Source organism: Pseudomonas sp. MRSN 12121, from assembly GCF_000931465.1.
In the GTDB taxonomy this organism is placed as follows: domain Bacteria; phylum Pseudomonadota; class Gammaproteobacteria; order Pseudomonadales; family Pseudomonadaceae; genus Aquipseudomonas.
Genome location: NZ_CP010892.1, coordinates 6800217 through 6857652 on the forward strand (window position 1 = coordinate 6800217; position 57436 = coordinate 6857652).

At 64.1% G+C, this 57436-nt stretch carries 49 protein-coding genes and 2 pseudogenes (2 of these 51 only partly in view); 23 read left to right on the plus strand and 28 right to left on the minus strand.

Annotated elements, in window-relative coordinates:
• A protein-coding gene (locus TO66_RS31080) for a hypothetical protein (protein WP_044465808.1) crosses the window boundary here: on the minus strand, nt 1-302 show its 5' portion. 82 nt of this gene lie to the left of the window's left edge; 302 of the gene's 384 nt are visible here — the first part of the coding sequence; the start codon lies at nt 300-302; its stop codon lies beyond the left edge, outside the window.
• Between the two features lie 151 nt (nt 303-453).
• Between TO66_RS31080 and phoB the strand changes: the two genes are divergently transcribed.
• The 3 genes from phoB to TO66_RS31095 all read left to right on the plus strand — a co-directional run bounded on the left by phoB (nt 454) and on the right by TO66_RS31095 (nt 3971).
• Nucleotides 454-1143 (plus strand): phosphate regulon transcriptional regulator PhoB, encoded by a 690-nt coding sequence (gene phoB, locus TO66_RS31085; RefSeq protein WP_007896474.1) that lies wholly within the window; start codon nt 454-456, stop codon nt 1141-1143.
• Between the two features lie 42 nt (nt 1144-1185).
• Nucleotides 1186-2514, plus strand: coding sequence for a phosphate regulon sensor histidine kinase PhoR (gene phoR / locus TO66_RS31090; RefSeq protein ID WP_044465809.1), 1329 nt, complete (start codon nt 1186-1188; stop codon nt 2512-2514).
• 116 nt (nt 2515-2630) lie between these two features.
• A complete protein-coding gene (locus tag TO66_RS31095) occupies nt 2631-3971 on the plus strand; it encodes a hemolysin family protein (protein ID WP_044465810.1) in 1341 nt (446 codons plus the stop codon).
• 58 nt (nt 3972-4029) lie between these two features.
• Here TO66_RS31095 and TO66_RS31100 read toward each other — a convergent pair whose 3' ends face one another.
• The 10 genes and pseudogenes from TO66_RS31100 to TO66_RS31140 form a co-directional block, all read right to left on the minus strand.
• Nucleotides 4030-4926, minus strand: a complete 897-nt coding sequence (locus tag TO66_RS31100) for a M23 family metallopeptidase (RefSeq protein WP_044465811.1) — start codon at nt 4924-4926, stop codon at nt 4030-4032.
• A gap of 63 nt (nt 4927-4989) precedes the next feature.
• A complete protein-coding gene (locus tag TO66_RS31105; protein ID WP_044465812.1) occupies nt 4990-5304 on the minus strand; it encodes a helix-turn-helix domain-containing protein in 315 nt (104 codons plus the stop codon).
• Between the two features lie 7 nt (nt 5305-5311).
• A pseudogene (locus tag TO66_RS33095) lies at nt 5312-5632 on the minus strand (type II toxin-antitoxin system RelE/ParE family toxin); the annotation flags it as partial.
• 577 nt (nt 5633-6209) lie between these two features.
• Nucleotides 6210-7172, minus strand: a complete 963-nt coding sequence (locus TO66_RS31110; RefSeq protein WP_044465813.1) for a response regulator — start codon at nt 7170-7172, stop codon at nt 6210-6212.
• A gap of 167 nt (nt 7173-7339) precedes the next feature.
• Nucleotides 7340-8101, minus strand: coding sequence for a phosphate signaling complex protein PhoU (gene phoU / locus TO66_RS31115; protein WP_009041366.1), 762 nt, complete (start codon nt 8099-8101; stop codon nt 7340-7342).
• A gap of 111 nt (nt 8102-8212) precedes the next feature.
• Nucleotides 8213-9046 (minus strand): phosphate ABC transporter ATP-binding protein PstB, encoded by an 834-nt coding sequence (gene pstB / locus TO66_RS31120; RefSeq protein ID WP_009051604.1) that lies wholly within the window; start codon nt 9044-9046, stop codon nt 8213-8215.
• Nucleotides 9047-9221: 175 nt separating this feature from the next.
• Nucleotides 9222-10892 (minus strand): phosphate ABC transporter permease PstA, encoded by a 1671-nt coding sequence (gene pstA / locus TO66_RS31125; RefSeq protein WP_044465814.1) that lies wholly within the window; start codon nt 10890-10892, stop codon nt 9222-9224.
• A gap of 15 nt (nt 10893-10907) precedes the next feature.
• A complete protein-coding gene (locus tag TO66_RS31130) occupies nt 10908-12941 on the minus strand; it encodes an ABC transporter permease subunit (RefSeq protein WP_171820086.1) in 2034 nt (677 codons plus the stop codon).
• Nucleotides 12942-13351: 410 nt separating this feature from the next.
• On the minus strand, nt 13352-14350 hold the full coding sequence (locus TO66_RS31135) for a phosphate ABC transporter substrate-binding protein PstS family protein (RefSeq protein ID WP_044465816.1): 999 nt from the start codon (nt 14348-14350) through the stop codon (nt 13352-13354).
• A 162-nt stretch (nt 14351-14512) separates the two neighbouring features.
• The gene (locus tag TO66_RS31140) at nt 14513-15811 is read right to left on the minus strand and encodes an MFS transporter (protein WP_044465817.1); all 1299 of its coding nucleotides are present in this window, start codon (nt 15809-15811) and stop codon (nt 14513-14515) included.
• A gap of 391 nt (nt 15812-16202) precedes the next feature.
• Between TO66_RS31140 and TO66_RS31145 the strand changes: the two genes are divergently transcribed.
• Nucleotides 16203-16607: an acyl-CoA thioesterase gene (locus TO66_RS31145; protein ID WP_003229628.1), complete on the plus strand. Its 405-nt coding sequence runs from the start codon at nt 16203-16205 to the stop codon at nt 16605-16607.
• A gap of 73 nt (nt 16608-16680) precedes the next feature.
• Nucleotides 16681-17580 carry a D-hexose-6-phosphate mutarotase gene (locus TO66_RS31150; RefSeq protein ID WP_044465818.1) on the plus strand — a complete coding sequence of 300 codons (900 nt, stop codon included), beginning with the start codon at nt 16681-16683 and terminating at the stop codon, nt 17578-17580.
• A 128-nt stretch (nt 17581-17708) separates the two neighbouring features.
• Here the strand turns inward: TO66_RS31150 and TO66_RS31155 are convergent, their stop codons facing one another.
• The 5 genes from TO66_RS31155 to TO66_RS31175 all read right to left on the minus strand — a co-directional run bounded on the left by TO66_RS31155 (nt 17709) and on the right by TO66_RS31175 (nt 21486).
• On the minus strand, nt 17709-18245 hold the full coding sequence (locus TO66_RS31155; RefSeq protein ID WP_044465819.1) for a DUF3299 domain-containing protein: 537 nt from the start codon (nt 18243-18245) through the stop codon (nt 17709-17711).
• Between the two features lie 87 nt (nt 18246-18332).
• Nucleotides 18333-18578 (minus strand): GlsB/YeaQ/YmgE family stress response membrane protein, encoded by a 246-nt coding sequence (locus tag TO66_RS31160; protein ID WP_044465820.1) that lies wholly within the window; start codon nt 18576-18578, stop codon nt 18333-18335.
• Nucleotides 18579-18686: 108 nt separating this feature from the next.
• The gene (locus TO66_RS31165; protein WP_044465821.1) at nt 18687-19769 is read right to left on the minus strand and encodes a 5-(carboxyamino)imidazole ribonucleotide synthase; all 1083 of its coding nucleotides are present in this window, start codon (nt 19767-19769) and stop codon (nt 18687-18689) included.
• A gap of 11 nt (nt 19770-19780) precedes the next feature.
• The gene (gene purE / locus TO66_RS31170; protein WP_009051611.1) at nt 19781-20272 is read right to left on the minus strand and encodes a 5-(carboxyamino)imidazole ribonucleotide mutase; all 492 of its coding nucleotides are present in this window, start codon (nt 20270-20272) and stop codon (nt 19781-19783) included.
• Between the two features lie 296 nt (nt 20273-20568).
• Nucleotides 20569-21486 carry a LysR substrate-binding domain-containing protein gene (locus TO66_RS31175; protein ID WP_044465822.1) on the minus strand — a complete coding sequence of 306 codons (918 nt, stop codon included), beginning with the start codon at nt 21484-21486 and terminating at the stop codon, nt 20569-20571.
• A gap of 181 nt (nt 21487-21667) precedes the next feature.
• Here TO66_RS31175 and aspA point away from each other — a divergent pair, with 181 nt between their 5' ends.
• The 7 genes from aspA to TO66_RS31210 all read left to right on the plus strand — a co-directional run bounded on the left by aspA (nt 21668) and on the right by TO66_RS31210 (nt 31699).
• Nucleotides 21668-23092, plus strand: coding sequence for an aspartate ammonia-lyase (aspA, locus tag TO66_RS31180; RefSeq protein WP_044465823.1), 1425 nt, complete (start codon nt 21668-21670; stop codon nt 23090-23092).
• 465 nt (nt 23093-23557) lie between these two features.
• A complete protein-coding gene (locus TO66_RS31185) occupies nt 23558-25003 on the plus strand; it encodes a sodium:alanine symporter family protein (RefSeq protein ID WP_044465824.1) in 1446 nt (481 codons plus the stop codon).
• Nucleotides 25004-25102: 99 nt separating this feature from the next.
• Nucleotides 25103-26107: an asparaginase gene (locus TO66_RS31190; protein ID WP_044465825.1), complete on the plus strand. Its 1005-nt coding sequence runs from the start codon at nt 25103-25105 to the stop codon at nt 26105-26107.
• A gap of 297 nt (nt 26108-26404) precedes the next feature.
• Nucleotides 26405-27397, plus strand: a complete 993-nt coding sequence (locus TO66_RS31195) for an AraC family transcriptional regulator (protein ID WP_044465826.1) — start codon at nt 26405-26407, stop codon at nt 27395-27397.
• A 71-nt stretch (nt 27398-27468) separates the two neighbouring features.
• Nucleotides 27469-29388 (plus strand): ankyrin repeat domain-containing protein, encoded by a 1920-nt coding sequence (locus tag TO66_RS31200; RefSeq protein WP_044465827.1) that lies wholly within the window; start codon nt 27469-27471, stop codon nt 29386-29388.
• Nucleotides 29389-29552: 164 nt separating this feature from the next.
• Nucleotides 29553-30584, plus strand: coding sequence for a histone deacetylase family protein (locus TO66_RS31205; protein WP_044465828.1), 1032 nt, complete (start codon nt 29553-29555; stop codon nt 30582-30584).
• A 14-nt stretch (nt 30585-30598) separates the two neighbouring features.
• On the plus strand, nt 30599-31699 hold the full coding sequence (locus tag TO66_RS31210) for a polyamine ABC transporter substrate-binding protein (RefSeq protein ID WP_044465829.1): 1101 nt from the start codon (nt 30599-30601) through the stop codon (nt 31697-31699).
• Nucleotides 31700-31805: 106 nt separating this feature from the next.
• Here the strand turns inward: TO66_RS31210 and TO66_RS31215 are convergent, their stop codons facing one another.
• A complete protein-coding gene (locus tag TO66_RS31215) occupies nt 31806-33017 on the minus strand; it encodes a YeeE/YedE family protein (protein ID WP_044465830.1) in 1212 nt (403 codons plus the stop codon).
• 42 nt (nt 33018-33059) lie between these two features.
• On the minus strand, nt 33060-34622 hold the full coding sequence (locus TO66_RS31220; RefSeq protein WP_044465831.1) for a PLP-dependent aminotransferase family protein: 1563 nt from the start codon (nt 34620-34622) through the stop codon (nt 33060-33062).
• Between the two features lie 108 nt (nt 34623-34730).
• Between TO66_RS31220 and TO66_RS31225 the strand changes: the two genes are divergently transcribed.
• Genes TO66_RS31225 through TO66_RS31235 form a run of 3 tightly spaced genes read left to right on the plus strand, consistent with a single transcriptional unit; the run spans nt 34731 to nt 36499 of the window.
• The gene (locus tag TO66_RS31225; RefSeq protein WP_044465832.1) at nt 34731-35366 is read left to right on the plus strand and encodes an FMN-binding negative transcriptional regulator; all 636 of its coding nucleotides are present in this window, start codon (nt 34731-34733) and stop codon (nt 35364-35366) included.
• A complete protein-coding gene (locus TO66_RS31230; protein WP_044465833.1) occupies nt 35363-35809 on the plus strand; it encodes a GNAT family N-acetyltransferase in 447 nt (148 codons plus the stop codon). The genes TO66_RS31225 and TO66_RS31230 overlap by 4 nt, the downstream gene beginning before the upstream one ends.
• 18 nt (nt 35810-35827) lie before the next feature.
• On the plus strand, nt 35828-36499 hold the full coding sequence (locus TO66_RS31235; protein ID WP_044465834.1) for a GNAT family N-acetyltransferase: 672 nt from the start codon (nt 35828-35830) through the stop codon (nt 36497-36499).
• A 117-nt stretch (nt 36500-36616) separates the two neighbouring features.
• Here TO66_RS31235 and TO66_RS31240 read toward each other — a convergent pair whose 3' ends face one another.
• Complete coding sequence (locus TO66_RS31240) at nt 36617-37516, minus strand: homocysteine S-methyltransferase family protein (protein ID WP_044465835.1); 900 nt, start codon at nt 37514-37516, stop codon at nt 36617-36619.
• Between the two features lie 112 nt (nt 37517-37628).
• On the opposite strand from TO66_RS31240, the gene TO66_RS31245 reads away from it, so the two are divergent.
• Both TO66_RS31245 and TO66_RS31250 read left to right on the plus strand, forming a co-directional pair.
• A complete protein-coding gene (locus tag TO66_RS31245; protein ID WP_044465836.1) occupies nt 37629-38450 on the plus strand; it encodes an ABC transporter substrate-binding protein in 822 nt (273 codons plus the stop codon).
• On the plus strand, nt 38447-39283 hold the full coding sequence (locus TO66_RS31250) for an amino acid ABC transporter permease (RefSeq protein WP_044465837.1): 837 nt from the start codon (nt 38447-38449) through the stop codon (nt 39281-39283). Before TO66_RS31245 ends, TO66_RS31250 begins: the two co-directional genes overlap by 4 nt.
• Before the next feature lie 84 nt (nt 39284-39367).
• Here the strand turns inward: TO66_RS31250 and TO66_RS31255 are convergent.
• From TO66_RS31255 to TO66_RS31270, 4 genes and pseudogenes are all read right to left on the minus strand, one after another.
• Nucleotides 39368-39628: pseudogene (locus tag TO66_RS31255) on the minus strand (helix-turn-helix domain-containing protein); the annotation flags it as partial.
• Nucleotides 39625-40899, minus strand: a complete 1275-nt coding sequence (locus TO66_RS31260; protein WP_044466198.1) for a type II toxin-antitoxin system HipA family toxin — start codon at nt 40897-40899, stop codon at nt 39625-39627. The pseudogene TO66_RS31255 and the gene TO66_RS31260, both read right to left, overlap by 4 nt.
• A gap of 313 nt (nt 40900-41212) precedes the next feature.
• Nucleotides 41213-43021 (minus strand): sodium-extruding oxaloacetate decarboxylase subunit alpha, encoded by a 1809-nt coding sequence (gene oadA / locus TO66_RS31265; protein ID WP_044465839.1) that lies wholly within the window; start codon nt 43019-43021, stop codon nt 41213-41215.
• A gap of 11 nt (nt 43022-43032) precedes the next feature.
• Nucleotides 43033-44448 (minus strand): acetyl-CoA carboxylase biotin carboxylase subunit, encoded by a 1416-nt coding sequence (locus tag TO66_RS31270; protein ID WP_044465840.1) that lies wholly within the window; start codon nt 44446-44448, stop codon nt 43033-43035.
• A 353-nt stretch (nt 44449-44801) separates the two neighbouring features.
• Between TO66_RS31270 and TO66_RS31275 the strand changes: the two genes are divergently transcribed.
• Nucleotides 44802-45764 carry a LysR family transcriptional regulator gene (locus tag TO66_RS31275; protein ID WP_044465841.1) on the plus strand — a complete coding sequence of 321 codons (963 nt, stop codon included), beginning with the start codon at nt 44802-44804 and terminating at the stop codon, nt 45762-45764.
• Here TO66_RS31275 and TO66_RS33100 read toward each other — a convergent pair.
• The 3 genes from TO66_RS33100 to TO66_RS31285 form a co-directional block, all read right to left on the minus strand.
• On the minus strand, nt 45706-45918 hold the full coding sequence (locus tag TO66_RS33100) for a PA3496 family putative envelope integrity protein (RefSeq protein ID WP_082061156.1): 213 nt from the start codon (nt 45916-45918) through the stop codon (nt 45706-45708). The two genes, TO66_RS31275 and TO66_RS33100, sit on opposite strands and share 59 nt — an antisense overlap.
• Nucleotides 45919-46167: 249 nt before the next feature.
• Nucleotides 46168-47034: a transcriptional regulator HexR gene (hexR, locus tag TO66_RS31280; protein ID WP_025131545.1), complete on the minus strand. Its 867-nt coding sequence runs from the start codon at nt 47032-47034 to the stop codon at nt 46168-46170.
• A 245-nt stretch (nt 47035-47279) separates the two neighbouring features.
• Nucleotides 47280-50144: a bifunctional diguanylate cyclase/phosphodiesterase gene (locus TO66_RS31285; protein WP_044465842.1), complete on the minus strand. Its 2865-nt coding sequence runs from the start codon at nt 50142-50144 to the stop codon at nt 47280-47282.
• Between the two features lie 244 nt (nt 50145-50388).
• Between TO66_RS31285 and uvrD the strand changes: the two genes are divergently transcribed.
• From uvrD to TO66_RS31305, 4 genes are all read left to right on the plus strand, one after another.
• Nucleotides 50389-52572, plus strand: coding sequence for a DNA helicase II (gene uvrD / locus TO66_RS31290; RefSeq protein WP_044465843.1), 2184 nt, complete (start codon nt 50389-50391; stop codon nt 52570-52572).
• Nucleotides 52573-52645: 73 nt separating this feature from the next.
• The gene (locus TO66_RS31295) at nt 52646-53086 is read left to right on the plus strand and encodes an EamA family transporter (protein ID WP_044465844.1); all 441 of its coding nucleotides are present in this window, start codon (nt 52646-52648) and stop codon (nt 53084-53086) included.
• Between the two features lie 180 nt (nt 53087-53266).
• The gene (locus tag TO66_RS31300) at nt 53267-54142 is read left to right on the plus strand and encodes a Tim44 domain-containing protein (protein ID WP_044465845.1); all 876 of its coding nucleotides are present in this window, start codon (nt 53267-53269) and stop codon (nt 54140-54142) included.
• 139 nt (nt 54143-54281) lie between these two features.
• Nucleotides 54282-54689: an SMI1/KNR4 family protein gene (locus TO66_RS31305; RefSeq protein WP_007927598.1), complete on the plus strand. Its 408-nt coding sequence runs from the start codon at nt 54282-54284 to the stop codon at nt 54687-54689.
• Between the two features lie 72 nt (nt 54690-54761).
• Here the strand turns inward: TO66_RS31305 and TO66_RS31310 are convergent, their stop codons facing one another.
• Nucleotides 54762-56525, minus strand: coding sequence for a cation:proton antiporter (locus tag TO66_RS31310; protein ID WP_044465846.1), 1764 nt, complete (start codon nt 56523-56525; stop codon nt 54762-54764).
• 262 nt (nt 56526-56787) lie between these two features.
• Between TO66_RS31310 and TO66_RS31315 the strand changes: the two genes are divergently transcribed.
• Complete coding sequence (locus TO66_RS31315) at nt 56788-57270, plus strand: acyl-CoA thioesterase (protein WP_044465847.1); 483 nt, start codon at nt 56788-56790, stop codon at nt 57268-57270.
• A 93-nt stretch (nt 57271-57363) separates the two neighbouring features.
• Here TO66_RS31315 and pdxY read toward each other — a convergent pair whose 3' ends face one another.
• Nucleotides 57364-57436, minus strand: partial view of a pyridoxal kinase PdxY gene (gene pdxY / locus TO66_RS31320; protein ID WP_044465848.1) — the 3' portion only. It continues 800 nt past the right edge of the window; the window shows 73 of its 873 coding nt (coding positions 801-873); its start codon lies beyond the right edge, outside the window; its stop codon occupies nt 57364-57366.

Sequence of the window (57436 nt, forward strand, 5' to 3'; positions counted from 1 at the left end):
GTGTACAGCGGCTTGCCGTCGTAGGCCCACTGCATGGAACCATCGTCACGCTTGATGACGCTCCACTCGCCCATGGACTTGTCGCCGCTGGCGGCCATCAGCGGCGGCCAGTTGGCGGCGCACTTGTCGTTGCACATGGATTTGCCGCCGGCATCCTTGGCAAAGGTGTACAGGGTCATGCCCTTGTGGTCGACGAACATGCCGTCCTTGGTCATCGCCGGCTCCGCGGCCAACGCCAGGCCCGGCAGGAGCAGCGCGGCGCTTGCCAACAGGGCTTTGCAGGATTGCTTCAGATGAGTCATGGAAACCTTCTCTTGTGGTTGTCAGGATTCGGACCCAAAGCTTAGTCCACGAATGCAGCCCTCGCCGCGGCACCTAAAATACTGTCACACGACTGCAATAATTCCGTTATCTAATGCGGCGCAAGACAGTTAAATGACAAGAGGATTGAGCATGGTTGGCAGGAGCATTCTGATCGTTGACGACGAAGCGCCTATTCGCGAAATGATCGCCGTTGCGTTGGAAATGGCCGGCTACGACTGCCTGGAGGCCGAGAACTCCCAGCAGGCCCATGCCATCATCGTCGACCGCAAGCCCGACCTGATCCTGCTCGACTGGATGCTGCCCGGCACCTCCGGCATCGAACTGGCGCGCCGCCTGAAGCGCGATGAGCTGACCGGTGACATCCCGATCATCATGCTCACGGCCAAGGGCGAAGAGGACAACAAGATCCAGGGCCTGGAAGTCGGCGCCGACGACTACATCACCAAGCCGTTTTCCCCACGCGAGCTGGTCGCGCGCCTCAAGGCCGTGCTGCGTCGCGCCGGCCCGACCGACGGCGAAGCGCCGATCGAAGTCGGCGGCCTGCTGCTGGACCCGATCAGCCATCGCGTGACCATCGACGGCAAACCGGCCGAGATGGGCCCCACCGAATACCGCCTGTTGCAGTTCTTCATGACCCACCAGGAACGCGCCTATACCCGCGGCCAGTTGCTGGACCAGGTGTGGGGCGGCAACGTGTATGTCGAAGAACGCACCGTCGACGTGCATATCCGCCGCCTGCGCAAAGCCTTGGGCGATGCCTACGAGAATCTGGTACAAACCGTGCGCGGCACCGGCTACCGGTTTTCCACCAAGGCCTGACGTCCCCTCATTCGCCAGACGCTTTACAAGGACGCGTGTTAAGTGAACCAGAACTGGCATGGCACCCTGATTCGCCACATGCTGCTGTTGGTCACCGGCTGCCTGCTGGTCGGCCTGATCAGCGGCTACTACGGCTGGAGCCTGGCCATCGGCCTGGGGATCTACCTGGCCTGGACCCTCAAGCAACTGCTGCGCCTGCACGAATGGCTGCGCCTGCACCAGCCCGACGAAGCACCGCCCGACGGCTACGGCCTGTGGGGTGAAGTGTTCGACAGCATCTACCACCTGCAACGTCGCGACCAACGAGTCCGCGGCCGTCTGCAAGCGGTGATCGACCGCGTCCAGGAATCCACCGCGGCGCTGAAGGACGCGGTGATCATGCTCGACAGCGACGGCAACCTGGAATGGTGGAACCGCGCCGCTGAGACCCTGCTGGGCCTGAAGACCCCGCAGGACAGCGGCCAGCCCGTGACCAACCTGGTGCGCCATCCGCGCTTCAAGGAGTATTTCGAGCAGGACAATTACAACGAGCCGCTGGAAATTCCCTCGCCGACCAACGATCGTGTGCGCATCCAGCTGTACATCACCCGCTACGGCAACAACGAACACCTGATGCTGGTGCGCGACGTGACCCGCATCCATCAGCTGGAACAGATGCGCAAGGATTTCATTGCCAACGTTTCCCACGAACTGCGCACGCCGCTGACGGTGATCTGCGGCTACCTGGAAACCCTGCTCGACAACGTCGAAGAGGTGAACCCGCGCTGGAGCCGCGCCCTGCAGCAGATGCAGCAGCAAGGCGGGCGCATGCAGACCCTGCTCAACGACCTGTTGCTGCTGGCCAAGCTGGAAGCCACCGACTACCCGTCGGACAACCAGCCGGTGCCGATCGACGTGCTGCTGCAATCGATCAAGAGCGACGCCCAGGCGCTGTCCGGGGAGCGCAACCAGCGCATCACCCTGGAAGCCGATGCCCAGGTCCAGCTCAAGGGCAGCGAGGCGGAACTGCGCAGCGCCTTTTCCAACCTGGTGTTCAACGCCGTGAAATACACCCCGGCCGAGGGCAGCATCCGCATCCGCTGGTGGGGCGACGAACAAGGCGCGCACCTGAGCGTGCAGGATTCGGGCATCGGCATCGACAACAAGCACCTGCCACGCCTGACGGAGCGCTTCTACCGGGTCGACTCCAGCCGCAACTCCAACACCGGCGGCACCGGCCTGGGCCTGGCCATCGTCAAGCACGTGCTGCTGCGCCATCGGGCACGCCTGGAAATCAGTAGCGTGCCGGGGCACGGCAGCACCTTCACCTGCCATTTCGCTCCCGCCCAGGTGAAAAGATTCCGTGCCGGCAGCCTGACCGACCAGCGGTGACAGCCACGCGCCACTAGGCAATCGCCCTGCCAGCCGCTACATTGGCTGGCTCGCGCCTGCCGGCATGGCCGCGCGTTTCTCTCTTTTCGCTTACACGGAACCCGCAAAACTCCATCATGGACCCTTCCCCTGGTTTTACCCTCGCGTCTCTTTTCGCCGACTTCGGCATGATTCTTTTCGCACTGCTCCTGGTCCTGCTCAACGGCTTCTTCGTCGCCGCCGAGTTCGCCATGGTCAAGCTGCGCTCGACCCGGGTCGAGGCCATCGCCCACAAGAACGGCTGGCGCGGACAGATCCTGCGCACCGTGCACAGCCAGCTGGATGCCTACCTCTCCGCATGCCAGCTGGGTATCACCCTGGCCTCCCTGGGCCTGGGCTGGGTCGGTGAGCCGGCGTTCGCGCACCTGCTGGCGCCGCTGCTCAGCGCCGTGGGCGTGGACTCCCCGGAAGTGGTCAAGGCCGTATCGTTCTTCACCGCCTTCTTCATCATTTCCTACCTGCACATCGTGGTCGGCGAGCTGGCGCCCAAGTCCTGGGCCATCCGCAAGCCCGAGCTGCTGTCGCTGTGGACGGCGGTGCCGCTGTACCTGTTCTATTGGCTGATGTACCCGGCGATCTACCTGCTCAACGCCAGCGCCAACACCATCTTGCGCATCGCCGGCCAGGGCGAGCCCGGCCCGCATCACGAACACCACTACAGCCGCGAAGAACTGAAGCTGATCCTGCACTCCAGCCGCGGCCAGGACCCCAGCGACCAGGGCATGCGCGTGCTGGCCTCGGCTGTGGAAATGGGCGAGCTGGAAGTGGTGGACTGGGCCAACTCCCGGGAAGACCTGATCAGCGTGGAGTTCAACGCCCCGCTGAAGGAGATCCTCGCGCTGTTCCGCCGCCACAAATTCAGCCGCTACCCGGTCTACGACAGCGAGCACAACGAGTTCGTCGGCCTGCTGCACATCAAGGACCTGCTGCTGGAACTGGCCGAGCTGGACCATATTCCCGAGTCGTTCAACCTGGCCGAGCTGACCCGTCCGCTGGAACGCGTCTCCCGGCACATGCCGCTGTCGCAGCTGCTGGAGCAGTTCCGCAAGGGCGGTTCGCACTTTGCCCTGGTGGAGGAAGCCGACGGCAAAATCATCGGCTACCTGACCATGGAAGACGTGCTGGAAGTGCTGGTCGGCGATATCCAGGACGAACACCGCAAGGCCGAGCGCGGCATCCTCGCCTACCAGCCCGGCAAACTGCTGGTGCGTGGCGACACCCCGCTGTTCAAGGTGGAACGCCTGCTGGGCATCGACCTGGACCATATCGAGGCGGAAACCCTCGCCGGCCTGGTCTACGAAACCCTGAAACGGGTGCCGGAAGAAGAAGAGGTCATGGAAGTCGAAGGCCTGCGCATCATCATCAAGAAGATGAAAGGCCCGAAAATTGTCCTGGCCAAGGTGTTGATGCTCGACTGAGCCACGCCTGGCGGCCTGTCGCGAGCCGGCGGCTCGCGATTTCCCTTGTCGATTCCCGTTACTTCTTGCCCAGCGCGAAATTTGGCAGGCTGCCGATGGGCTGGTTGAACTGATAGGGAATCGACACCAGCCCCAGCCCCGTATTGCGTTGCACCACGAAGTGCAGGTGCGGGCCGCTGCTGTTGCCGGTGTTGCCCGACAGCGCCAGCGGGCTGCCCACCACCACGCGCTGGCCTTCGCGCACCCTGACCGAACCGCGCTTGAGGTGCAGGTACACGCCCATGGTGCCGTCCTCGTGCAGCACCCGCACGAAGTTGCCGGAGGGGTCGGTACCGCGGCCGGTCTGGCCGTTTTCGGTCTTCACCACCACCCCGCCTCGCGCGGCGATGATCGGGGTGCCCTCGGGCATGGCGATGTCCATCGCGTAACGGCTCTTGGGACCGAAATGGCTGTATCGGCCATTGGCGCCCTGGGTCAGGCGAAACGGGCCGCCACGCCAGGGCAGCGGGTAACGATAGGCCTGGGAGGCGCCTGAAGGGTCGCCCAGGGAGTAACGGAACTGCGGCACATAGATCAGCGGCAGGCCCGCCTGCGTGGCCTTGAGCTGCGCCACACGCAGCCGGCTGCGGGCCGGCAACACCCGGCGAATCGGTTGCCTGGGGCCGCCCCGGATGTTCCTCAAGCCGGTAAAGCCCAGCTCGATCTCCACCGGCGCATACAGGTCGTTGCGCACGTAGACGCTGTCCACGCCCCAGCTCTTCTCGATATTCAGGCGTACCTGGCGCTCCAGGTGCTCGACCATGCGGTCGCGAAACACGAACACCTGGGCGCCCGGTGACGGGCGATCGCTATAGGACACCACGCCATTGGCGTCGGTGGATTTGTAGATGGTCATGGCCATGGCCGACGTAGCAGCCAGCAGCAGACCGCAGGAAAACAGCAGGCGCGCGAACATGGGCGAGATTCTTGGAAGTAGTCCTTACGTGAGGCTAGCAGGCCGTCATGGACTTTGTATGAATCAGCTGGATGCCAGAGGTTCCGCGCCCGACGGACTGAAATGGATATCGACGCCCAGATGCGCGGCGTCGGAGAGATTCACCAGCGCATCCAGGGAAAACTTGTTGATCTTGCCGCTGAGCACGTCGTTGAGGCGCGGCTGGGTGATGTTGAGCCGCTTGGCGGCCTCCTTCTGCGAAACGCCCCAGGCCTTGATGGTCTTGCACAACTCCAGCATCAGCTTGGAGCGCAGGCGCATGTTGGCGGCTTCCTGGGGCGAACTTTCGAGGGCATCCCAGACACTGGTGAAACGTTCGGTATGCATGTGATCGGTCATGGTGTGAACTTATCTCCTGAAGTCTGGCCCGAGCCAGTTCGATGTCCCGCGTTTCGGTCCGGCGGGTGGTCTTGCGCATGGCATGCAGCACATAGACCGCCGCCGGCCGGTTGGCCACGTAAAACACGCGAAACGCCCCTGAGTCCTCGCTGATCCTGATCTCGAACACGCCCGGCCCCACGGTTTTCATCGACCGGCAGTCATAGGGCTGCTCGCCCTGCTGCAACAGATCCAGCTGAAACCCCGCGGCCCTGCGCGCGTCCAGCGGAAAAGCCCGGAGGTCCCGCAGCGCGCTCCCGACAAACACCACATCCTTGTGCCTAGGCATCGAACCTCTCCCGTTGCTGACGCCCAAGAGGTTAAACAACCCGACTGCCACAGCGCACAAGCAGGTTGTTGCAAAGCGTGGCCAAGCGCGAGAACAGCGGAAAGCGCAGAACACAATTTATATCCGTACAGATATAAATCAACCTCGAACACCAGGAATCAGACACACGGCGTCAAACCCCTGCCCTCGCCTCCAGCACCTTGTGCGGCGCGGCCTACAGCCCCTCGCACGCAGCCAGGGAGAATGCCCGAAGCTACTGTCATCGACGTGCAAAAGCGCGGTTAGGGAAAGTGTTTGCAGCAGATTTCACGCTGTATTCATACGCCGGCTGGCGCTGATCCGGATCGATCGGCAAAACAAGAGTGGGGACCGGCACGAGGGGCGATGAACAGACCTTGGAAATCGGCACGACCTTTGTAGCCGCTGCCGAGCCCCGCGAGGCTGCGATCGACCCCGCAGGGGGCGCCGACTCTCGCGACCGCCGGAGGACCTGCGGTCCTATCGCAGCCTCGCAGGGCTCGGCAGCGGCTACAGGAGGTCGAGCGGTACGACACCCCTCAGCCGCAACGACAACGCCTCAGCCGGCGCCAGGGACGAAATGCTTCTGCGCGGTGCCGCGCGCGATCAGGCGGGAGATGTAGTCGAGTTTCTGCGCGTCCTGGTCAACGAAACGGAAAGTCAGCTGCAGCCACTCGCTGTCCGGCTTCGGCTCGTAAGCCACCACCGCATGCAGGTAGCCGTTCAGGCGCGCCACCTCGGCATTGTCGCCCTGCTCCAGGTCCAGCACCGCACTGTCCAGCACCTGCGGCAGGGTCTCGGTGCGCTTCACCACCAACAGCGCTTCCTTGATGCTCAGGGCCTTGATCACGCATTGCTGGGTGCCGTTGGGCAGACGCAACTGGCCCTGGCCACGACCGCCGGCCGGCGCCGCGGCAGCGGCCGGGGCCTTCACCGGAGGACTGTTGAGCAAACCACGCGAAGGCGCCGCGGCCGGCGCGGGAGCCGCCACCACGGCTGGCTTGGCGAACGGATTGACTGCCGCAGCCGCCGGCGCGGCGCCTATCACTTCCGCCTTACCGCCGGTCAGGGCACTCAGGGAATCGTTGCCGAACGCCGAGTTCATCTTGGTCGGCGCGCTGTTCATCAGCGTGTCGAGCTTGCCGACCTTGTTCAATGCCTGCTTGACCTTGGTCAGCAGCTGCTCGTTGGTGAATGGCTTGCTGACATAGCCGGAAACACCGGCCTGGATGGCCTGCACCACGTTTTCCTTGTCGCCGCGGCTGGTAACCATGATGAACGGCATGGCCTTCATGGCTTCCTGGCTGCGGCACCAGGTCAGCAGTTCCAGGCCGGACATTTCCGGCATTTCCCAGTCGCACAGGACCAGGTCGAAGGATTCACGCGCCAGCAGGGCCTGGGCTTTACGGCCGTTGATGGCGTCCTCGATCTTGATGCCAGGGAAGTAGTTGCGCAGACATTTCTTCACCAGGTCACGAATGAACGAAGCGTCATCCACCACCAACACACTTACCTTACTCATCGACCACCCCTTTAAAAATCCCGGCTAGCATAACGCTTTACTGATGGCACTTTGCCAAAACTCTTCAGTCACGCCAGGACTTTTCGTTCGCGGGCGCTGCTTTTCAAGTTCCAATCCCGGAAACGAAAACGCCCGGCCAAAGGGCCGGGCGCTTCTCTCGGGCAACCTTACTTATCGTCAGCTTCACCGGGAACATTAGCGGTTTCGGCACTTGTGCCTTCAACTTCTTCCTTCATCCGCTTCAGGCCCAGATGGCGTACGTCGGTGCCGCGAACCAGGTAGATCACCAGCTCGGAGATGTTGCGCGCGTGGTCGCCGATCCGCTCCAGGGAGCGCAGTACCCAGATGATGCTCAGAACGCGCGAGATCGAGCGCGGATCTTCCATCATGTAGGTGGCCAGCTCGCGCAGCGCGGTCTTGTACTCGCGGTCGATGATCTTGTCGTACTGGGCCACCGACAGCGCCAGGTCGGCGTCGAAACGGGCGAAGGCGTCCAGCGCGTCGCGGACCATGTTGCGCACCTGGTCGCCGATATGCCGCACTTCCACATAGCCGCGCGGGGCTTCGCCTTCTTCGCACAGCTGGATGGCGCGACGGGCGATCTTGGTCGATTCGTCGCCGATGCGCTCCAGGTCGATCACCGACTTGGAGATGCTGATGATCAACCGCAGGTCGGAAGCCGCCGGCTGGCGGCGGGCGAGAATGCGCAGGCACTCCTCGTCGATGTTGCGTTCCATCTGGTTGATCTGGTCGTCGATCTCGCGCACCTGCTGGGCAAGCCCCGAATCGGCCTCGATCAGCGCGGTGACGGCGTCGTTGACTTGCTTCTCGACCAGCCCGCCCATCGCCAGGAGGTGGCTGCGCACTTCCTCGAGTTCGGCGTTGAACTGCTGGGAGATGTGGTGAGTGAGGCCTTCCTTCGAAATCATGGTTTGCTCCGCAAAAGCTGTGAGCTGCAAGCTACAAGCTGCAAGCTATTTGTGTCGTTAGTCGAACCGCCCTTACTGGCCGCTTGAAAGCTTGCGGCTGACAGCTGCTTCCTAGCCGTAGCGACCGGTGATGTAGTCTTCGGTCTGCTTCTTCGCCGGGTTGGTGAACAGGGTGTCGGTATCGCCGAATTCCACCAGTTTGCCCATGTACATGAATGCCGTGTAGTCGGACACGCGCGCGGCCTGTTGCATGTTGTGGGTCACGATGACGATGGTGAACTTGGACTTCAGTTCATAGATCAGCTCTTCGACCTTCAGGGTGGAAATCGGGTCGAGGGCCGAGCACGGTTCGTCGAGCAGCAGCACTTCCGGCTCCACGGCGATGGTCCGGGCGATCACCAGACGCTGCTGCTGGCCGCCGGACAGGCCGAGCGCCGAGTCGTGCAGGCGGTCCTTGACCTCGTCCCACAGCGCCGCGCCCTTGAGCGCCCATTCCACGGCTTCGTCGAGAATGCGCTTCTTGTTGATGCCCTGGATGCGCAGGCCGTAGACCACGTTCTCGTAGATGGTCTTCGGGAAGGGGTTGGGCTTCTGGAACACCATGCCCACGCGACGGCGCAGCTCGGCCACGTCTTCGCCCTTGCGGTAGATGTTGTTGCCGTAGAGGTTGATCTCGCCTTCCACGCGGCAACCGTCCACCAGGTCGTTCATGCGGTTGAAGGTGCGCAGCAGGGTCGACTTGCCGCAACCGGACGGGCCGATGAAGGCGGTCACGCGCTGCTTCGGAATGTTCATGCTGACGTCGAACAGCGCCTGCTTTTCACCGTAGAACAGGCTCAGGCCCGGGACTTCGATGGCCACGGTTTCCTGTTCCAGGCTCAGGCTCTGCTTGTCGCGGCCCAGGGCCGACATGTTGATGCCGTGGGTATGTGCTTCTTGCTGCATGGGTAACTCCCTGCGCTAACAAATTCGATTCAGTGGGCCGCGGCGATGAGGCCTGCGGTAGCGTCTTCCCTGTAGGAGCGAGGCTTGCCCGCGAAACGAGGGTGAGTCCGACGCAATGTCTGCGCCTGGAACATCCCATCGCGAGCAAGCTTCGCTCCTACAGGGGTGGCGCCGATCAACTATCCAGTGCCTTGTACTTCTCGCGCAGGTGGTTACGAATCCACACCGCCGACAGGTTGAGTATCGCGATCACCAGCACCAGCAGCAGCGCCGTGGCGTACACCAGCGGCCGCGCGGCCTCGACGTTCGGGCTCTGGAAGCCGACGTCATAGATATGGAAGCCCAGGTGCATGATCTTCTGGTCCAGGTGCAGGTACGGGTAGTTGCCGTCCACCGGCAGCGACGGCGCCAGTTTCACCACGCCTACCAGCATCAGCGGCGCCACTTCGCCGGCGGCGCGGGCCACCGCGAGGATCATGCCGGTCATCATTGCCGGGCTGGCCATCGGCAGCACGATCTTCCACAGGGTTTCCGCCTTGGTCGCCCCCAGGGCCAGGGAGCCTTCGCGCACAGTGCGGGGAATCCGCGCCAGGCCTTCCTCGGTGGCCACGATCACCACCGGCACCGCCAGCAGCGCCAGGGTCAGGGATGCCCAGAGCAGGCCCGGGGTGCCGAAGGTCGGCGCCGGCAGGGCCTCGGGGAAGAACAGCCGGTCGAGCGAGCCGCCCAGCACGTAGACGAAGAAGCCCAGGCCGAACACGCCGTAGACGATCGCCGGAACGCCCGCCAGGTTGTTCACCGCGATGCGGATCACCCGGGTCAGGGCGTTCTGCTTGGCGTATTCGCGCAGGTAGACCGCGGCCAGTACGCCGAACGGGGTGACGATCATCGCCATGATCAGGGTCATCATCACGGTGCCGAAAATCGCCGGGAAGATCCCGCCTTCGGTGTTGGCTTCACGCGGGTCGTCGCTGAGGAACTCCCAGACCTTGCTGAAGTAGAAACCCAGTTTGGTGAAGGTGCCCATGGCGTTCGGCTGGTAGGCGTGCACCACCTTGCCCAGGCCGATTTCCAGTTCCTTGCCGTTGGCGTCGCGGGCGGTCAGGCTGTCGCGGTTGAACTGCGCGTGCAGGTCGCTCAGGCGCGCTTCGACTTCCTGGTAACGAGCGTTCAGCTCGGCGCGCTCGCTGTCCATGTCGGCCTGGGCGGCAGCATCGAGCTTGCCGTCCAGCTCCAGCTTGCGACCGTGCAGGCGGATGCGCTCCAGGCCCGAGTTGATCGCACCGATGTCGGTCTTCTCCAGGGTCTTGAGCTGGGCGGCCAGCTTGTTCACCCGGTCGATCCGCGCTTGCAGCTCGGGCCAGGCGGCCTCGCCTTCGGCGATCACCTTGCCGTTTTCCTTGACGTTGACCAGGTAGCCGTAGAAGTTGCCCCACTCGCGACGCTCGACGGCCATCAGCTCCGGCGGCGTGGTCTGGTTGGTCAGCCAGTCGCCGACGATCCACGTGAAATCGTTGCCGTTCAGGTCACGGTTACCGACCTTGATCAGCTCGCGGGTCATGAACTCGGGGCCTTCGTCCGGCACTGGCAGGCCGGCGCTCTTGAGCCGTGCGCGCGGCACTTCTTCCTTCTGCACCACTTCGCCGACGACCAGGTGCTGGGCCTGGCCCGGGATGTCGTAGCTGGCGTGCACCAGGTCCGCCGGCCAGAAGTGGCCCAGGCCACGCACGGCGATCACCGCCAGCAGGCCGATGGTCATGATGACCGCGATGGACACCGCGCCACCGCTGATCCAGACGCCCGGGGCGCCGCTCTTGAACCAGTCTTTCAGGGAGTTCTGTTTCACAGACTTCTACCTTTCTTAAAGCGACGAGTATTTCTTGCGCAGACGCTGACGGATCAGCTCCGCGAGGGTGTTCATGACGAAGGTGAACAACAGCAGCACCAGCGCCGAGAGGAACAGCACGCGGTAGTGGCTGCCGCCGACTTCCGACTCGGGCATTTCCACCGCGACGTTGGCGGCCAGGGTGCGCAGGCCTTCGAACAGGTTCATTTCCATGACTGGGGTGTTGCCGGTGGCCATCAGCACGATCATGGTCTCGCCGACGGCGCGGCCCATGCCGATCATCAGCGCCGAGAAGATGCCCGGGCTGGCGGTGAGGATCACCACGCGGGTCATGGTCTGCCAGGGGGTCGCGCCCAGGGCCAGGGAGCCCAGGGTCAGGCCGCGCGGCACGCTGAACACGGCGTCTTCGGCGATCGAGTAGATGTTCGGGATCACCGCGAAGCCCATGGCCAGGCCGACCACCAGGGCGTTGCGCTGGTCATAGGTGATCCCCAGGTCGTGGGAGATCCACATGCGCATGTCGCCGCCGAAGAACCAGTTCTCCATGAACGGGCTCATGTACAGCGAGAACCAGCCCACGAGGATGATCACCGGGATCAGGATCGCGCTTTCCCAGCCGTCCGGCACCTTCAGGCGCAGGGTCTCGGGCAGGCGGCTCCAGGCGAAACCCGCCACCAGGATGCCGATCGGCAGCAACATCAGCAGGCTGAAGATGCCCGGCAGATGACCTTCGACGTAAGGCGCCAGGAACAGGCCGGCGAAGAAGCCGAGGATTACTGTCGGCATCGCTTCCATCAGTTCGATCACCGGCTTGACCTTGCGGCGCATGCCCGGGGCCATGAAGTAGGCGGTGTAGATCGCCGCGGCAATCGCCAGCGGCGCCGCCAGCAGCATCGCGTAGAACGCCGCCTTGAGGGTGCCGAAGGTCAGTGGCGAGAGGCTCAGCTTGGGTTCGAAGTCGGTGTTGGCCGCGGTCGATTGCCAGACGTATTTGGGCTCGTCGTAGTTCTCGTACCAGACCTTGCTCCACAGCGCGCTCCAGGACACTTCCGGGTGCGGGTTGTCGAGCACCAGCGGTTGCAGCTTGCCGCCGGCTTCGATGATCACGCGGTTGGCTCGTGGCGACAGGCCGAACAGGCCTTCGCCCTCGACCACCTGGTCCACTAGCAGGGTACGGTGCGCGGTGCTGTGGAACACCCCGAGCTTGCCCGAGGCATCCAGCGCGACGAAGCCTTTGCGGCGCTCTTCGGCGGTGATTTCGATGATGGGCGTGGTGCCCATCTGGAAGGTGCGGATCTGCTTCAGGCGCAGTTCGCCGTCCGTGTCGCGGGCCATGAACCACTGGGCCAGGCCGCCCTTGGAAGTACCGATGATCAGCGAGATGCCGCCCACCAGCTGGGTGCTGGCGGTCACTTCGGCATTGGCGTCTTCCAGCAGTTTGTAGCGGCCGTTGAGGCTCTTGTCGCGCAGGCTGAACACGTCGGCCTGGGCACGCCCGTTGATCACGTACAGCCATTGCTGGCGCGGATCGATGTACATCGCCTTGACCGGTTCGGTCATCTGCGGCAGCTCGATGCGGTTCTGCTCGCTGGTGACTTCGCCGGTCATCATGTTTTCTTCGCGGGTCAGCTGCAGCACGTGCAACTGCGCCCCGCTGGAACCCGCCACCACCAGCGTCGAATCGGTGGCGTTGAGGTTGACGTGCTCCAGGGCGCCGCCCTGCTCGTTGAGCACGATCGGGGTTTCGCCATACGGGTACTCGACGGCCGGCGAAATAGTTTTCTTGCCTTCCGGGTAACTGACTTTATAGGTGTGACGGAACACCAGCGCCTGGCCGTTGGACAGGCCCACCACCACCAGCGGGCTGCCCGGCTGGTCCTTGCCGATGGCGGTCACGGTGGCGCCCGCCGGAATAGGCAAGTCGACGCGACGCAGTTCGGCGCCGTTGTCGATGTCGAAGAACAGCGCCTGGCCCTTGTCGGAAACCCGCATGCCGACCTGGTTCTGCTCTTCCAGGGAGAACATCAGCGGTTTGCCGGCGTCCTGCATCCAGGCGGGAGTCAGTGGGTCCTTGGCAGTCAGGTCGGCGCCCTGGAACAGGGGCATCACGACATAGGCGAGGAAGAAGAAGATCAGGGTGATCGCGGCCAGCACGGCCAGGCCGCCAACGAGGACGTACCAGCGGGTCAGGCGATCTTTGAGCGCACGGATGCGGCGCTTGCGTTGCAACTCGGGCGTATTGAAGTCAATGCGCTTGGGAGGGGAAGTCGGAGTCATGGTGGAATTGGCCAGATCATTCATGCGCACACCCTAGCGATCCTGTATGACAGAAAGATGACAATGCAGTGACGCAACAAATCCGCCGCGTAGCAGAGCTGGCAGCGGATTGAAAATTGAGGGCGTAGGAGCGAGCGGGCCCGCTCCTACAGGAATCCGGGGATGCTCCCCGGATTCAGGTGTTACTTCTTGGCGACTGGAGCGCCTTCCTGCAGGCCCAGGTCAGCCAGTGCCTTGGCGGCGACTTTGGCTGGCAGCGGGATGTAGCCGTCCTTGACGACTACTTCCTGGCCCTGCTTGGACAGGACCAGTTTCACGAACTCGGCTTCCAGCGGGGCCAGAGGCTTGTTCGGGGCCTTGTTGATGTAGACGTACAGGAAGCGGGACAGCGGGTACTTGCCGTTCAGGGCGTTTTCTTCGGTGTCTTCGATGAAGTCGCTGCTGCCTTTCTTGGCCAGGGCCACGGTCTTCACGCTGGCGGTCTTGTAGCCGATGCCCGAGTAGCCGATGCCGTTCAGCGAGGAGCTGATGGACTGGACCACCGAAGCCGAGCCAGGCTGTTCGTTGACGTTAGGCTTGTAGTCGCCTTTGCACAGGGCTTCTTCCTTGAAGTAGCCATAGGTGCCGGATACCGAGTTACGGCCGAACAGTTGGACCGGCTTGTTGGCCAGGTCGCCTTTCACGCCCAGGTCGCCCCAGGTCTTGACGTCTTCCTTGGCACCGCACAGGCGGGTCGAGGAGAAGATCGCGTCAACCTGTTCCATGGTCAGGTGCTGGATCGGGTTGTCCTTGTGCACGAACACGGCCAGGGCGTCAACGGCCACCGGGATGGCGGTTGGCTTGTAGCCGTACTTCTGCTCGAAGGCTGCCAGTTCGGTGTCCTTCATCTTGCGGCTCATAGGGCCCAGGTTGGAGGTGCCCTCGGTCAGCGCGGGTGGCGCGGTGGCGGAGCCAGCGGCCTGAATCTGGATGTTTACGTTCGGGTATTCTTTCTTGTAGTTCTCAGCCCACAGGGTCATGAGGTTGGCCAGGGTATCGGAACCGACGCTGGACAGGTTGCCCGACACACCAGTGGTCTTGGTGTAGCTCGGGATAGCAGGGTCAACAGCGGCAACCGCGTGGGCAGTCGCAACGCCAGCAGCGACAAAAGTCATTGCCGCCATCAAACGCTTCAGTTTCATGCCTTACTCCTAGCAGATAGGGTGTGTTAAGTCGGGCCAAGTATCTGTAGGCCGTGTGAACACTCTATGTCCGGAATATGACAATTAGATGAAAGGCCAGCATTCGCGATGGATGGCTGGCCCTTCTTTTTTGAGGGGGTCAGGGCGTGCGTGACGCCGGCCTCAGCGCCCTTTTTTCCACAGGTAGAGACCGATCAGGATGCCGATGCTGCAAATAATCGCAACATAATAGGCCGGGCCCATCGGGCTCTCCTTGAGCAGCGCAGTCACCACCATCGGCGTCAGGCCGCCGAAGATCGCGTAGGCCAGGTTGTAGGAGAACGACAGGCCGCTGAAACGCACCACCGCCGGAAACGCCTTGACCATCACATAAGGCACCGCGCCGATGGTCCCTACCAACAGGCCGGTCAGGGCATACAGCGGGAACAGCCAGTCCGGGTGATCCAGCAGGCTGTGGTAGAAGGTCCAGGACGTCGCCAGCAGCAACGCACTGCCGAACACGAATACCCGGCCCGCGCCAAAACGGTCGGCCAGGGCACCGGATGCCACGCAGCCCAGGCTCAGGAACACGATCGCCAGGCTGTTGGCCTGCAACGCGGTGGTCGCCGAGAAGTGGTAGACCGTCTGCAATACGGTCGGGGTCATGAGGATGACCACGATGATCCCGGCGGACAGCAGCCAGGTCAGCAGCATCGACAGGATGATCGCGCTGCGGTGGTCGCGCAGTACCGCCCGCAGCGGCACTTCCTCGGCCAGGGCCTTGCGCAGTTGCAGTTCGGCGAATACCGGGGTTTCGTGCAGCCAGCGGCGCAGGTACACCGAGAACAGGCCGAACACACCGCCCAGCAGGAAAGGAATCCGCCAGGCGTAGTCGGTGACTTCCGCGGGGGTATAGATGCTGTTGATCGCGGTGGCCACCAGCGACCCCAGGAGAATGCCCGCCGTCAGCCCCGACGTCAGGGTGCCGCAGGCATAGCCGATATGCCGCTGCGGCACATGCTCGGAAACGAACACCCAGGCGCCCGGCACCTCCCCGCCGATGGCCGCGCCCTGGATCACCCGCATCAGCAGCAACAGGATCGGCGCCCACATGCCGATCTGCGCGTAGGTCGGCAACAGGCCCATGATCAGGGTCGGCACCGCCATCATGAAAATGCTCAGGGTGAACATCTTCTTGCGCCCCAGCAGGTCGCCGAAGTGCGCCATGACGATCCCGCCCAGGGGCCGGGCCAGGTAACCGGCGGCGAAGATGCCGAAGGTCTGCATCAGGCGCAGCCACTCGGGCATGTCCGCCGGGAAGAACAGCTTGCCGACCACCGTGGCAAAGAATACGAAGATGATGAAGTCGTAGAACTCCAGCGCCCCGCCGAGGGCGGACAGCGACAGGGTCTTGTAGTCATTGCGGGTCAACGGACGAGCCGGTTGCGCGGGCTGCGCGATGCTCGAGGGCACAGTGGTCATGGCAAGGGCTTCTCTTATAGTTGATTCCGGAAGCCACGACAGCGCTGGTTGTGTGGCCCGGCAGGTTCGGCACGATAACAAATTGTTCGAAAAAGCACATAGACGTGCATATTTGACAGGCAAAATCGGCGGTGGATGGTCGTCGTGGCGCCTGTCCACCGATATACTCGCAGCCATTGGAGCAAAGCCGTCCGCGGCAAGGGTTGCTGTGCGAAAACGCCGCTGGGCATCCCAGCCACCGACTGGGCCAGCCGATTTCGCAGAGTTTCCCTTTAGTACGCCTTACGAAGAACGTGACGAACGTAGTATGTTCGGGCTGAATCGTTTTTCCTCAAGACGGCTATTCACCTGAAGTACCAATGAAGAGTCACGGGTCAGAGGCACCCCCGGCATGATAGAGCTCGAACAAGAAGATCCGATCCCGCAAGGCGACCTGGCCCTGCAAATCACTGCGCTCCCCCGCGAAACCAACGGCTTTGGCGATATCTTCGGCGGCTGGCTGGTCGCGCAGATGGACCTGGCGGGCACCGCCATGGCCAGTCGCGTGGCGGGCGGACGCGTGGCCACGGTGGCCATCGATCGCATGGCGTTCCTGGTGCCGGTGGCGGTGGGCGCGCAGCTTTCCTTTTATACCCAGACCCTGGAAATCGGTCGCAGCTCGATCCAGATGATGGTCGAAGTCTGGAGCGACGATCCGCTGTCCAGCGAATGGCGCAAGGTCACCGAGGCGGTGTTCGTGTTCGTTGCCATCGACGGCAGCGGTCGCACCCGTTCGGTTCCGCCCAGAGCCCGCTGAATCCGGCACGGGTTAAACCTGGCGGCTGTTGCGTGGTCCATAGCAGCCCCTGCTTTTGAACGAGAACAGCACCATGCCTACCCCTCACGTTGAAACGGTGAAACTGGACGAACTGAACTGCTGGCGCATCCGCCACGGTCAGGCCGAACTGCTGGTGGCCCAGCAAGGCGCGCACATCCTCAGTTATCAGTTGGCCGGCCAACCGCCGCTGATCTGGCTCAACGACGAGGCGGTATTCAAGACCGGCAAGAGCATCCGCGCCGGTGTCCCGGTGTGCTGGCCGTGGTTCGGCAATTTCGCGCGCAACCCGCAAAGCGTCCAGGCCATGCGCCAGGGCAGCGAGCCGGCGGGGGCCCACGGCCTGGTCCGCGCCACCGACTGGCAGCTGCTGGGCATCGAGACCGAAGGCGAAAGCCTGCTGGTGGAGCTGCAACTGCCGATCCCCGCGGGTGGCTTGCCGGGCTGGCCGCATCAAGTCGCGCTGAAACTCGGCATCCGCCTCGACGAGCAACTGCACATCAGCCTCACCAGCCACAACCTGGGCGGCGATACCGTCACCATCAGCCAGGCGCTGCACAGTTATTTCGCGGTCAGCGATGTACGCCAGGTGCATGTCGAAGGGTTGGACGGCCTGGACTACATCGAGACGCTGGATGACTGGAAAACCCTGCAGCAGCGCGGCGACCTGCATTTCACCGGCGAGACCGACCGCATCTACCTCGATCCGCCGCCACGGCTGAGCATCGTCGACCCGGCCTGGGAACGACGCATCCAGCTGACCAGCAGCGGCTCGCGCTCGGCAGTGATCTGGAACCCGTGGATTGCCCGCGCCGAGCAATTCAGCGACATGGCCAACGATGGCTGGCAGCGCATGCTGTGCATCGAAACCGCCAATGTGATGGACGACGTGGTGACCCTGGCACCCGGAGCCAGCCACACCCTGGGCGTGAGCATTACCAGCCTGCCGCTATAACACCAGCCCCTTGTGTAGGAGCGAAGCTTGCTCGCGATAAATGGCGGCTACACCGACACGCTTCAGTAAAACCGCGTAATCGTCGACGCCCATCGCGCGCAAGCTGCGCTCCTACAGAAGCACGCCTCTTACAGATCCGACTCCTGCACCACCCGCACTTTCTGCGCGTCCAGCGCATAGGCCGCATCGGCCAGGTCGTTGCTCACCGTCTCGACTTTCAGGTGCCCGGTGACCCACAGCGGCGTGTAGATATCGTCCAGCTTCACGCCCTTGGGATAGCGCACCAGCACCAGCTGGTTGGGCGGCGGTGGCGGTACATGGATACAGGCGCCCGGGTAAGGCACGAGGAAGAACAGCGTGCTGCGGCCCTTGGCATCGGCCTCCAGCGGCACCGGATAACCACCGATGCGAATGTCCTTGCCGTTCATGGCCGGCACGGTCTTGGTCGAATACATCACCGCCGGCAGTCCCTTGCTCTGCTTCAGGCCACCCTTTTCGGTGAAGGTGCCGTTGGCTTCGGGGGAGTTGTGGTCGATTTCCGGCATTTGCTCGAGGGCTTTCTGGTCCGACTTGGGCATCAGTTCGAGCCAGTCGGTTTCCGGCAGCTCGCCGGCATGGGCCAGGCCACAGCCCAGCAGAAGAAGGGTCAATACAAGACGACGCATGGAAGGGCTCGGCAAGAAAGGGACAGGACGACGCCGGGCATTCTAGCCCTCTCTGCCTGCGCGGCAGAGAGGGCTTGATCGATTAAATCAGCTCTTTTTGACCAGGCCGTAGATCACCAGCAGCACGATCGCACCGACCAGCGCACCGATGAAACCCGCGCCCTGGCCTGCCTGGTAGATGCCCAGGGCCTGACCGCCGTAGGTGGCCGCCAGCGAACCGCCGATACCGAGCAGGATGGTCATGATCCAGCCCATGCTGTCATCGCCCGGTTTCAGGAAGCGAGCCAGCAGACCAACGATCAAGCCGATAAAGATGGTTCCAATAATTCCCATGGCATTTCCCTCTGTATGAGTGAGATATGCCAAAGCCTAGTCAGCGCTTTGGCATCCTGCCATCAGAGAACGGCGGCCCCGATTGGTTCCACCGTCGCCCCACAGAAGTTATTCGCCGATCAGGGCTTCTACCTTGAGGATCTGCGCCTCGAGGGTCGCCTTGTCCCTGCAGCGCAGGTTGGCGTGGCCGACCTTGCGCCCGGCCTTGAAGGCCTTGCCGTAGTGATGCAGGTGGCAGTCGGCGATGGCGATGACTTTGTCCACCGCCGGCACTTCGCCGATGAAGTTGATCATCGCGCTCTCGCCGACCTTGGCCGTCGAACCCAACGGCAAGCCGGCCACGGCCCGCAGGTGGTTCTCGAACTGGCTGCACTCGGCGCCTTCGGTGGTCCAGTGCCCGGAGTTGTGGACCCGTGGCGCGATCTCGTTGGCCTTGAGGCCGCCGTCGACTTCGAAGAACTCGAAAGCCATCACGCCGACGTAATCCAGCTGCTTGAGCACCCGGCTGGAATAGTCTTCGGCCAGGGCCTGCAGCGGGTGATCGGTGCTCGCCACGGAGAGCTTGAGAATGCCGCTGTGGTGGGTGTTGTGCACCAGCGGATAGAAACGGGTTTCGCCATCGCGGGCACGCACGGCGATCAGCGAGACCTCGCCGGTGAACGGCACGAACCCCTCCAGCAGGCAGCCCACGCTGCCCAGCTCGGCGAAGGTGCCGACCACATCTTCCGGGGTACGCAGCACTTTCTGGCCCTTGCCGTCGTAACCCAGGGTGCGGGTTTTCAGCACGGCCGGCAGGCCGATGCTGGCCACGGCGGCGTCCAGGTCGGCTTGCGACTGGATGTCGGCGAACGCCGGGGTCGGAATCCCCAGGTCCTTGAACATGCTCTTCTCGAACCAGCGATCGCGAGCGATGCGCAGGGCCTCGGCGCTCGGGTACACCGGCACGAACTGCGACAGGAAAGCCACGGTTTCCGCCGGCACGCTTTCGAACTCGAAGGTCACCAGGTCCACTTCGTCAGCCAGCTGGCGCAGGTGATCCTGATCGCCGTAATCGGCTCGCAGGTGCTCGCCCAGGGCCGCGGCGCAGGCATCCGGCGCCGGGTCGAGGAAAGCGAAGTTCATCCCCAGCGGAGTGCCCGCCAGCGCCAACATGCGGCCCAGCTGGCCGCCACCGATTACACCGATCTTCATCGTCAGGAACCTCAGGCGACGCGTGGGTCTGGATTGTCCAGGACGCTGTCTGTCTGCTCAGCGCGGAATTTCTTCAGCACGGTATGGAATTGCGGATGCTTGGCGCCGAGGATGCTCGCCGACAGCAGCGCGGCATTGATCGCGCCAGCCTTACCGATGGCCAGGGTGGCGACCGGGATGCCGGCGGGCATCTGCACGATGGAAAGCAGCGAATCCACGCCCGAGAGCATCGACGACTGCACCGGAACGCCCAGCACCGGCAGGTGGGTCTTGGCCGCACACATGCCTGGCAAGTGGGCCGCGCCACCGGCACCGGCGATGATCACCTCGATGCCACGGGACTCGGCTTCTTCGGCGTACTGGAACAGCAGGTCCGGGGTGCGGTGGGCGGAGACCACTTTCACCTCGTAGGGGATGCCGAGCTTTTCCAGCATATCGGCGGTGTGGCTAAGGGTGGACCAATCGGACTTGGAGCCCATGATCACGCCAACCAGTGCACTCATCGTCGTGCCTCTTCTCTCTGGGCGCCCGCGGGCGCGTCAAAAACAACAAGCCACGCGGAATGCGTGGCTTGGTTGTACGAATAATGGCCGGAGGAACCGACCGAAGGCCGCGCAGTATACCGAAAAAGGTGGATTAAACGCACCTTTGCCGACCATCTGTCATACACCATGTTTCAGGCGCAAAGCAGCGGTTTTATTGACTTCGAGGTCAGCTGCCGAGTGTGGTTTCGCCAGGGCTGGCGCCATCGCGGGCAAGCCTCGCTCCTACAGGTGCCAGGCTTGCCCGCAATGGGGCCTCACGCCCCTGCCGTGCCTTGCGCTGCGCCGCCTTCCAGCTTGCGCCACAACAGCCGGACGTTGGCCTTGCGCACCAGGGCGCAGCGGTACAGGCGGATCTCCAGCGGCACATGCCATTGCGAACCGCCGCAGACCACCAGTTCGCCACGGGCCAGCTCGGCGCGCACGCTCAGGTGCGGCACCCAGGCGATCCCGAGACCCTCCAGGGCCATGCTCTTGAGGCTGTCGGCCATCGCGGTCTCATACACCGTGGTGAACCGCAGGTTGCGCTGGCGCAGCAACTGGTTCACCGAGCGCCCGAGAAACGCCCCGGCGCTGTAGGCCAGCAGCGGCACGCTGGCTTCGCCTTCGAGGTCGAACAGCGGCTTGCCGGCGGCATCCGCCGCGCAGACCGGCAGCATCTCGGTCTGCCCCAGGTGCAGCGAAGGGAAGATTTCCGGGTCCATCTGCATGGCCGAGTCCGGGTCGTAGAAGGCCAGCATCAGGTCGCAGCCGCCTTCGCGCAGGGCATGCACCGCATCGCCGACGTTGGTCGCCACCAGGCGCGTGGCGATGTTCAAGCCTTCGTTGCGCAGCTGCGCGATCCAGCGCGGGAAGAAGCCCAGGGCCAGGGAATGCGCCGCGGCGACCTGCATCACTTCGCCCTGGCCGCCTTCGAGGTGATGCAGATGGCGCAGCACTTCGCCCAACTGCTCGACCACCGTGCGCGCCGTCACCAGGAACAGCTGCCCCGCCGCCGTCAGTTCGATCGGCGTGCGCGAGCGATTGACCAGGGTCAGCCCAAGCGCGGCTTCGAGGCTGCGGATCCGTCGGCTGAAGGCCGGCTGGGTCACGAAACGCCGTTCGGCCGCCTGCGAGAAGCTGCGGGTAGCGGCCAGGGCACTGAAGTCCTCGAGCCATTTGCTTTCCAGATTCATCACGTCCTCCCAGGGAGCGCACCATTTTAGGTCACACGCTTGCCGCGAACGCGGCGTCACACCGACATTATGCCGTTTATGCATAGGCCAGTGTTTAACAGCATTGGCCCAAATTTTCCCACAAGCCTAGGATTCGCAGCGTTCCGGCACAGACCGGGTCCCTATCGAGATGATTTCTATCATGTCCTCCGCTGCATCTTTCCGCACAGAAAAAGACCTGCTTGGCGTACTCGAAGTACCGGCTCAAGCGTATTACGGCATCCAGACCCTGCGAGCGGTGAACAACTTCCGCCTCTCCGGCGTTCCGATTTCGCATTACCCGAAACTGGTGGTCGGCCTGGCGATGGTCAAGCAAGCCGCCGCTGACGCCAACCGCGAGCTGGGTCACCTGAGCGAAGCCAAGCATGCGGCCATCAGCGAAGCCTGTGCCCGTCTGATCCGCGGCGATTTCCACGAAGAGTTCGTGGTGGACATGATTCAAGGCGGCGCTGGCACTTCGACCAACATGAATGCCAACGAAGTCATCGCCAACATCGCGCTGGAGGCCATGGGCCACCAGAAAGGCGAGTACCAGTACCTGCACCCGAACAACGACGTGAACATGGCGCAGTCGACCAACGACGCCTACCCGACCGCGATCCGCCTGGGTCTGCTGCTGGGCCACGACGCGCTGCTGGCCAGCCTCGACAGCCTGATCCAGTCGTTCGCCGCCAAGGGTGAAGAATTCAGCCACGTCCTGAAGATGGGCCGTACCCAGCTGCAAGACGCCGTTCCAATGACCCTCGGCCAGGAATTCCGCGCCTTCGCCACCACCCTGGGCGAAGACCTGGCACGCCTGAAGACCCTGGCGCCGGAACTGCTGACCGAAGTGAACCTGGGCGGCACCGCCATCGGCACCGGCATCAACGCCGACCCGCGCTACCAGGCCCTGGCCGTACAGCGCCTGGCCACCATCAGCGGTCATCCGCTGGTTCCGGCGGCCGACCTGATCGAAGCCACTTCCGACATGGGCGCCTTCGTGCTGTTCTCCGGCATGCTCAAGCGCACCGCGGTCAAGCTGTCGAAGATCTGCAACGACCTGCGCCTGCTGTCCAGCGGTCCACGCACCGGCATCAACGAGATCAACCTCCCAGCGCGCCAGCCAGGCAGCTCGATCATGCCCGGCAAGGTCAACCCGGTGATCCCGGAAGCCGTGAACCAGGTAGCGTTCCAGGTCATCGGTAACGACCTGGCCCTGACCATGGCAGCCGAAGGCGGCCAATTGCAGCTGAACGTGATGGAGCCGCTGATCGCCTTCAAGATCCTCGACTCGATCCGCCTGCTGCAACGCGCCATGGACATGCTGCGCGAGCACTGCATCACCGGCATCACCGCCAACGAGCAGCGCTGCCGCGAACTGGTCGAGCACTCGATCGGCCTGGTCACCGCGCTGAACCCGTACATCGGCTATGAAAACGCCACCCGTATCGCCCGTATCGCGCTGGAAAGCGGCCGCGGCGTACTGGAACTGGTGCGTGAGGAAGGCCTGCTCGACGACGCCATGCTCGACGACATCCTGCGCCCGGAAAACATGATTGCCCCGCGTCTGGTTCCGCTGAAGGCGTAACCGGCCCTGCCACACCGCTCACCAGGTCGAGGGACTAGACACCTCTCACCTTTTGAGGGCTTGGAGCTTCGTCTCCAAGCCCTTTTTTTTAACTTTGCAGAGGCACTCCATGCTCAAAACGCCAGGATCGCAGCCTTCGACAGCTTCCGCGGACGCAGGAAAAACCTCGCGCCGAGGCTGTCGAAGGCTGCGATCCGATGATCTTGCAGCCCCCTCGTTTCGTCGGCCGCACCACAACCGTGCAGACGGGCAGCGCACTGATAGGTATAGTGCGCCCCCTCTTCGCGTGCGCGGCCGTCGGTAACGAGACCCAAACCCATGCGAAACCCGAACTAATAACAACCCGCGAATTGGAACCGGGACGAACGCTCGCCCCACCTGTCGTGCTGCCCGCGCGACGGTGTGTAACTTGATGTTTCGGACCACCCAGCTTCTGCCTTTACAAAAAACAGCGAGGAATAATCCATGCTCGAAGTCATCAACGACTTCCTCTCAGGGAAAGTACTGATCGTGCTCATCGTCGGGCTCGGCAGCTACTTCACGATCCGCTCGCGTTTCGTCCAACTGCGCCACTTCTTCCACATGTTCGCGGTGTTCCGCGACAGCCTCAAAGGCAGCGCCGGGCAACTCAGCTCGTTCCAGGCCCTGATGCTCAGCCTTGCCGGCCGTGTCGGCGCAGGCAACATCGCCGGTGTCGGTATCGCCGTGACCCTGGGTGGCCCTGGTGCGGTGTTCTGGATGTGGGTGACCGCACTGGTCGGAATGTCCAGCAGCTTCTTCGAATGCACCCTGGCCCAGGTCTACAAGCGCGCCGATGGCGACGGCCTGTACCGCGGCGGCCCGGCCTACTACATCCAGCACGGCCTGAAGCTCAAAGGCATGGCGATTGTGTTCTCCGTCCTGCTGCTGGTCACCTATGGCTTCGCCTTCATCGGCCTGCAGTCCTACACCGTGACCCACTCGCTGCAGAACGCCTTTGCCTTCGATCCGAAGCACACCGGTATCGTCCTGGCGGTGCTGCTGGCCCTCACCTTCATCGGCGGCATCAAGCGCATCGCCGCGGTGTCCGACCTGCTGGTCCCGATCAAGACCCTGGCCTACATCGCCGTGACCCTGTACGTGATCGGCACCCAGATCGAACACGTGCCCGCCATGCTGGAAACCATCTTCAAAAGCGCCTTCGGCCTCGACCCGGCCTTCGGCGGCCTGCTCGGCAGCGCCATCGTCATGGGCGTGAAGCGTGGCGTGTTCGCCAACGAAGCGGGCCTGGGCAGTGCGCCGAACGTCGCCGCCGTGGCGGCCGTGAAGCACCCGGGCGCCCAGGGCGTGGTCCAGGCCTTCAGCGTGTTCCTCGACACCTTCGTGATCTGCACCTGCACCGCGCTGCTGATCCTGCTGTCGGGCTTCTACACCCCGGGCTTCGAAGGCGACGGCATCGTCCTGACCCAGAACTCGCTGGCCGCCGTGGTCGGTGACTGGGGCCGCCTGTTCGTCAGCGTCGCGCTGTCGCTGTTCGTCTTCACCTGCATCCTCTACAACTACTACCTGGGCGAGAACAGCCTGCAATTCCTCACCCGCAACCGCGCCGTGCTGATGCTGTTCCGCGGCCTGGTACTGGCGCTGGTGGTATGGGGTTCGATGCAAGACCTTTCGACCGTGTTCGCCTTCGCCGACATCACCATGACCTGCCTGGCCTTCGTCAACCTGCTGGCCCTGGCCATGCTGTTCAAGGTCGGCATGCGTGTAATGCGCGACTACGACGAGCAGCGCCGCGCCGGCGTCAGCCAGCCAGTGTTCGATTCCAGCAAATTTACCGATCTGGACCTGGACCTGAAGGCCTGGCCGACCACCCCGTCGACTGCTGCCGAGGCTGACGCTCAGCCGCAAGGCGTTCCCGCGGCGCAACGCTGATCGGGTAGAAACCGGGCGCAGGTCCTGCGCCCGGCGTGACACAAGCGGCGGTCGGCTTCATGCTCGACCGCAGGCTGTCATCGTTCTGGAGAACTTCCCATGAATTCCACTACCTACCCTGGCGCGCAGAGCGTCATGGTGCTCTACACCGGCGGCACCATCGGCATGCAGGCCAGCGCCCACGGCCTGGCCCCGGCCGCCGGCTTCGAGGCGCGGATGCGCGACTACCTGCACAGCCAGCCCGAGCTGGTGGTGCCCGCCTGGCGCTTTCGCGAGATGGCGCCGCTGATCGACAGCGCCAACATGACCCCCGCCTACTGGCAGCGCCTGCGCGAAGCCGTGGTCGACGCGGTCGACGTCCAGGGCTGCGACAGCGTGCTGATCCTGCACGGCACCGACACCCTGGCCTACAGCGCCGCGGCCATGAGCTTCCAGTTGCTGGGCCTGCCGGCCCGCGTGGTGTTCACCGGCTCCATGCTGCCGGCCGGCGTGACCGACAGCGATGCCTGGGAAAACCTTGGTGGCGCGCTGGTCGCCCTCGGCCAGGGCCTGGCTCCCGGCGTGCACCTGTACTTCCATGGCGAGCTGCTGGCGCCGACCCGCTGCGCGAAGATCCGCAGCTTCGGCCGGCATCCGTTCGCGGCGTTGCAGCGCCAGGGCGGCGGGATCAAGGCGGCATCGATTCCGCCGCAGCTGGACTACCGCCAGGGCAAGCAACTGGCCAGGGTCGGGGTCTTGCCGCTGGTGCCGGGCATCGCCGCCGAACAGCTCGATGCCTTGCTGGGCAGCGGCGTCCAGGCGCTGGTGCTGGAATGCTTCGGCAGCGGCACCGGGCCGAGCGACAACCCGCAGTTCCTGGCCAGCCTGCAACGGGCCCGGGACAAGGGCGTGGTCGTGGTCGCCATCACCCAATGCCATGAAGGCGGCGTGGAGCTGGACATCTACGAAGCCGGCAGCCGCCTGCGCGGCGTCGGCGTGCTGTCCGGCGGCGGCATGACCCGAGAAGCGGCGTTCGGCAAGCTCAACGCCCTGTTGGGCGCCGGCCTGGACGTTGCCGAAGTGCGGCACCTGGTCGAGCTGGACCTGTGCGGCGAGCTGAGCTGAGAGCACAACCTCGCTACAGGTGCTAACACATCGCACCTGTAGCCGCTGACGAGCCTCGGCGAGGCTGCGATCGCCTGCGCAGCAGGCGCCAGGCCGGACGACGCGATCGATCAGAGGTACCGCGTCGCCAGGTTTACGGGGCATTCGCATCGATAGCGGTTTGGCGCCATGCCCGCGATCCAGATGATCCGGGCCGCCTGAGCGGACGCCATCGCGAGCAAGCTTCGCTCCTACAAAAATTGCGCGCGCGGCATACAAATTGCTCCGTTTTCAGCTCCTTCAGGGCTGGAAACGGACATGCTGCATTCCCACCTCACCACCCTCAACGCCGTCTCGCTGGTGCTCGACACCTTCAAGGACCAGGGGCTGCCCAGTGCCGCGCTGCTGGCCGGCAGCGGCATCAACGCGGCGGACCTGAGCCGGGCCGACACCCGCATCACCACCAACCAGGAAATGCTGGTGTGCGCCAACGCGGTCGCGTTGCGCCACGACATCGGCCTGGAACTGGGCCGGCGCATGCACGTCTCCTGCTACGGCATGCTCGGTTATGCGCTGCTCACCAGTGCCACCTTAGGTGACGCTTTGCGCCTGGCGCTGCGCTATCCAGCGCTGTTGGGAACACTTTTCGAGCTGAGCCTGCAAGCCGACGGCGAGCTGATCTGGCTGACCGCCGCGGACTACCGCGAAAACCCGGCACTGGCGACCTTCAATATCGAGTTCTGCCTGGTCTCGCTCAAGGTCATCTGCGACGACCTGCTGGGCCATCCCCTGCCCCTGCGCGGCGCCCGCTTCGATTACCCCGCCCCCGACTACCAGAGCCGCTACGCCGAGCGCTTCGACTGCCCGCTGCAATTCGCCGCGCCCGCCAATGCCTTCGCCTTCGACCGGCACTGGCTCGACCAGCCGCTGCCCCTGGCCGACGCCATCACCCACCAGGCCATGGCCGAGCGCTGCCGCAAGCAGAACACCGAGTTCACCGGGCGCCAGGCCTGGCTGGGGCGCATTCGCCAGCTATTGGCCGCGCAACTGGACGCCGCGCCGGGGCTGGAAGGGCTGGCCGAACAGATGAATTGCTCGGCCCGCACCCTGCGCCGGCACCTCAAGGACCTGGGTTGCAGCTACCAGGAACTGCTCGACGAGTTGCGCTTCGAGCGAGCCAAGCAGCTGCTCTGCGAGGACGAGCTGCCGATCTACCGCATTGCCGAGGCCCTGGGCTTCAGCGAAACCGCGAGCTTCCGCCACGCCTTCGTGCGCTGGAGCGGCGTTGCCCCGAGCCAGTTCCGGCCCTGACACAAACCTCGGCACAACGCCGCCGATTGCATTACATTGCCGGCCCTCGATACCGGCAAAGGACTGCACCCTTGAACCTATTCACAGGCCACGTGGCCAGGATTGTCCGCATTTGCGCGGTCGGCCTGAGCCTGCCCCTGCTCGCCATCGCCCCCCTTGCCCAGGCGTTCGACCTGGACCTGGCCAAGATCAAATGGTGGGAGGTCTCGAAGGGTATCGTCCTGGACCGACCGGAAACCGCCACGCTGCAGATCAAGCCGTTCCCCCTGCCCGGCCTTGCGCAGTTGCCGGCCCGGATCGTACTCAGCCAGTACCGCGGGCTGTTCTATCTCAATGCCTACCAGGACGCGCAGTACCAGCAGCGCATCTACAAGTCGCCGCCCCTGCCGCTGTTCAGCCCGGAGGAACTGCGGGCCTGCGTCTCGCCGGACGATCCGATCCAGGTCTCGGACAACTGGCCGACCAGCAATCAACTGGAAGTCGGGCTGAGCCTGACGCCCTTGAGCTTCAACTGCATCGAACCGGGCTGGCAGCTCAGCCAACGTTATCTGCTGATCGACCAGCGCTATCCCGAAAAGCCGATGCTGGCCATCAGTCACCGCCGGGACCTGACGCAGATGGACTTCACCCCGCTGCAGCCGATCACCCCCGAGATCGAGCAACAGTGGCTGTACGCCCTGCAGCGCTTTCCGACGTGGTTCCGGCCCTTCAGCAGCGGCTCTGGCCCGATCACCTTCAATGCCTATCCGCTGCCGGCCACGGCGGACGCGGCCTGGCAGCAGTTGCGCGAACTCCACGAACAACTGCGCAAGGCCAAGGACAAGGGGCCGGGCCTGCGCCAGGTGGCAGACTTCTTCGCCACCCACGACTACCGCACCCTGGCCCCGGACCACAGCGAGTACCCGGGCCTGCTCAACGACATCGCCTACTGGGCCAGCGAAGCCGGCCAATTGAAAGCCGCCCGCCCCTGGCTGGAAGAAGTGCTGCGCCGCGAGCCCGGGCGGATGCCCGCCTACCTCAACCTGGCCGACCTGGACTGGGCCCAGTTCGAGCAGCGGCCGCTGGACAACATCCACCAGGGCCGGGCCATCGAAGGCTATCGGGTGTACTGCGGCATGCGCCTGCAACGCCAGCTGAGCGTGCCGCCGCGGGTGCTCCAGCGTTTGGGCCTGGCCTCCGCCACCCCCCAGGCCTGCCAGGGCTTCTGGCCGCTGGTGGCCGCCGTCGACGCCGGCGACGAGAGCGAGGTGCGGCGCCTGCTGGCCAGCGGCGTCAGTGGCGAAGTCATGGCCGACGACGGGCGCAGCGCCCTGCTGCACGCCCTGGACGCCCCCCACCTGGACATCGCCCGGCTGCTGCTGGCCCATGGCGCCCATACCAGCGGCCAGTACCGCTGGAGCACCCTGGCCCTGCTGGCCATGGAACGCGACCTCAAGGACAGCCCCGACCTGAACCGGGGCGGGCGCCTGAAGTTCCTCCTGGACGCCGGTGTCGCCATCGACGAACCCACGCGCCAGGGCAAGACCCCGCTGATGCAACTGGCCGAACAGCCGCGCAACCTCGAAGGCTTCACCTGGCTGCTGCAACACCCGCAGAACCTCGACCTGCAGACCGCGGACGACAACGAAACCGCGCTGTACCGGGCGTTCTGGGGCAACAACTACGCGGCCATGCGGTTGCTGGTCGAAGCCGGCGCCAATCTCAACCTGAACTACGGTCGTGGCACCTGCTCCGACAAGCGGCCCGGCGGCCAGAACCTGCTGACCTTCGTTGCCGACAAGACCCCCGCCGACGCCCTGTCGCCCTCTGCCAGCCAGCAGGAGACCCTGGACATGTTCACCCTGCTCCTGGAAAAAGGCGCCAACCCCGATGCTGGCCAGCGCTGCGAGAAGAACGGCCGCGCCTTGTTGCTCAAGGTGCTCGCCCAGAAAAAACGCGCAGACATGCTCGAGGTGTTGCAGCGCTTCACTCAAGCGCCCGTCGCCGGCTGAACCGGGTGGCGCCTCGCCACGGGGCGCCACCTTGTTCAGGGGGGGCGAATTTCGGACAGATACTTTGGCCATATCAATCCCCTTTTGGCCGCTCCTGCCGTTCTCCAAAAACATTCGCGCCGCAAGACTGTGGAACACGAAAAACAGCCTGCGGAGAACAACAAATGCTGACGATCTACTCGGACGATCACCACCTGCACCACGGCCGCTGTGAATTGATCGACGGGCAACTGATGCCCTGCTTCGAGATGCCGTCCCGCGCCGACCATGTGCTGGATCGCGTGCGCTATCGCAACCTGGGCGCGGTCGAGGCGCCCCGGGATTTCGGCCTGGGGCCGATCGAACGCGTCCACAGCCGCGCCTACCTGGACTTCTTCCAAGGCGCCTGGGAACGCTGGGCCGCCCAGGGCATCGACGGCGACCTGCTGCCCTACACCTGGCCCGCGCGCACCCTGCGCGGCGTGATCCCCACCAGCCTGCACGGCCAGCTCGGCTACTACAGCTTCGACGGCGGCGCGCCGATCACCGCCGGCACCTGGCAGGCGGCCTATAGCGCCGCGCAGGTGGCCCTGACCGCCCAGGCGGTGATCCAGCGCGGCGCGCGCAGCGCCTTCGCCCTGTGCCGGCCGCCGGGACACCACGCCGCCGGCGACCTGATGGGCGGCTACTGCTACCTGAACAACGCCGCCATCGCCGCCCAGGCCTTCCTCGACCAGGGCCACCGCAAGGTCGCGATCCTCGATGTCGACTACCACCATGGCAACGGCACCCAGTCGATCTTCTACGAACGCAGCGATGTGCTGTTCACCTCGATCCATGGCCACCCGGAAGCCGAGTTCCCGTTCTTCCTGGGCTATGCCGACGAGCTCGGCGAAGGCGAAGGCGCCGGGTTCAATTTCAACTACCCGCTGCCTGCCGGCAGCGGCTGGGAGCGCTGGAGCGCGGCGTTGGAACAGGCCTGCGGGGAAATCCAGCGCTACGACGCCGACATCGTGGTGGTTTCGCTGGGGGTGGACACCTTCAAGGACGACCCGATCTCGCAGTTCAAGCTCGACAGCCCGGACTACCTGGCCATGGGGCAACGCATCGCCGCCCTGGGCAAGCCGACGCTGTTCGTCATGGAGGGCGGCTACGCGGTGGCGGAAATCGGCATCAATGCCGTGAACGTGCTCGAAGGCTTTCAAGGCGCCCAGTAAAGGAAACCCGCAACATGAACAGGTTCAACCGCTATATCGCGCCGGCGCTCTGCGCCGCGCTGCTGGGCACTGCCGCGCAGGCCGAGGAACGCACCCTGCGGGTCTACAACTGGTTCGACTACATCACCCCCCGGGCCCTGGACGATTTCAAGGCCCAGAACAGCCAGGTCAAGCTGGTCTACGACATCTTCGACACCAACGAAGCGCTGGAGGCCAAGCTGCTGACCGGCAACTCCGGCTATGACGTGGTGGTGCCGTCCAACGTGTTCCTCGCCAAGCAGATCGAAGCCGGGGTATTCCAGCCCCTGGACCGGAGCAAGCTGGCGAACTGGAACCACCTCGATCCCAAGCTGATGAAGCTGATCGAGGCCAACGATCCAGGCAACAAATTCGCCGTGCCCTACATGTACGGCACCATCCTGATCGGCTTCAACCCCGCCAAGGTCAAAGCCGCCCTCGGCGACAACGCGCCGCTGGACAGCTGGGACCTGATCTTCAAGGAAGAGAACATCGGCAAGCTCAAGCAGTGCGGCGTGGCCCTGCTCGATTCGCCGTCGGAGATCCTGCCGCTGGCCTTGCAGCACCTGGGCCTGGACCCCAACAGCAAGCAGCCGGCGGACTACGCCAAGGCCGAAGCGCTGCTGCTGAAGATCCGCCCCTACGTCACCTATTTCCACTCGTCCAAGTACATGGCCGACATCGCCAACGGCGATATCTGCGTGGCGGTCGGCTACTCCGGCAGCTTCTCCCAGGCGGCCAACCGCGCCAGGGAGGCCAAGAATGGCGTGGTGGTGGACATGCGCCTGCCGAAGGAAGGGGCGCCGATCTGGTTCGACATGCTGGCGATCCCCAAGGGCGCGAAGAACCCGGACGATGCCTACACCTTCATCAACTACCTGTTGCAACCGCAGGTGATCGCCCCGGTCAGCGACTTCGTCGGCTACCCGAACCCGAACAAGGACGCCACCGGGCTGGTCGATCCGTCGATCCGCAACAACCCCAACCTGTACCCGACCGATGCGGCCATGGGCACGCTGTATACCCTGCAACCGCTGCCGCGCGATGCGGAACGGGCGCGGACCCGGGCCTGGACCCGGATCAAGGCCGGGACCTGACCCCCGGCACTCCCCTGTAGGAGCGAGGCTTGCCCGCGATCAACGATAATGCGGTGCAGGCGATACTCCGCGGTGCCCCTATCGCGGGCAAGCCTCGCTCCTACATTCAGCAGCCTGTCAGCGCTGGCGGCTGACGCTCCTCGGCAAAGAACCACGGCCGCAGGCGCACGCCCACACCATTGCCGACAAAAGCCGCCACCAGCCACAGCCAGCCGTGCAGGCTGCCGGAGGCGATGCCGCTGAAATAGGCGCCGATGTTGCAGCCATAGGCCAGGCGCGAGCCGTAGCCCAGCAGCAACCCGCCAACCACCGCGGCCAGCAGCGAACGCGCGGGGATCTTCAGGTTCGGCGCGAAGCGTCCGGCCAGCCCTGCCGCCAGCAGGGCGCCGAAGACAATGCCGATATCCATCACGCTGGTGATGTCCTGCCACACCGGCGCGGCCAGGGCCTTGGCGTTCGCCGCGCCCTGCCAGAACACCCAGCTGCCGACATCCACCCCCAGCCCGCTGGCCACCTTGGCGCCCCACAGGGCAAACGCCGAGGTAATCCCCCAGGGCCGCCCGGCCAGCGCCAGGGTGGCGAAGTTCAGCAACGCCAGGGCCACGGCGCCCCACACCAGCGGCCAAGGCCCGCGCAGCACCCGGCGCCAGCCCTGGTGCGCGCTGGCGAGCGGTTCTTCCAGGCGGCCATGGCGGCTCTTTTCAAGACCCACCGTAACCAGTGCGATCAACGCGAACAGCGCTAGGCTGAGCCCCAGCGCCGGTGCCACGCCAAAGCGCTGCACGATGGACACCGGCGGCAGCGAGGGCAAGGCGAACCACCAGTCCACATGGTGCGTGGCGATCAGCGAACCGCAGATGAAAAACAGCAGGGTCACCAGCATCCGCGCGTTGCCGCCGCCCACGGTGAACAGGGTGCCGGAGGCGCAACCGCCGCCCAGTTGCATGCCGATCCCGAAGATGAACGCGCCGACGATCACCGAGACGCCAGCCGGCGCCACCAGCCCGGTGACCGGCGAGCCGAACAGGCTACCCGCCCCCAGGGCCGGGAAAAACAGCAGCACCGCCAGCGCCAGCATGACCATCTGCGCCCGCAGGCCGGCGCCGCGACGATCGCGGATAAACACCCGCCAGGCCGAGGTGAAACCGAACGCAGCGTGATACAGGGTCAGGCCCAGGGCCGCGCCCAGCAGCAATAGCCAGGCCTGGCGCGGGCCGACCTGGGCCTGCAAGAACATGCCGCCGGCGAGCAGCGCGATCAAGGCGAACAAGGGGGCACCGAACTTGCGTTCCGGCGCCATGGAGAGCGTCAGGTTCATAAGGACTCTCGGGCGAAGGGCAATGGCCGCGAGTATAAACCGTCACCCACCCCAGGCCCGGCGCAAGCGCTGCAGGGCGTCGGCGATCTCGGCTTCGGGCACCGCGGCGAAGCCCAGTACCAGACCGGCGCGCCGGTCTGCCGGCAAGGGCGAATCCGGCAGCCAGTAGTTGCTCAAGCCATTGACCTCAACGCCCACCGCGGCGGCCTGCGCCACCAGTTCGCACTCGCGGGCCAGGCTGTCGACGGCGACCGTCAGGTGCAGGCCCGCCTCTACGCGCGGCAACGGGCCCATGCCGGGGATATCCACAGGCCAGCCGGCCAGCAGGGCATTACGCCGGCTCAACGCGGCGCGGCGCATGCGCCGGATATGCCGCTGGAAATGCCCGGCGGCCATGAACTCGGCCATCACCGCCTGGGTACTGACCTCGGAATGGCGCACATCCACCGCCCGCCGCTGGGCGAACGGCTGCACCAGCGCAGGCGGCAACACCAGGTAACCCAGGCGCAGGGCCGGGAACGCGACCTTGCCAAAGGTGCCGACATACAGCACCCGGCCCTGCCGGTCGAGCGCCGCCAGGGGCGCCAACGGAGCCCCGCTGTAGCGGTACTCGCCGTCATAGTCGTCCTCGACGATCCAGCCATCGGTGCGCTCGGCCCAGGCCAGCAACTCCAGGCGCCGGGCCAGGCTCAGGGTCACGCCCGTGGGGTATTGATGGGACGGCGTGACATAGGCCAGGCGGCAATCGCCCAGGGCCGCCAGGGCCGCGCAGTCGAAACCCTCGTGATCCACCGCCACCCCATGCAGGCGCGCCCCGGCAATCGCGAAGGCATGCCCCGCCGCCCGATAGCCGGGGTTTTCCACAGCCACGGCATCGCCCGGGTTCAACAGCAACTGTGCACAAAGGCTGATGCCCTGCTGCGCGCCGCTGGTGATCACAATTTGTTCAGCACTGCATTGCATGCCCCGCGCACTGCGCAGGTAGGCCGCGATCAATCCGCGCAGGCGCTCTTCGCCGGCAGAATCGCCATAACACAGCTGGCCCAGGTCCGGCTTGCGCCAGAAAGCCGCATTCAGCTTGGCCCAGACCTCGAACGGAAACAGATCGAACGCCGGAATTCCCACCCGAAAAGCCCGTGGCGGACCGCCCTGGGGCAACGCCAGATGGTGCTGCTCGACCCGCTCCAAAGCCGCACTGTGGATAACTTTACTGGATGTAATCCCAGGTAAATCCGCCGATTTTGTGGATAACCCTGTGGGTAAGCCTGGTGATAAGCCTGTGGATACTTTTGTGGATAATTTCTCCGGGCGTTTCCCGGTCGGCAGCCGGCTTTCCGGCAATTGCGCCACATAGGTGCCATCGCCCACCCGGCCTTCGATAAAGCCTTCGGCGTACAGCTGGTCGTAGGCCCGCACCACGCTGTTGCGGGAAATGTCCAGGGCCGCCGCCAGGTCGCGGCTGGCCGGCAAACGGGTGCCGCTGGCCAGCCGGCCGTCCAGCACCCGCAGGCGCAAGGCCTGGTACAGCTGGCGACTCAGGCCCTGGCCGCGATCCAGTTCGATACCGGCGGGGTTGAAGGAAAGCGGCAGCGGCGAACTGTTCATGGGCTTGCCCCTGATTGGCCGAATGGACCTATGAAATTGGCTGGAGATGGCTCTTACAACAGACCAATAGCCTGCCTAGGATGCAGCCATTCGCCAAGGATATTTTCCATGTACGTACCCCGCGCTTTTGCCGAAGAAGACCTGCCCACCCTGCACGGGCTGATCGCAGAAACCCGCCTGGCTACCCTGGTGACCTACGGTGAACAAGGCCTGCAGGCCAATCATCTGCCGTTGCTGTTCGTCCCGGACCAGGGCCCGTTCGGCACCCTCTACGGACACCTGGCCAAGGCCAATCCGCAGTGGCAGGAACTGGCCGGCAGCGGCGAAGCCCTGGTGATCTTCCCGGGCGCCGAAACCTATATCAGCCCGTCGCTGTATCCGAGCAAGGCCGAACACGGCAAGGTGGTGCCGACCTGGAACTACACGGCCGTCCACGCCTATGGCAGCGCCGAAGTCTTCAGCGATCCGCAGCGCATCCGCGAGGTGGTCAGCGCGCTCACCAACCAGCATGAAGCCGGCCGCGCCGCGCCCTGGAAGTTCGAGGACGCCCCCGCCGAGTTCATGGACAGCATGCTGCGCGCCATCGTCGGTTTCGCCCTGCCGATCCAGCGCCTGGAAGGCAAGCGCAAGCTCAGCCAGAACCGCACCGCTGCCGATATCGCCGGCGTGCGTGAAGGGCTGGCCGCGAGCAGCGATCGCCACGACCAGAACATTTCCCGACTGATGCAGCAGGAGCAGCCATGAGCCAGATCCAGATTCGTCCCGTCACCGCCGCCGACCATGCAGCCTGGCTGCCGCTGTGGCAGGCCTACCTGCGCTTCTATGAAACCGAGTTGGCCGATGCCATCAGCCACAGCACCTGGCAGCGTTTCCTCGACTCCGCCGAGCCGACCCACGCTGCCCTGGCCTGGGACGGCGATCGCGCGGTGGGCATGGTGCACTTCATCTACCATCGCTCCAATTGGAGCATCGAAAGCTCCTGCTACCTGCAAGACCTGCTGGTGGTCCCCGAGCAACGCGGCACCGGGGTCGGTCGCCAACTGATCGAGTTCGTCTACGCCACCGCCAAGGCCGACGGCTGCTGCAAGGTGCACTGGCTGACCCACGAAACCAACGCCACGGCCATCCAGCTGTACGAGCGGATTGCCGAGCGCCCGGGCTTCATTCAATTTCGCAAGGCCCTTTAAACGCTCAAGGAGCTCCCCATGCCGACTTCACTCGCCGACTGGCAAGGCGTACCGCCGCCGTCGTCCACCTTGCTCGAAGGGCGCTTCATCCGCCTGGAAAAACTCGACCCGGCGCGCCATGGCGACGACCTGTGGCAAGCCTTCCAGGGCCCGGGCGCCGACCCCAAGCTGTGGGACTACCTGCCCTACGGCCCCTTTACCGAACGCAGCGCCTTCAACGACTGGCTGAACAACCACGCAGCCCATAGCGACCCGTACTTCTTCAGCGTGATCGACCGCGCCAGCGGCCAGGTGCAGGGCCTGCTCAGCCTGATGTCGATCGTCCCCGCCCAGGGCCGGATCGAGATCGGCCACGTGACCTTCGGCGCGCCCATGCAGCGCTCGCCGAAAAGCACCGAGGCGGTCTACCTGCTGGCCAAGGAGGCCTTCGCCCTGGGTTATCGCCGCCTGGAGTGGAAGTGCAACAACGCCAACGCCCGCTCCCGCTACGCCGCGGAGCGCCTGGGTTTCAGTTTCGAGGGGGTGTTCCGCCAGCACATGGTGGTCAAGGGCCAGAACCGCGATACCGCCTGGTATTCGATCCTCGACAGCGAGTGGCCGAAGGTTGGCGCCGGGTTCGAGCGCTGGTTGAGCGAGGACAACCAGAGCGGTTCGGGGCAGGTGAAAGGCTTGGCGGAGTGTCGGGGGTAACGCCGTTGTGAGGTGGTGTTTGAGCTGACGCTATCGCGGGCAAGCCTCGCTCCTACGGGATCACATTGACCCTGTAGGAGCGAGCGGGCGGCGATCCGACTTGCCCGCGATGCTTTTTCAGCCCAGCTGCCGCGCCAGCACGGCAATATGTTCCGGGCCGATGCCGCAGCAGCCGCCCAGATGGCTGGCGCCGCGTTGCTTCCAGTCGAGCGCCCACTGCAGGTAGCCCGGCGGGTCGAGGTCTTCACGCAGCGGGCAGAGGCCATCGTTGGCCGTGGCCTCCTTGGGCTGCGGCGGGAAGGCGTTGGCATAGGCGCCGATATGGATCTGTGCCCCCAGCCGCTCGAAGGTGGCCCGCGCCGCATCGATCGCCGCACCTACCACTTCCGGCTGGCTGCAATTGAACAGCAGGGTCTGCACCCCCAGTTCCGCGGCCACCGCCGCCGCTTCCGCCACCGGCTCGCCGGAGCGCAGGCGTGGCACCTCGTCGGGGTTTTCATCGTGCAGGGTGAACGACAGCCAGAAAGGCTTGCCGTCCCTGGGCAGGCCGGCATGGATCGCCCGGGCCTCGGTCGTGGAGCTCTGGGTTTCCGCCAGCCACAGGTCGACATGCGGGGCCAGGCCGTTGACCAGCGGCGCCAGCACTTCGGCGGCACGGTCGGCCTCGAACAGGTCCGGACGATAGGAGCCGAACAGCGGCGGCAAGGAACCGGCGACCCGCACCGGCTTGCCGGAAGCCTGTACCGCGCGCCGCGCCAGCTCACCGGCCAATGCCGCCAGGGCCTGCCCCTCTGCGGCAAAGCGCTCCTCGCCGATGTGGAACGGCACCACCGCATAGCTGTTGCTGGTAATCACATCAGCACCGCTCTCGATGTACGCCGCATGCACCGCTTCCACCGCCTGCGGCGCCTCGCTCAGGGCCAGCGCCGACCATTCGGGCTGGCGAAACGGCGCCCCCCGACGTTGCAACTCACGCCCCATGCCGCCATCCAGAATTACCCTACTGCCTGCGCTCATATGCTTTTCACTCATATGCTTATGAAAATAACTCACTACCGGAGCCGTTCTTATAACTATTTAATACGCACCATTCAGTTAATAACAACCTTTTTTCCGCTCGGTATCGCCCATGACCTTCAAACCGCTACTGGCCCTTGGCCTGACGATTCTCGCTGCCTCCAGCCAGGCTTTCGCCGGCGCTACGCTGGACCGCATCGAACAGAAAAAAGAGCTGGTGGGGGTATTGATGGAAAGCTACCCGCCCTTCTCGTTTCTCAACGAACAGAACCAGCTCGATGGCTTCGACGTCGACGTGGCCAAGGCCGTGGCCGACAAGCTGGGCGTGAAGCTGCGCCTGGAAACGCCGTCCTGGGACGTGATCGCCGCCGGCCGCTGGAGCGGTCGCTACGACATCTGCATCTGCTCCATGACCCCGAGCAAGGCCCGCGCCGAAGTCTTCGACTTTCCGGTGGAGTACTACGCCTCGCCCGCGGTGATCGTGGTCGACGCCAAGGACGAACGCATCCATGGCGCCAAGGACTTGAGCGACAAGAAGGTCGGCCTGACCAGCGCCTCCAGCTACGAGAGCTACCTGAACAAGAACCTGGTGATCGAGGGCGCCGAAGACACCCAGCTGCAATACCCGTTCGAGAATGTGCAGATCGCCCCCTACGACACCGATAACGTCGCCTTCCAGGACCTCGGCCTGGGCGCTGGCGTGCGCCTGGACGCGATCCTCACCAACCTGGTGACCGCCCAGCCGCGCCTGAACCAGGACGCCCGCTTCAAGCTCGCCGGCGCGCCGCTGTACGCCGAGCCCAACTCGGTGGCCATCGAGAAAGGCGACGCCCAGTGGAATGCCAAGGTCCGCGAGGTGTTCGCCCAGTTGAAGCAGGAAGGCACCCTGAGCAAGCTCTCGCAGAAATGGATCGGCGCCGACATCAGCCAATGACTTCTTTCTCGCCTCCTCCCCGGCCAGCCCCGGTGCTGGCCGAGCCACGGCTCAAGCGCCTGTTCGGTTTCCGCACCCGCCTGTACCTGACCTGGACGGCGCTGCTGGGCCTGTTCACCAGCTTCTTCCTGAGCTTCGACCTGAAGTTCTCGATCATCCTCGACAAGCTGCCCAACCTGCTCGGCGTGACCCTGGCCCCCAGCGGGTTCCTGCAAGGCGCGGCGCTGACCCTGTTCCTGTGCCTCTGTTCGATCGTGCTGTCGTCGCTGCTGGGCTTCGTCACCGCCCTGGCCCGGCTGTCGAAAAGCGCCGTGGCCTTTGGCATCGCCAGCTTCTACGCCTCGTTCTTTCGTGGTACGCCGCTGCTGATCCAGATCCTGCTGATCTACCTCGGCCTGCCGCAGTTGGGCGTGGTGCCGGGCGCCATTGCGGCGGGCGTCATTGCCCTGTCGCTGAACTACGGCGCCTACCTCAGCGAAATCTTCCGCGCCGGCATCCTCGGCGTGCCCCACGGCCAGCGCGAAGCCTCCCTCGCGCTCGGCATGCGCGACAGCGTGATCTTCTGGCACGTCACCCTGCCGCAGGCCATGCGCACCATCATCCCGCCGGCCACCAACCAGTTCATCTCGATGCTCAAGGACTCGTCGCTGATCTCGGTGATGGGGGTCTGGGAAGTGATGTTCCTGGCCCAGTCCTACGGCCGCTCGAGCTACCGCTACATCGAGATGCTCAGCACCGCGGCGATCATCTACTGGCTGCTGTCGATCGGCCTGGAACTGATCCAGGCGCGGATGGAGCGGCATTACGGCAGGGGGTACGTCAAACGCGGTTGAGGCTCAGTTGGCGGCAGGTCCGGGCGGGCTCTTTTCCAGGCGCTCCAGATCGTTGAGCAATGAGCGCGCGCGACTGACCTTCGGCACGCTCACCACCCCCATCTGCATGCCGAAGGGCTTGAACACGGCATTCAACGATTTGAGCGTCGGGTTGCCGTCCCCGTGTTCGATGTGGATCAGGGTACGCAGGGAAATCCGACACATCCTGGCGAACTGGCTTTGATGCAGCCCCGTGACTTCGGTGCGCAGGCGCCGCACCGCATCTCCAATCGGCAGGCGCCCGGCCGCCAGCTCCTGCCGGATGTTCTCGATCAGCGCGCCGCGCGCTTCCAGGGTTGTACTCATCGCAGTCCCCACTCTTGCAGGCGTCGATCCAGGTGACGCAAATGAATGCGCGGATGGTTCAGGGTGACCTCGGGCAAACCACTGGCGCTCAACAGGTCCGGCAAGGCCCGCAGGTGTTCGGCGTCCTCGCGCAGGCGCACCAGGGCGGCTTCGGGGTCGAGCAGCGGCTTCAGGCTGGCGCACACCAGGCGCCAGTCCACGTCCCCCGCCACTTCCATCCGCCCCGGCCATTTGAGGGTGCGGGTAATGCCTTCGTCATCCATGACCATGGGCGCCAGGTCGTAGATCGGCGCCAGCTGGATCGCGCTGTCGGTACGAATGATCGAGATGTTGCGTCCATGGTTGTCCGAGTTGCCGAGAATCTTGTTGAGCAGATCCCGACGCAGGTAGTCCGCCACCAGCTCCGGGATCGCCGACTCCTGGCCCGCGGCTCGCCAGATCTCGGCCAGGGCGCCGAGCACCTCGGTGTGCCGCATGCCATGGCCATAACCGACCAACCCGGCCAACGAGTAGATCGACTCCACCGCCTGCCGTTCGACGCTTGTTCCCACTACCCGACGGTCGAAGCGCTGCATCCACAGGCTGGGTTTGCGAGCCTCCTCCAGGGCCAGGCCCTGAGCCGGCACGGTATCGATACCCAGTTGCTGCAATGCCCGGTAATAGTGGAATTCGCTCCTGAGGATGTCGCAGTCATTCTGCGTCGCCTGGTTGCGCGGGAATTTCACGAACCAGTGCTGGAGTACCTGTTCGTCTTCGAGTACCGCATCGGGGAATAGCAGGCCTGCACGGCTTTCCGTCAGCAGCAGCTTGGGCGCTTCCCCTCCCGCCCCCGTGGCTCCCCCGATCGCCGCGCCCTGCTCATAGGCATACTCGAGAAAACGGTTGTCACGGCTGACCACGTCCTCACGCAAGAAGCCCAGCACCGGGCGTTCGCCCAGACTTGCCAACGACTCCTTGATCCGCAGGTGACCGATAGGCGCCGGGGTGGATCGAGCCAGCAGAAACAACTCTGGGGCCAAACCCTCCGGGCGCTCACGTCCCACATGCTTGAGCAGAAAACGCTTGGCCGCGCCTGCGGGAGCGATGTCATACAGGAATGCCGGAGCCTGGGCTTCTCGCCATAAATCCCAGCCCAAGGGAATCTGCGCACTGACCGACCTGGCCAGCGGACTGCCCACGGCCTCCAGGTTATCCACCAGGTACTGCGGGACATAACCGAAGCTGCAAGGGCTGGCAAAGCCGTCTTCAGGCTTGTCGAAGCTCAGGGTCATGGCATCGGCCCACGCCCCTGCGCAGTAGAGTTGCAACGTCAGGTGGAACATCGAACAACCTGCAATTTAATGCACTTGAAGTGACCATCAAATCAAGTTGCATGCATTATAATGCAGAAATTCAAGCCAACAGGTCAATTCAATGCATTTTAATGCATTTCATCTGCCTACTGATCGCCAATAAACGCATTAAATTGCACTTGCGATAAATCCAGATCCGCCCTGCAACGGGATCCCTATGCCCTTAACGACAGGCAAAAAAAGGGAGGCCGTAGCCTCCCCGAGGTAAAACGTTGCAGATGAAGGCCTGGAATCAGCCTTCGATCTCGATCAGGATTTCGCCCGGGTTGACCCGGTCGCCCTTGGCCACGTGGATGGCGGTGACCTTGCCGGCGATGGCTGCCTGGACTTCGGTTTCCATCTTCATGGCTTCGGTGATCAACACCGCCTGGCCGGCTTTCACGCTGTCGCCTTCCTTGACCAGCACGTCGACAATGTTGCCCGGCATGGTGGTACTGACGTGGCCCGGCGCACTGGCTTGCTTGCGCTTGCTGCTGCCGCTGCCGACGAACTCGTTGAGCGGCTCGAACACTACTTCTTCCGGCATGCCGTCGATGGACAGGTAGAAGTGGCGCTTGCCTTCGGCTTTCACGCCGACCCCGGTGATGTCGACGCGGTAGGTTTCGCCGTGCACGTCGATGACGAATTCGGTCGGCACGCCTTCACCGCCCGCCGAACTCACGCCACCCGCTTCCGGGATCGGCAGCAGCACTTCCGGGGTCAGGGTGCCGGCCTCACGCTCTTCGAGGAACTTGCGCCCGATGTCCGGGAACATGGCGTAGGTCAGCACGTCCTCCTCGGATTTGGCCAAGGCGCCGATCTCGCCGCGCAGCTTGGTCATTTCCGGCTTCAGCAGGTCGGCCGGGCGCACGTCGATAACGTCTTCGCTGCCGATGGCCTGGCGCCGCAGTTTCTCGTCCACTTCGCCCGGCGCCTTGCCATAGCCACCTTGCAGGTAGAGCTTTACCTCATTGGTGATGGTCTTGTAGCGCTCGCCGGCCAGCACGTTGAAAAACGCCTGGGTGCCGACGATCTGCGAAGTCGGGGTCACCAGCGGCGGGTAGCCGAGGTCGTGACGCACCCGCGGAATTTCCGCCAGCACTTCGTTCATGCGGTTCAGCGCGCCCTGCTCCTTGAGCTGGTTGGCCAGGTTGGAAATCATCCCGCCCGGCACCTGGTTGACCTGCACCCGGGTATCGACCGCGGTGAATTCGCTTTCGAACTGGTGGTACTTCTTGCGCACGGCGTAGAAGTACAGGCCGATCTCCTGCAGCAGCTCCAGGTCCAGGCCGGTGTCGAACTCGCTGCCTTTGAGGGCGGCGACCATCGACTCGGTGCCCGGGTGGCTGGTGCCCCAGGCGAAGCTGGAGATCGCGGTGTCGATATGGTCGGCGCCGTTTTCGATGGCCTTGAGCTGGCACATCGCGGCCAGGCCGGCGGTGTCATGGGAATGGATGAACACCGGCAGCGACTGCTCGGCCTTCAGCGCCTTGACCAGCTCGCCGGTGGCGTAAGGGGTCAGCAGGCCGGCCATGTCCTTGATCGCCACCGAGTCGCAACCCATGGACTCCATCTGCTTGGCCTGGGCCACGAACGCTTCGATGGTGTGCACCGGGCTGGTGGTGTAGGCGATGGTGCCCTGGGCGTGCTTGCCGGCGGCCTTCACCGCCTCGATGGCCACCCGCAGGTTACGCACGTCGTTCATGGCGTCGAAGATACGGAACACATCGATGCCGTTGACCGCCGCCTTGGCGACGAAAGCCTTGACCACGTCATCGCTGTAGTGGCGGTAGCCCAGCAGGTTCTGCCCGCGCAGGAGCATTTGCAGGCGGGTGTTGGGCAGCGCGGCGCGCAGTTTGCGCAGGCGCTCCCACGGGTCTTCCTTGAGGAAGCGCACGCAGGCGTCGAACGTCGCGCCGCCCCAGACTTCCAGCGACCAGTAGCCGACTTTGTCGAGCTTGTCGCAGATCGGCAGCATGTCGTCGGTGCGCATGCGGGTCGCCAGCAGCGATTGGTGGGCGTCGCGCAGGATGGTGTCGGTAACGAAGATCTTCTTGCTCATTGTTCTTTTCCTCACAGGCCTGCGTGGGCGGCGATGGCGGCGGCGATGGCCAGGGCCAGCTCTTCGGGTTTGCGCTTGATCGAGTAGTTGGTCAGTTCGGGGTGGCTTTCGACGAAGCTGGTGTTGAACTGGCCGCTACGGAATTCCGGGTTGCGCAGGATTTCCTGGTAATAGGCGGCGGTGGTCTTCACACCTTGCAGGCGCATGTCGTCCAGGGCACGCAAGCCACGGTCCATCGCCTCTTCCCAGGTCAGCGCCCAGACCACCAGTTTCAGGCACATGGAGTCGTAGAACGGCGGAATGGTGTAGCCGGTGTAGATCGCCGTGTCGGTCCGCACGCCGGGGCCACCGGGCGCGTAATAGCGGGTGATCTTGCCGAAGCTCGGCAGGAAGTTGTTTTTCGGGTCTTCGGCGTTGATCCGGAACTGCAGGGCGAAACCCCGGTGCTGGATGTCTTCCTGCTTCACCGACAGCGGCAGGCCGGAAGCGATGCGGATCTGTTCGCGGACGATGTCGATCCCGGTGATTTCTTCGGTGATGGTGTGTTCCACCTGCACCCGGGTGTTCATCTCCATGAAGTACACCTCGCCATCGGCGAGCAGGAACTCCACGGTCCCGGCGTTCTCGTAGCCCACGGCCTTGGCCGCGCGCACCGACAGGTCGCCGATGTAGGCGCGCTGTTCCGGGGTCAGCTGCGGGCTCGGGGCGATCTCGATCAGTTTCTGGTTACGGCGCTGGATCGAGCAGTCGCGCTCGAACAGGTGCACCACGTTGCCAAAGCTGTCGCCGAGGATCTGCGCCTCGATGTGCTTGGGATTGACGATGCACTTTTCCAGGAACACCTCGGCGGAGCCGAAGGCCTTGGTCGCCTCGGAAATCACCCGCGGGAATGCCTGCTCCAGCTCTTCGCGGCTGTTGCAGCGACGGATGCCGCGGCCACCACCGCCCGATGTGGCCTTGAGCATCACCGGGTAACCGATGCGGTCGCCTTCGCTCAGGGCCTCTTCGATGCCCGAGACGTTGCCTTCGGTGCCTGGGGTGACCGGCACGCCGGCCTTGATCATGCTGCGGCGGGCTTCGGTCTTGTCGCCCATGCGGCGAATCACTTCGGCCGACGGACCTATGAATTTGATGCCGCGTTCGGCGCAGATGTCCGCCAGTTCAGCGTTTTCCGAAAGGAAGCCGTAGCCAGGGTGCAGCGCGTCGCAACCGGTCTCCACTGCCAGGTTCACCAGCTTGCGCGGGTTCAGGTAGCCGGCCAGGGGTTCGGCACCGATGCTGTGGGCTTCGTCCGCACGCTTCACATGCAAGGCATGCCGGTCGGCGTCGGAGAAGATCGCGACCGAGCGAATGCCCATCTCGGCGCAGGCACGCACGATTCGTACGGCAATCTCACCACGGTTGGCGATCAGGATCTTTTTTATCACTTGGAGGTACCCTTGAGCCGTTGGAACAGACGACCCGCTAGGTCTGTACGAAAAGTGGCTGCACGCTGGGCGCCTTCGGCGCTACGCGGGCCATGCTGCGTTAAAAACAGGCTCGGAATGCTCATGTAGGCCCCTACACTCCGCTTCCTCGCCTGTTTTTGCCTTGCCTGACCTTCGCTCGCCTACTTTTCGTACAGACCCATGACCGGGTCGGCGCGTGACCAAATGTTTCAAGCCAGTCGCAGGCTCACACTATTCCTGTCGATGAATTAACAAAAATCAATAATTATTGGGTAATGCATAAGCAAGAACTTATAGTTGGCCCGACAGCCCGCGGCACGAGACTCTAGATAATGCGTAAGTCCTTGATGCGTATGACATTACGCCAATTGCAGATTTTCAATGAGGTGTGCGATCTGCGCTCCTACAGCCGCGCGGCGGAGGAAATGTCCCTCACCCAGCCCGCCGTGAGCCTGCAGATTCGCCAGCTGGAAGAGCTGATCGGCCAGCCGCTGTTCGACTACGTGGGCAAGAAGCTCTACATGACCGAGGCCGCCGAGGCGCTGCAACGGGCCAGCCGCGACATTTTCGGGCGGCTGGAGAACCTCGACATGCAACTGTCGGACATGCAGGGCTCCTTGCAGGGCCAGCTGAAGCTGGCGGTGGAGTCCAGCGCCAAGTACTTCGTGCCGCACCTGTTTGCCGCCTTCAAGCGCCAGCATCCGGAGGTGAACCTGCAACTGACGGTGGTCAACCGCGGCCAGGTGATCCGCCGACTCTCGGACAATCGCGACGACCTGGTGATCATGTCCATGGTCCCGCAGGACATGGGGCTGGAGTTCCTGCCGTTCCTCAACAACCCGATCGTCGCGGTGGCGCCGCCCGATCATCCGCTGTGCCACCTGGGGCCGCTGCGCCTGCAAGACCTGGAACCCTACAATTTGCTGGTGCGCGAGCAGGGTTCGGGCACGCGCCTGGCGTGCGAGGAGTACTTCAAGGAAAAGCGCGTGCACTTCACCCAGACCTTGGAAGTGTCGTCGGCCGAGGCTCAGCGCGAGTGTGTGCTGGCGGGTCTGGGCGTAGCGCTGTTGACGCGCCACGCCCTGAACCTGGAGTTGGCGACCGGAGGGCTCGTCGAGCTGCCGATCGAAGAGCTGCCGTTGTATCGCAGCTGGTGCCTGGTGCAGGCCAAGGCCAAACGCCTGTCACCGGTAGCGCATGCGTTCCTGGGGTTTATCCGCAGCGAACGAGTGCAGATCAGCGGGTTGGTTGAACGTTTTGACGGGAAGCCACCGAAGCAGCCTGCCAGTAATTGACGGCATCCAGCTCGGGGTAGTCGTTGATTTCCTGTTGCAGGCGACGCAGCTCGGAACGGTGTTCGATCGCACGACGAAATTCCATGCGGCGTTGGTCTTCCTGCTGACGACGGGTCTTGACTGCGCTGCTGCTCTCTTCGTAAGGCCGGGCCATTTCGAGTCTCCCAATGCGAGTACGGAAGCATCACGATGCCGCCCGCCGGTGACGATTTGGCTGCGAGTCGGTTACAGGAAGATGAACATTGCCCAACGGCTCACCCCGCCCCCCCTTTAGGAGCGGTCGGTCGACGCTCGATTGCCAGCGATAGCCGTGAAGCGGCGACTCTTCAGTCACCTCGCGTTATCGTTGGCGATTTTTCGCGGGCAAGCCTCGCTCCTACAGGATGGCCCCCACGAAACGCGATCAGTCGTCGAGGGCTTTCACCGACTTGGGCGACAGGCGCAGGCTGCGAAGGCTGCGCTTCACGCTCTTGAGGTGGTTGACCAGGCTCGGACCGCGCGCCATGGCCACGCCCATCGCCAGCACGTCGATCACCACCAGGTGGGCGATACGCGAGGTCAGAGGGGTATAGATTTCGGTGTCTTCGTGCACGTCGATTGCCAGATTGACGGTCGACAGCTCGGCCAGCGGGGTCTGGCTCGGGCACAGGGTGATCAGCGAGGCCCCGCTTTCGCGCACCAGGTTGGCGGTGATCAGCAGGTCCTTGGAGCGCCCGGACTGGGAAATGCAGATCGCCACGTCGGAGGGCTTGAGCGTCACCGCCGACATCGCCTGCATATGCGGGTCGGAATAGGCCGCCGCGGTCAGCAGCAGGCGGAAGAATTTGTGCTGGGCATCCGCCGCCACCGCGCCCGACGCGCCAAAGCCGTAGAACTCCACGCGCTGGGCCTGGGACATGAGCGTCACGGCCCTTTGCAGCTCCACCGGATCGAGCTTCTCGCGAACCTCCATCAGCGTGTGCAGGGTGGTGTCGAAGATTTTCAGGCTGTAGTCGGCGACCGAGTCGTCTTCATGGATCGCGAACTGGCCGAAGCTCGCCCCCGCGGCCAGGCTCTGGGCCAGCTTGAGTTTCAGGTCCTGGAACCCCGAGCAGCCGATGGCGCGGCAGAAGCGCACGATGGTCGGCTCGCTGATGCCCACGCTGTGGGCCAGGTCGGCCATGGAACTGTGCATGACAGCCGCAGGATCGAGCAGCACATGATCGGCGACCTTGAGCTCCGACTTGCGCAAGAGATGGCGTGACTGGGCTATGTGCTGCAACAGATTCAAGGGCTGGACTCGTTGTTATGGGGCAGACGCCCAAGGATGTAGCAATCTTGTAGTTATACTACATGAATTCGCTTTTTGCCTGCTCAATGCGTAACTGAATCACCTTCGTACCCCACTGTTTTAGCCTCGCGGACTCTTTGTAGCCAGTGGCGCAGCCTGTATCGGCCATGGGCTGCATCGCCATCGCCGCGTCCGCGAAGGCGGCGTTCGGGGTCAATGGAAACCTGTTGCACGTTGTAAGGCGCCTAGGGGGTCTGCGCCCTCAGGAGAGCCGCCAGGCCCTCGGCCTCCACTGGCCGGCTGACCAGGTAGCCTTGCACCTCATCGCACTTCTGTTCCTTGAGAAACGCCAACTGCCCGGGGTGCTCGACCCCCTCGGCCACCACTTTGAGCGACAGGCCGTGAGCCATGGTAATGATGGCCCGGGTAATCGCAGCGTCGGCGCCGCCTTCGCCCAGGCCGCGGATGAATGCCTGGTCGATCTTCACGTAGTCCACCGGAATGCGCTTGAGGTAGCTCAGCGAGGAATAGCCGGTGCCGAAATCGTCGATCGCCAGCTTCACCCCCAGCTCGCGCAATTGCCGGAAGGTGGAAATGATGTGCTCGACACCGTCCAGCAGATGGCTTTCGGTCAGCTCCAGTTCCAGCAGCTGCGGCGCCAGCCCGCTCTCTTGCAGCACGTTGCGCACCAGGCTGACCAGCTTGCCCTGGCGCAGTTGATGCACCGACAGGTTCACCGAAACCCGGATCGCCGGCAGCCCCTGGCGCTGCCAATCGCAGGCTTGCCAGCAGGCCTGGCGCAGCACGAATTCGCCGATCGGACCGATCAGCCCGGTTTCCTCCGCCAGGCCGATGAAATCCCCCGGCGGCACCCGGCCCATGCCGGGATGGTCCCAGCGCACCAGGGCTTCGGCGGCATTGAGGCGGCCCGTGGCGAGGCACAGCTTCGGCTGGTAGAACACTTTCAGCTGGCGCTCCTCAATCGCCTTGCGCAGCTGGTTCTCCAGTTGCAGGCGCTCCAGGGTGCTGGCCTGCAGGCTGGCGGTGTAGAACTGGAAGTTGTTGCCGCCCAGGTGCTTGGCGTGTTGCATGGCGATGTTCGCCTGGCTGACCAGCGCCGGTATTTCCCGGGCGCTGTCGGGCAGCATGCTGATCCCCATGGAGGCGTTGACCACCAGCTCGTGCCCTTCCACGGTGATGGGCAGGCGCAGTTTCGCCGACAGCCGCGTGGCCACCCGGGCCAGGCTCGACAGGTTGCCGTAGGCGTCGAACAGCACCGCGAACTCGTCGCCGGACAACCGGGCGATGGTGTCGGCCTCCGGCAGCGCACTGACCAGCCGCCGGGCCATCTTTTGCAGCAACTGGTCGGCGATGTCGTGGCCCAGGCTGTCGTTGAGCAGCTTGAAGCGGTCCAGGTTGATATGCACCAGGGCCAGGCTACGACCGCCCTGGCGTACCCGCTGGTGGGCATCGCGTAGCCGCTCGCGGAACAGCGAGCGGTTGGCCAGCCCGGTAAGTTCGTCGTAGTGGGTCAGATAGCGCATGCGCTCTTCGGATTCGCGCCGCGCCGAAAGATCGGCGAAGAAACCCACCATGTGGCTGACTTTTCCCCGAGAATCGCGCACCACGTTCAATTGCAGCCACTGCGGATACAGCTCGCCGTTCTTGCGCGCCTCCACCAGTTCGCCCTGCCAGCTGCCGTGCTGCTCGAGGGCCTGGTGAATCATTGAATAGTGGCGCCGCGCGTCGCGGCTGCACGGCAGGTCGACCAGGTTGCGCCCGAGCATGTCCTCGATCTGATACCCGGTGACCCGGCTGAACGCCTGGTTGACCGCCAGCAATACGTAATTGGGGTCGAGGATGACGATGCCTTCGCTGGCCGCCTCGAACACCATCGCCGACAGGCGCCGCTGCTCCTCCTGCTGCTTGCCGGCGCTGATGTCACGGCGGGTGCCGACCATGCGTAACACCCGTCCACCGGCCCCTCGCTCGACCGCACGCCCGCGGTCCTCGATCCACATCCAGTGACCGTCGCCATGGCGCACGCGGTATTCCACCAGGTAGTCCTCGGTGCGTCCTTTCAGGTGTTCCACCAGCGCGCGCTTGAGCAGTGGCAGGTCTTCGGGGTGCAGCAGCGGCTTGAGATGGCTGAGCATCCCTCGCACGAACTCCGGTTCCAGGCCGAACAGCTCCTTGATATGGCTGTGGTGGACCTCATCGGTCTGCAGGTTCCAGTCCCACAACCCCAGCTGGCTGGCCTTCAAGGCCAGCGCCAGGCGCGCCTCGCTCTTGCGCAATGCCTGGTTGGCGGCGTCCAGTTCGCGGCTGCGCCGGGCCACGCGGTCCTCCAGGCCGACCTGGACCTCGCGCAGCTCCTCTTCAGCGCGGCGGCGCTGCTCGACTTCGCGCAACAGCTCGCTGTTGAGCTGTTCGCTGCGGCCCTGCGCCTGTTGCAGATGCTCGATCAGGGCCTGGGTCTGGAAACGCCGCAGCAGCGCCGTGCGGATCAGGCGGTTGACCTGCCAGGCCACCACGCTCAATGACACCAGGAGGATCAACCCCAGCCAGCCCCAGCCGCGCTGCTGCTCGTCGCCGCCCCAGAACAGGTAGCCGATCGCGGGCAGCAGGCAGGGCAAGGTAAAGGACAGGAAGGCCGGCAGACTGACCGCGTAGGCCACGCTGGCCGAGAGGATCGCCGCGCCGATCAGGCCGAAGACCCAGGCCTGCTGCAGGAAATTGTCGGTGGGCATCAAGGCGATGCCGGCGCAGGCCAGGGTCAGGCCGCTGACGGCGGAGCCGAGCAGGAACATGCGGCGCCATACCGGTTGCGCCTGGCGGCTGGGAATCGCCGAATCGAACGCCGCGACCTGGATCACCCGCAGGGCGACCAGGGCCAGCAACCAGACCATCCACACGCTGACCAGCCAGTAACGCTCCGGACTCCACAACAACCAGGCGCAGACCAGGCCGTTGAGCAGCATGAACAGGGTGGGCAACAGGGAGCCCTGGTACAGCAGGCGCGTGCGCTCTACCGCCATCTCCATGGCGTATTGCTTGCGAATAACCCGAGGCTCCACGGAGGGTCCCGACGGGCCGGTGCTGAGTGTCATAGGCAGTGTTCTTATAATGATGAGCCCGAAACGTCGCCGGAGCATACACAAGCCACCGCCCGGACCAAACTGCCCGGAATCATAAAATCGGCAAATCCGCGCGGCCGCCGATCCTCGCCGGATTCCTCCAGCCAAGCACGGCCAATGGCTGTAGCCCGTGACCGACCGGTCGTCCCCACGCTCTTTTATCGGCTAAACCGAAGCCGGGTTTGCCCGGGGTGCGCCGGCCCCCTAGAATGCCCCGATGCGCGATGATCTCTCCCTTCTGCTGAACTCCCTCAACGATGCCCAACGCCAGGCCGTAGCCGCCTCCCTGGGTCGTCAGTTGGTCCTGGCCGGTGCTGGCTCCGGTAAAACCCGAGTGCTGGTGCACCGTATCGCCTGGTTGATCCAGGTCGAGAACGCCTCGCCCCATTCGATCCTGTCGGTGACCTTCACCAACAAGGCCGCTGCCGAGATGCGCCAGCGCATCGAGCAGTTGATGGGCATCAACCCGGCCGGCATGTGGGTCGGCACCTTCCACGGCCTGGCGCACCGCCTGCTGCGGGCGCACTGGCAAGAGGCCGGCCTGAGCCAGACCTTCCAGATCCTCGACAGCGACGACCAGCAACGCCTGGTCAAGCGGGTAATCCGCGACCTCGGCCTGGACGAGCAGCGCTGGCCGGCCCGCCAGGCCCAGTGGTTCATCAACGGGCAGAAAGACGAAGGCCTGCGCCCGCAGCACATCCAGGCCAGCGGCGACCTGTTCCTGGCCACCATGCGCGGCATCTACGAAGCCTACGAGGCCGCCTGCCAGCGCGCCGGGGTCATCGACTTCTCCGAGCTGCTGCTGCGCGCCCTGGACCTGTGGCGCGACCATCCCGGCCTGCTGGCGCACTACCAGAAGCGCTTCCGCCATGTGCTGGTGGACGAGTTCCAGGACACCAACGCCGTGCAGTACGCCTGGTTGCGCCTGCTGGCCAAGGGCGGCGACAGCCTGATGGTGGTGGGCGACGACGACCAGTCGATCTACGGCTGGCGTGGGGCGAAGATCGAGAACATCCATCAGTATTCCGCGGACTTCCCCGATACCGAGGTGATCCGCCTGGAGCAGAACTACCGCTCCACCGCCGGCATCCTCAAGGCCGCCAACGCCCTGATCGCCAACAACACCGGGCGCCTGGGTAAGGAGCTGTGGACCGATGGCGGCGAGGGCGAGGCGATCAACCTGTACGCCGCCTTCAACGAACACGACGAAGCGCGCTACGTGGTGGAAACCATCGAAAGCGCCCTGAAGACCGGCCTGGCCCGCAGCGATATCGCCATCCTGTACCGTTCCAACGCCCAGTCGCGGGTGCTGGAAGAGGCCCTGCTGCGCGAGCGCATCCCCTATCGCATCTACGGCGGCCAGCGCTTCTTCGAGCGCGCCGAGATCAAGAACGCCATGGCCTACCTGCGCCTGCTCGAAGGGCGCGGCAACGACGCGGCCCTGGAGCGGGTGATCAACGTGCCGGCCCGCGGCATCGGCGAAAAGACCGTCGAAGCGATTCGCGAACACGCGCGCCACAGCCATGTGTCGATGTGGGAAGCGATGCGCCAGCTGGTGGTCAACAAAGGCCTGGCCGGGCGTGCCGCCGGGGCCCTGAATGCGTTCATGGAACTGATCGAGCACCTGGCGACCATCACCGCCGAAATGCCGCTGCACCTGATGACCCAGGTCGTCATCGAGCAGTCCGGCCTGATCGCCTATCACGAGGCGGAAAAAGGCGAGAAAGGCCAGGCTCGGGTAGAAAACCTCGAGGAACTGGTCAGCGCCGCGCGCAACTTCGAACACACCGAAGACGAGCAGGAACTGACGCCCCTGGCGGCCTTCCTCGGCCATGCGTCGCTGGAAGCCGGCGACACCCAGGCCGACGAGCACGAAGACAGCATCCAGCTGATGACCCTGCACAGCGCCAAGGGCCTGGAATTCCCCTACGTGTTCCTGGTGGGCATGGAAGAAGGCCTGTTCCCGCACAAGATGAGCCTGGAAGAACCCGGCCGCCTTGAGGAAGAGCGGCGCCTGGCGTATGTCGGCATTACCCGGGCGATGCAGAACCTGGTGATGACCTACGCCGAGACCCGACGCCTGTACGGCAGCGAAACCTACAACAAGGTGTCGCGTTTCGTACGGGAAGTCCCGAAAGGCCTGATCCAGGAAGTGCGCCTGTCCAATAGCGTCAGCCGTCCGTTCGGCGGTGGCCAGTCGCAGAGCACCAGCAGCCTGTTCGGCGGCAGCGAGATTCCGGAAACCGGCCTCAGCCTCGGCCAGGCCGTGCGCCATTCGGTTTTCGGCGACGGGGTGATCCTCAATTTCGAGGGCGCTGGCGCCCAGGCCCGGGTCCAGGTGAACTTCAGCGAAGGCAGCAAGTGGCTGATGCTCGGCTACGCCAAGCTCGAAGCCATCTGATAAATGCAAGGAGCGGCCGCTCGACGGCTCGCTCCTGCGGTTGGCCCCATTCCGGTATCGAGGAGCAACGCACATGGGCTCGGGCTTCTTTTCTTCCTGGACATTCTGGGCCCTGCTGTCGGCGGCGTTCGCCGCCCTGACCGCGATCTTCGCCAAGATCGGCATCGAAAACCTCAATTCCGACTTCGCCACCCTGCTGCGCACCGTGGTGGTGCTGTTCAGCCTGGCCTTGATTTTGTACGCGACGGGCCAATATCAGTCCCTGGGTTCGATTTCGCCCAGGAGCTATCTGTTCCTGATGCTGTCCGGACTGGCCACCGGCGCATCGTGGATCTGCTATTTCCGCGCGCTGAAAGTCGGGCCGGCCTCGCTGGTGGCGCCGGTGGACAAGCTCAGCGTGGTGCTTGTGGCCGTCCTGGGCGTGCTGCTCCTGGGCGAAAAACTCGACCTGCGGCAATGGTCCGGCATCGCCTTGATCGGCGCCGGGGTGATCCTCCTCGCGCTCAAGCGCTGAGGCGTTGCGGCGCTGAACCCTTGTCCGCGACCAATGGACAAACCTGTAGTGGGCCCACTTGTCTCGACCGAAGCTGAACCGTGGCTGTCAGGCAAAAGCCCGAAACACTCTGCCGCTAGCCAGTGACACTTCACGTGTGCAACATGGCGCGCGTGCCATCCACAAATGGGAATTCCCTTTATGATACGTTTTCTTAGCATCGCCATGGCGTTGTGCATCGGCCTGACGATGAGCCTCGACGCCAACGCCAAACGCTTTGGTGGCGGCAAAAGCGCCGGCGCTGCCCCGACCCACCAGACCAGCCAGATGGCTCCGTCTTCTTCCGGCATGGGCCCTGCCGCCGCGACCGCAGGCGCGGCCGGTGCCGCGGGCGCCGCTGCCAAGGCTGGCGGCGCTTCGCGCTGGCTCGGCCCACTGGCCGGTATCGCCGCGGGCGGCCTGCTGGCTTCCATGTTCATGGGCGACGGCTTCCAGGGCATGCAGATCTTCGACATCCTGATCATGGCGGTCATCGCCTTCCTGGTCTTCCGTTTCATCGCCGCCCGTCGCCGCAAGCAGCAGGAGCAGTACGCTCCGGCCGGCCATGCGCCGATGCAGCGTGAAGCCTTCGAACCTCGGCAACCTGCTGGCGGCTCGATCTTCGGTGGTTCGGCTGCGCCTGCCGCACGTCCGGTGATCAACGCCCCGGCCTGGTTCAACGAAGAGCGCTTCGTCGAAGCCGCGCGCAACCACTTCCAGTCCCTGCAACAACACTGGGACGCCAACGAAATGGACAAGATCGCCGAGTTCGTGACCCCGCAGATGCTGCAATTCCTGAAGCAGGAACGCGCCGACCTGGGCGACGGCTTCCAGTCGACCTACATCGACAACCTGGACGTGCGCCTTGAAGGTGTAGACGACCGCGCCGACAAGACCATCGCCACCCTGACCTTCAGTGGCGTGTCCAAGACCTCGCGTTTCGACCAGGGCGAAGTCTTCAGCGAAAGCTGGAACATGGAACGCGCCCAGGGCGAAAACCAGCCTTGGCTGGTTGCAGGTATTCGCCAGAACGGCTGACCCTCTTCGGTGTCATATCGGTAATCGCAAAACCCCGACTCAGGTCGGGGTTTTGCATTTCACGATTGCACTTGTAGCAAGCTACTGTATAAACCGCCGTCTATTTAAACCGCGCCATAGAGCTAAGAGGACCCAGGCCGTGGAAGAAGTCATCGAACAACTCCGTGAGGCAAACGAACCGGTACCCGTTCCCCTGGAACTGCCGGACGAAGACCTGCTGGTGGAAATCGAAGAACAGCTGTTCATCAATATCCCCTTCGTCTTCAAAGAGTTCCTGTTGACCGTGAGCGATGTCGTCTACGGCAGCCTGGAGCCGGTCACCGTGACCGACCCGCAGTCCCATACCTACCTGCCGGAAGTGGCCGCCACCGCCTGGGACATGGGCGTACCACGCGAGCTGATCCCGATCTGCCAGGACGGCGACGACTACTACTGCGTCGAGGAAGACGGCACCGTGGTGCTGTGGTCCGGCGAAGAAGAGCTGATTACCGAAGAGTCGTGGGAATCGGTGTGGCACTGGGCACGGGACGTCTGGCTGGAAAGCTGATCGCCCCGCTGGCGCAGGCATCGACCACCCGCCCCAGCCACCCTCCAGTGCGCCGGGGCCTGGCTGGCCCAATCAGTGCCCGCCGTCTTCCTTGTGGTTATCCAGGGTATCCAGCAAGGCGACCTGCATACGGGTATGCACCCGGATGAACCAGCGCCACAGCAGCGCGGCCACCGCTGCCGTCACTACTGCGATCAGCATCAGCAGTTCGGTGGTCGGCAGGATGCTCGAAGACAGGGCCGCCAACAGCAGGAAAATCACCAGCAGCGACAGCACCGGGATCACTTCGGCGATCACCCGGCGCACCCGCTGGGTATGCCGCCCGGCCATTTCCGCCTTCACCCCCATTTCCGCCAGCAGCATCGACAGGGCCTTGAGCTTGCGATAGGCGGCGATCAGGAACGGCAGCGATACCAGCAACGCCCCGCCCCAGATCAATGCCTTCTGCCAGCTCGGATCGCTGATCCAGTCCTGCAGATAGTTGCCGATGCGAACCGCGAAATAACCCCCGGCGAAGAAGATCGCCACCACCAGCGCCAGGTTGACCCCGACCTGCAACAGAATCCGCCGGATCATCGAGGCCAGCAGCGCACCCTCGCCTTGCGGCTGGATGCTGCGCAGCCATTCGCCATACATGCCCAGCACCCGGCTCAGGCGGGTGGGCAACACGGCGGCGAGCTTCAGCGACAGCGGGTCGGCAGCGCGGATCAGGTACGGCGTGAGCAAGGTGGTAATCACCGACACCGCGACCGCCACCGGGTAGAGGAAGTTGCTGGTGACCTGCAGAGTCATGCCCAGCGCCGCAATGATGAAGGAGAACTCGCCAATCTGTGACAGGCCCATGCCGACCCGCAGCGAGGTCCGCCCGTCATTGCCGGCGATGAAGGCGCCCAGGCCGCAGGACAGCATCTTGCCCAGGACCACCGCGACGGTGATCACCGCGATCGGCCAGGCGTATTGCAGGAGAATCTGCGGGTCGAGCATCAGGCCGATGGCGACGAAGAAGATGGCGCTGAACAGGTCGCGAACCGGTTCGATCAGCCGCTCGATCTTCAACAATTGCCGCGATTCGGCCATGATCGCGCCGATCAGGAAGGCCCCCAGCACCATGCTGTATTCCAGCTTGACCACCAGCAGGCAGAAGCCGAAACACAGCCCCAGCACCGTGATCAGCAGCATCTCGTTGCTGTCGAACCTGGCGACATAGGCCAGCAGCCGCGGCACCAGCAAAATGCCGATCACCAGAGCGACGATCATGAACAGCGAGAGCTTGCCGACGGTGGAGAACACCTCCCCGGAACTGACGTTGCCACTGACAGCAATGCTCGACAGCAGGGCGATGATGCCGATGCCGAGGATGTCCTCGACGATCAGCACGCCGAAGATCAGCTGGGCGAAGCGCTGGTTCTTCATCTTCAGGTCGTTGAGCGCCTTGACGATGATGGTGGTCGAGGAGATCGCCAGGATCGCCCCCAAGAACAGCGAATCCATGGTGTTCCAGTCAAACCAGCGGCCGATTTCGTAGCCGATCCAGATCATCAGGACGATTTCCAGGAACGCCGCGATAAAGGCCGTGGCGCCCACCTTGAACAGCTTGCGCAGGCTGAACTCCAGGCCCAGGCAGAACATCAGGAAGATCACCCCCAGCTCGGCCAGGGTCTTGATGGTGTCTTCGTCGTGGATCAGGCCGAACGGTGGGGTATGGGGGCCGATGATGAAGCCGGCAACGATATAGCCGAGCACCACCGGCTGCTTGAACCGGTGAAAAAGGATGGTCACCACGCCTGCGACCAGCATGATCACCGCCAGGTCCTGAATAAAGCTGATGGCATGCATGGCAAGAGGCTCCTTGGGTGACATTCTGGCGGTCGAGCCGGCCGCCGGGCAGCGGCCGGCCAGCGGGAAAAGCCCTGGGGACGGGCTTTTGCAGGGTAACATCGCGACTTGTGCCAGGAAGGCGGTGCAATATATGGAAACAGATGCAGCGCCGCGTGACGGCAACCGCCGGCGCGGCGTCCCGTTATCGATGGTTTGAAACGCTGACCGAGCACCCGCAGAGGTGCGCCCGCAACCCCCGCCTACAACCCGTGAGTGTGCTATGGAACCCGGAAACGCCCAGCTGTCGATGACGGTATTGATGACCCCTGACATGGCCAATTTTTCAGGCAATGTCCACGGCGGCACCCTGCTCAAGTACCTCGACGAAGTCGCCTATGCCTGCGCCAGCCGTTATGCCGGCCGCTATGTGGTGACCCTGTCGGTGGACCAGGTGATCTTCCGCGAGCCGATCCATGTCGGCGAACTGGTGACCTTCCTGGCGTCGGTCAACTACACCGGCAATACCTCGATGGAAGTCGGTATCAAGGTGGTCACCGAGAACATCCGCGAGCGTTCGGTACGCCATACCAACAGCTGCTTCTTCACCATGGTGGCGGTCGACGACCAGCGCAAACCCGCCGCCGTGCCGCCCCTGCAGCCAGAAACCAGCGAAGACAAGCGACGCTTCATGCAGGCCCAGCAACGCCGGCAGATTCGCCAGGAGCTGGAAAAGCGCTATCAGGAAATCAAGGACGACGCCTGACTCTCCGACAAGCCAGCCCGCTCCCGCAGCGATCCCCCGGACCTCTAGGAGCGAGCTTGCTCGCGATCCGGCCGCGAAAGCGGCCACCGCCCATCACAGGTCGATCGACACCGCCTCGAACCGCACCCGCGGATGGGTGATCCGGTCCTGGGCGCGCACCAGTTGC

Coding starts and splice junctions, on each gene's coding strand:
- phoB (WP_007896474.1), top strand. CDS start 454: ATGGTTGGCAGGAGCATTCTGATCGTTGACGACGAAGCGCCTATTCGC.
- TO66_RS31095 (WP_044465810.1), top strand. CDS start 2,631: ATGGACCCTTCCCCTGGTTTTACCCTCGCGTCTCTTTTCGCCGACTTC.
- TO66_RS31100 (WP_044465811.1), bottom strand. CDS start 4,926: ATGTTCGCGCGCCTGCTGTTTTCCTGCGGTCTGCTGCTGGCTGCTACG.
- TO66_RS31105 (WP_044465812.1), bottom strand. CDS start 5,304: ATGACCGATCACATGCATACCGAACGTTTCACCAGTGTCTGGGATGCC.
- TO66_RS31110 (WP_044465813.1), bottom strand. CDS start 7,172: ATGAGTAAGGTAAGTGTGTTGGTGGTGGATGACGCTTCGTTCATTCGT.
- phoU (WP_009041366.1), bottom strand. CDS start 8,101: ATGATTTCGAAGGAAGGCCTCACTCACCACATCTCCCAGCAGTTCAAC.
- pstB (WP_009051604.1), bottom strand. CDS start 9,046: ATGCAGCAAGAAGCACATACCCACGGCATCAACATGTCGGCCCTGGGC.
- TO66_RS31130 (WP_171820086.1), bottom strand. CDS start 12,941: ATGCAGGACGCCGGCAAACCGCTGATGTTCTCCCTGGAAGAGCAGAAC.
- TO66_RS31135 (WP_044465816.1), bottom strand. CDS start 14,350: ATGAAACTGAAGCGTTTGATGGCGGCAATGACTTTTGTCGCTGCTGGC.
- TO66_RS31140 (WP_044465817.1), bottom strand. CDS start 15,811: ATGACCACTGTGCCCTCGAGCATCGCGCAGCCCGCGCAACCGGCTCGT.
- TO66_RS31145 (WP_003229628.1), top strand. CDS start 16,203: ATGATAGAGCTCGAACAAGAAGATCCGATCCCGCAAGGCGACCTGGCC.
- TO66_RS31150 (WP_044465818.1), top strand. CDS start 16,681: ATGCCTACCCCTCACGTTGAAACGGTGAAACTGGACGAACTGAACTGC.
- TO66_RS31155 (WP_044465819.1), bottom strand. CDS start 18,245: ATGCGTCGTCTTGTATTGACCCTTCTTCTGCTGGGCTGTGGCCTGGCC.
- TO66_RS31160 (WP_044465820.1), bottom strand. CDS start 18,578: ATGGGAATTATTGGAACCATCTTTATCGGCTTGATCGTTGGTCTGCTG.
- TO66_RS31165 (WP_044465821.1), bottom strand. CDS start 19,769: ATGAAGATCGGTGTAATCGGTGGCGGCCAGCTGGGCCGCATGTTGGCG.
- purE (WP_009051611.1), bottom strand. CDS start 20,272: ATGAGTGCACTGGTTGGCGTGATCATGGGCTCCAAGTCCGATTGGTCC.
- TO66_RS31175 (WP_044465822.1), bottom strand. CDS start 21,486: ATGAATCTGGAAAGCAAATGGCTCGAGGACTTCAGTGCCCTGGCCGCT.
- aspA (WP_044465823.1), top strand. CDS start 21,668: ATGTCCTCCGCTGCATCTTTCCGCACAGAAAAAGACCTGCTTGGCGTA.
- TO66_RS31185 (WP_044465824.1), top strand. CDS start 23,558: ATGCTCGAAGTCATCAACGACTTCCTCTCAGGGAAAGTACTGATCGTG.
- TO66_RS31190 (WP_044465825.1), top strand. CDS start 25,103: ATGAATTCCACTACCTACCCTGGCGCGCAGAGCGTCATGGTGCTCTAC.
- TO66_RS31195 (WP_044465826.1), top strand. CDS start 26,405: ATGCTGCATTCCCACCTCACCACCCTCAACGCCGTCTCGCTGGTGCTC.
- TO66_RS31205 (WP_044465828.1), top strand. CDS start 29,553: ATGCTGACGATCTACTCGGACGATCACCACCTGCACCACGGCCGCTGT.
- TO66_RS31210 (WP_044465829.1), top strand. CDS start 30,599: ATGAACAGGTTCAACCGCTATATCGCGCCGGCGCTCTGCGCCGCGCTG.
- TO66_RS31215 (WP_044465830.1), bottom strand. CDS start 33,017: ATGAACCTGACGCTCTCCATGGCGCCGGAACGCAAGTTCGGTGCCCCC.
- TO66_RS31220 (WP_044465831.1), bottom strand. CDS start 34,622: ATGAACAGTTCGCCGCTGCCGCTTTCCTTCAACCCCGCCGGTATCGAA.
- TO66_RS31225 (WP_044465832.1), top strand. CDS start 34,731: ATGTACGTACCCCGCGCTTTTGCCGAAGAAGACCTGCCCACCCTGCAC.
- TO66_RS31230 (WP_044465833.1), top strand. CDS start 35,363: ATGAGCCAGATCCAGATTCGTCCCGTCACCGCCGCCGACCATGCAGCC.
- TO66_RS31235 (WP_044465834.1), top strand. CDS start 35,828: ATGCCGACTTCACTCGCCGACTGGCAAGGCGTACCGCCGCCGTCGTCC.
- TO66_RS31240 (WP_044465835.1), bottom strand. CDS start 37,516: ATGAGCGCAGGCAGTAGGGTAATTCTGGATGGCGGCATGGGGCGTGAG.
- TO66_RS31245 (WP_044465836.1), top strand. CDS start 37,629: ATGACCTTCAAACCGCTACTGGCCCTTGGCCTGACGATTCTCGCTGCC.
- TO66_RS31250 (WP_044465837.1), top strand. CDS start 38,447: ATGACTTCTTTCTCGCCTCCTCCCCGGCCAGCCCCGGTGCTGGCCGAG.
- TO66_RS31260 (WP_044466198.1), bottom strand. CDS start 40,899: ATGACCCTGAGCTTCGACAAGCCTGAAGACGGCTTTGCCAGCCCTTGC.
- oadA (WP_044465839.1), bottom strand. CDS start 43,021: ATGAGCAAGAAGATCTTCGTTACCGACACCATCCTGCGCGACGCCCAC.
- TO66_RS31275 (WP_044465841.1), top strand. CDS start 44,802: ATGCGTAAGTCCTTGATGCGTATGACATTACGCCAATTGCAGATTTTC.
- TO66_RS33100 (WP_082061156.1), bottom strand. CDS start 45,918: ATGGCCCGGCCTTACGAAGAGAGCAGCAGCGCAGTCAAGACCCGTCGT.
- TO66_RS31285 (WP_044465842.1), bottom strand. CDS start 50,144: ATGACACTCAGCACCGGCCCGTCGGGACCCTCCGTGGAGCCTCGGGTT.
- uvrD (WP_044465843.1), top strand. CDS start 50,389: ATGCGCGATGATCTCTCCCTTCTGCTGAACTCCCTCAACGATGCCCAA.
- TO66_RS31295 (WP_044465844.1), top strand. CDS start 52,646: ATGGGCTCGGGCTTCTTTTCTTCCTGGACATTCTGGGCCCTGCTGTCG.
- TO66_RS31300 (WP_044465845.1), top strand. CDS start 53,267: ATGATACGTTTTCTTAGCATCGCCATGGCGTTGTGCATCGGCCTGACG.
- TO66_RS31310 (WP_044465846.1), bottom strand. CDS start 56,525: ATGCATGCCATCAGCTTTATTCAGGACCTGGCGGTGATCATGCTGGTC.
- TO66_RS31315 (WP_044465847.1), top strand. CDS start 56,788: ATGGAACCCGGAAACGCCCAGCTGTCGATGACGGTATTGATGACCCCT.